Source organism: Pseudomonas sp. GW456-L12 (assembly GCF_059424045.1).
The window spans coordinates 1-56320 of record NZ_JBWKZA010000016.1; the positions used below are offsets into that span (position 1 = coordinate 1).

Consider the following 56320-nt stretch of genomic DNA (forward strand, 5'->3'; position numbering starts at 1 on the left):
CAAGAACCCTGACAGCGGCCCACCCCCGCCCAGGCGCGCCACAGACGTGCTGGGCGACAAGGCACAGGCCATCAGGCCGATGACAATCAAGACCAGCAGAATGCCTTTGACGACAGCAGACAAGTTCATGGTGGCGCTCTCTTGGTGTAAAAGCCGCCACCCTAGAGCCCGGCGGGTTAACGCCAGGTAAACATCGGTAAAAAACGCGCCGGCTCCGTTATCCTCTGGGCCACTGAGCGACACAGGTCCAAGGGGACGTTCCCGTGCATATCCACCTGCTGCTGGTCGAGGACAACCTCGACCTGGCCAACACCGTCATCGAATACCTGGAGATCAGCGGGATCGTCTGCGATCACGCCAGTAATGGCCAGACCGGCCTGAACCTGGCGCTGAGCCAACACTATGATGTGATCCTGCTGGACATCATGCTGCCGCGCCTGGACGGCCAACAGCTGTGCAAACAGCTGCGCGAACAGGGCAAACAGACACCGATCCTGATGCTTACCTCGCTGGATGCCCTGCCGGACAAGCTCGCCAGCTTTGCCATGGGCGCCGACGATTACCTGGTCAAGCCCTTCGAACTGGCCGAACTGGTGGCCAGGATCCGCGCCCTGAGCCTGCGGCGCAGCGGCCAGGCCAGCCGCCTGCAGGTGGCCGACCTGACCATGGATCTGTCCACCCGCAAGGTCAGCCGCGCCGGACAGGAACTGCACCTGTCGCCCACCTGCTGGACCCTGCTGGAATGCCTGATGCGTGCCAGTCCCGAGCCGGTGGGGCGCGAACGTCTCGAGGCGACGGTCTGGGGCGACGAACCGCCGGACAGCAACACCCTCAAGGTGCACATGCACCGCTTGCGCAAGGCGGTGGACAAGGATTTCAGCCAAACGCTGATCCACACTATTTCTGGCGTTGGTGTGCAGTTGAGGACCCCATGCGTAAAGGCCTGAGTCTGAAATGGGTGATCAGCGGCAGTTTCCTGCTGTTGATCGCCGTGGTGCTGCTGATCTACAGCCAGCTGCTATCGAGCTATAGCATCCGAGGCCTGCTCTATACCGCCAGCGCCATGATGGAAGAAGAAGCCCTGTATTTCGTCAGGCACTACAAGAAAGACCCAAGCCTTGCCCCGCCGCAGAACTATTTCTTCAGCAGCGTTATCGGCAAGGAAGCGCTGCCGCCGAAAATTCGCCAGTTACTGGATACGCCGCCAACCCTGTCCTTCGGCGCCGTGCAGGTGTTCGGTGAACTGGACGCCGATGGACAGGATGAAGTCAAAGCGATCCTGGCCCAGCCCCTGGGTGACGGCAAAATCCTCTACATGTTCGATGTCGACCACGACCATGAAGAAGGTGGCGAGGTCGAGACCCCGTTGTCGGATGCCTATCTCGATCACGAACTGAACAGCATTAATGTCATCAGTCTGGCGGTATTCATCCCGGCACTGATCATCATCGCCCTGCTGGTCTGGTGGCTGGTACGCCCTCTCGGCCGGCTGGCCCAGTGGTCCACCACCCTGAAAGATCCAGAGGAGGTGTCCAGCCAACGCCCGAATTTCCGTTTCAAGGAGTTCAATGTCCTGGCCGACTCCCTGGCCCAGAGCGTGCAGCAGGTGCAGGCCGCCAGCCAGCGCGAAGGGCGCCTGCTGCGCTACACCAGCCATGAGTTACGCACGCCGCTGGCGGTGCTCAAGGCCAACCTGGAACTGCTGACCCTGCAGGCCGGGGGCTCCCTGCCCCCGCCTCTGCAACGTATCGAACGCTCGGTGCTGAACATGCAGCGCATTGCCGAGACGCTATTGTGGATGAGCCGCGAGCGCGTTGAACCCTTGCCGGAAGAAGCCATCGACATGGCCGAGTTGTTCAACGAATTGATCCAGGAGCATCGCTACCTGATCGGCAAGCGGGATATCGAACTGATCCTCGACATCAGCAACGAGCCTTGTCGCCTGCCCCTGACCGCCTGCCGAATCGTGGTTGGTAACTTTCTGCGCAATGCCCTGCAATATGCTGAAGAAGGCAGCATCGAAATCACCTTCGAACAGCTGCAACTGCGCATCGTCAACCGTATCCGTGATACCAGCCAGTCAGAAGAATCCAGCGACTTCGGCTACGGCCTGGGCCTGGAGCTGATGCGCCAGTTGTGCGCCAGGCTGGGCTGGCACATCCAGGTCCTCACCGAACAACAGCGCTTCACCGTGACCCTCGACTTCAACACCGCAGAGCCCCCTGCTTCGCCCCAGGAGCGAGCCGAGGACGATACCCGCAAGATCAGCTGAGCGCTCAATCAGCCCAGTAATCCCAACTCCTGGGCCCGGGCCACGGCCTGGGTGCGACGCTCCACCCCCAGCTTGCTGTTGATATGGCTGGCATGGGTCTTCACCGTGTGCAGCGAGATAAACAACTGATCGCTGATTTCCTGGTTGGAACAGCCCTGGGCGATCAGTTGCAGCACCGCCAGCTCGCGGGAGCTGAGGGCTTCGCCGTGATGCTGCTCCAGGGAATCACGTGCCACGGCGGCCGGCAGGCGTTCGAGCAAGGTCTGGCGCAATGGCGTCGCCGCCCCCTGCTGAAGTTGCTCGCGAACCCAGGCCGGATGTGCCCGCACCGCCCATTCGAAGGGTTGCAATGCCCCGCCCACGGCAGCCTCCAGCGCCTGGGCAAAGGCCTGTCGGGCCTCGGGGTCGCGCCCCTGGGCCAGCAACAGCGCGACCTTCTGATTCAGCGCCATCACATTGAGCATCTGCCGCCCGGTCTGCCGGCCATGCTCCAGCAGTTTGTCCAGGCGCTGCTCGGCCAGGGCCGGCTCGCCCTGGATGCTGTCGAGCAAGGCTTGCTGCAACTCGATATGCAGCGGCAGCTGTGGATGAAATTCCGGCGCGGCGGCGGCCTGGTCGCCGGTGTAGGTCTGCCCCAGGCGAGCCAGCCAGGCCTGCGCCAGGTCGGTGCGGCCCTGGGCCAGCCAGAGTTCGCATTTGACCAGGGTGATCATCGCCAGGTAGTAGATCGGCGGTACGTCCCAGATGTGCATCAGGCGTTCGGCCTCGGCCAGTTCGGCAAAGGCCTTGGCAAATTCACCGTTGTGACCTTCCAGGTTGGCGATCACGCAATGGCCGATCAGCACGCTGATATCGCGACAGGCCCGCGCCTCGACCAGCCCCGCCCGCAGGCGCGCCAGTCCGGTCTCGGGCTGGCAGCGCAACGCCATCAGGTAACCTTCGTACAGCGTCAGCCGCGCCCGTATCGCGTACAGGCGTTGCGCCGACAGGCCATACAAGCGCTGCAAGCCCTGGCGGACCTCATCCAGCGCCCGCAGGATCTCGCCGCGGGCTTGCAGCACCCGGGCCCGGTCGTAATGGGCCAGGGCCTCGAACAAGGGGTTGCCGACCCGCTGCGCCAGTTCCAGGGACTCGCGGTTGAGCCCCCGGGCACGCCACAGGTCGCCATCGGCGATCGCCAGGTTGGACAGGGTCGACAGGCACACCAGCCGCTGCCCGTAACGTTTCTGCGGCAAGGTTTCCAGGGCTTCGGTGCAATACAGCAGGGTCAGCTCGCGATTTCCACGCCCCCGGGCGACGATCCCGCTCAAGGCCAGCCATTGCGCCAGCATGGATTTCTGCGCGGTGGCCGAGGGGGCCGGCAGGAAGCGGCTCAAATGACTGGCCAGTTCCTCGGCGGCATCCAACTGGCACGCCAGCCCCAGCGCCCAGCTGTACAGCACGATCAGCCGCGGGGTGCTGATCAGCAGGCTGTCGGGCAAGTCCATTTTCCAGCGCAGCAGCATGCCAACGTTCTGCTCGGCCAGCAGTTGTTCCTCGGACAGGTTCTGTACCAGGTTCGCCGCCACGTCCAGATGCCCGGCGCGCAACGCCTGCTCCACCGCTTCATCCAGCAGCCCCTGGGCGTTGAACCAGCGACAGGCCCGCAGGTGCAGGCTGGCCGGCGGCAATATCGCGTTGGCGGTGGGCCGGGTGCGCAGCAGGTCGGAGAACAGGTGGTGATAACGGTACCAGTGCCCCTGCTCGTCCAGCGGCACCAGGAATACCTGGTGGGCCAACAGGTAACGCAGGATCTCGGCACTGTCGTGGGACTCGCGCAATGCATCGCACAGGTCGCTGCAGAAACGTTCCTGGGGCGCCGTGTCGTAGAGGAACGACTGCACTTCGGCAGGCAGGCAATCGATGACTTCTTCCAGCAGATAATCGCGAATCAGGCCTTCGCCGCCATTCAGCGACTGCGGCAAGGTTGCGCCACTGCCCGCCTCCGAGGCCGCCAACAGCCAGAAGCGCAGCCCCGCCACCCAGCCTTCGCTGCGCAGGATCAAGTTTTCCAGCGCCTCGCCGCGCAGCGAACTGCTGTGCCGGTCGAGCAGGGTCAGGGATTCGTCGTAGGTCAGGCGCAGGTCCTGTTCGTGCAGCTCCAGCAACTGCCGCGACAGGCGCAGACGCGCCAGGTGCCAGTCCGGGCGCTGGCGGCTGGTTACCAGCACCAGCAAGCCGTCGGGCAAATGATTGAGGAAGAACTGCAGGCAGCGATCGAGCACCGGCCCTTGGGCCAGGTGGTAATCGTCCAGTACCAGCAACAAGGGAGAAGCACTGGAAAGATGGGCCGCCAACTCATCGAGCAGCCCGTCCAGCCACTCTTCGAAGGCGAAGGGCTGGTGGCGCTGGCGCATCTTCAGCAGCCCGAGGGATTGGTTGCCCAGTTGGGCGAAATATTGTTGCAACCCCTCAAGCAGGCGTTCGAGAAAACGTCCCGGATCGCTGTCCCGGCGACTGAGCCCCAGCCACAGGCTGCGCCAGTGCGGCGGCAGGCTTTGGCAGAACTCCACCGCCAGCGAACTCTTGCCAAAACCGGCCGGTGCGCTGACCAACAGCAGCCGGCCATTGAGGCCCGCGCTCAAGCGCTCGCACAGACGCGGCCGCAGTACGTAGCCGTCGGGCAAGGGAGGTCGGTAGAAGCGCCCTTCCGGCGCGGGAATGGCCGCACCGGCAGGCCCCTGGATACGGGACAGATCAGTCATGGCCAACTCTTATTGAAGTGCTGTTGTCGGCAATACAGATGTCGGCAGACTAGCGGTAAAAAGCCCCCTGTTGAAGATTTTTGCTACAGATGGATAGAAAAAGAATACAACCGGGTTTTTCAGCGCTTCCCGCGTACCTGTAGGAGCGAGCTTGCTCGCGATAAGGGCAGCGCGGTTTTACCGGGAGGTGGCATTGTCTGGAGTTTTTTTCGCGAGCAAGCTCGCTCCAGAGGCCACCCCGGGTCTTGTAGAAAAACGCAGACAATAAAAAACGCCCCGAACCAGTCGGGGCGTCGATCGAGGATGCGCCTCGATTTACCGCGGGTTAACGAACGCCATCCTGGCGCAGGGCCGCCGGAGTGAAGTCGCTGGTGGTGGCAGTGAAGCCGAAGTCGTAGGCCGATTTCTCTTCGTTCTTCATGCCCAGTGCCAGGTAACGACCGGACTGCAGGTCGTAGAGGGTTTCCAGGGCGTACCACGGCACTTGCTTGTCGTAATAGTTCTCGGCATGCGCCTCGGCCACGCGCCACAGCTGGCCACGACCGTCGTAGTGGTCGATCACTGCGGCCTGCCAGGTGTCTTCATCGATGTAGAAGTCACGCTTGGCGTAGATATGGCGCTGACCTTCCTTCAGGGTCGCGACCACGTGCCAGACACGGCGCAGCTCGTAGCGAGCCAAGTCCTGGTTGATGTGGCCGGCCTTGATGATCTCGGCGTACTTCAGCTGCGGCGAGTCGAGCTTGTAGCTGTTGGAGGCGATGTACATCTCCTTCTTGCCTTCCAGCTTCCAGTCGTAGCGGTCCGGCGCACCGTTGTACATGTCGAGGTTGTCGGAGGTACGCAGGCCGTCGGCGGCGGTACCCGGACCGTCATACGACACTTGCGGGGCGCGACGCACACGACGCTGGCCAGCGTTGTAGACCCACGCCGAACGCGGCTCCTTCACCTGGTCGAGGGTTTCGTGCACCAGCAGCACACCACCGGCCAGACGCGCCGGCGCGGTCACTTTCTGCTTGAAGTAGAACAGGATGTTGCCCGGGTTGGCCGGATCGTAGTCCTTCATCTTGTCGCGGAACACGAACTGGTCCTGGAAGTACACCAGGCTGAAGGAGCCGTTGGCCTGTGGCGTCGCCTGGGTCACCAGGCGGGTCACGCTGCCGCCGCGATAGCGGGTGATGTGGTTCCAGATGACTTCCACGCCGCTTTTCGGAATCGGGAAAGGAATGGCGGTCTTGAAGTTTTCCAGGCCGTTGCCGCCGCTGACCAGGTTGGTCTTGGTGGCGTTTTCCTTGATCGCGGCGAACACATCGGCTGGCACCGTGGCGCCGCGATGGGAAGGATAGACCGGCATCTTGTAGGTTTCCGGGTAGCGCTTGAACATCGCGTACTGCCCTGGCGCCAGCTTGTCCTTGTACTGCTCGACGTTCTGCGCGGTGATGGTGAACTGCGGCTGCTCGCTGGCGTACGGGTTGGACAGGAAACCCTTGCCATCCACACTGCCGGCGTTGGTCGGCAAGGCTTTCCAGGCCGGAATGGTGCCGGCTGAGTTACCGGCCATTTCCGCGCCCATCGGCGTCAGGGAGGTACCCAGCTTGGCCGCTTCATCGGCCGAGACCGCGGCCATGACCCCGGTCGCCAGCAGCGACAGCCCGAGGACACCGACCTGCAACAGACTCTTGGTTACTTTCATATTCTTGTTCTTCCTGAAAATGCAGTGCTTAGAAGTTCACGCCGAAACTGAGGGCCACGAAGTCACGGTCATCCACGGTGGTGTACTTGCCGTCGAAGAAATTGGTGTACGCCAGGCTCGCGGTGTAGGTGTTCTGGTACTCGGCATCCACGCCCAGGCTGATGGCCTTGCGACCTTCCTCGAAGTTGCCGCCAGGGCCAGGCGAGTAACCGCTGACGTCATGGGACCAGGCCACGTTCGGCTTGAGGTTCACACCGGCGAACACGTCGTTGTATTCCCAGATTGCACGACCGCGATAACCCCAGGAAGTCGAGGTGGTGAAGCCGTCGTCGTTACAGTTGCGGCTGCGATTGTTGGTCGCCGCGCCTGGGCCCGCGCCGTTGATGGTGCTGGTATTGAGGATCTGCGAGCAGGTGTCCAGGCTGCCGGTGGCAGGCAGTTCGCCCGGGCCATAGACCGGATCGCGGCCGTAACGAACCTTGGAGGTGCTTTCCAGGCCGCCCACGTAGGTCAGGCCGACTTCACCAACCAGGGTCAGGCGGCTCGCGCCCATGACCTGATCGAAGAAGTGGGTGAAGGTGGTCTGCAGCTGGGTGATCTCTTTACGACGATAGCCGTGCAAGTCCTGACCCGGGGAGCCGTCGAGCAACGAGGCATTGGCCAGGGTGCCGCCCAGGGGGCGAACACCGGCGAACAGGATATCGGTGGAGTTCAGCTGCACCGGAGCGTTCGGGCGATAGCTGATCTCACCGCTCCATGCGGTACCGGTAGGCAAGGTGGTGGAGAAGCTCAGGCCGTAGAGGCGGATGTCCTCAGGGTACTCGACGAAGTACTCGGAGCTGCCCGCCACCACCAGTGGGCCCAGGGCGCGGAACGCTGGAGGCAAGGCCGCGACACGGTCGAAGACCGACTGCGGAGCACCGGTAGCGCTGAAGATTGGCGCACGACTGTGGTAGTTCATGAAGTACGCGCCGAACTCGGTGTCGAGCGGCTCGTACATGTACTTGAAGGACACGCCCCACTGCCCGCTGTCCCGTGCATCGCGGTCCGGTCCACGACGCACCAGCACGCCTTCCTGATTGACGTCGACGCCCGCGGCGGCCAGTGGCCCCAGGGCAATCGACGGAATGGTCGAGCGCTTGTTCAGCACCCGCAGATTGTCGGTGCAACCGTCGGCGATGATGTCCGGCTGGGAGAAGAAGGTGCCGCAGTTGTCGACGACGGTCTGGTCCCATTCCAGCTGATAGAAGGCTTCGGCCGAGAGGTTGTCGGTCAGGCTCTGGGAGACATAGAACATGTTGACCGGGATCAGGCCTTCCTTGATCTCCGCGCCAGGACGGCGGAAAGCCGATACGTCGATCGGGTTGATCGAGTTGATGCCGCCGCCGATGAAGGTACTTTCACCCCAGCTCACCACTTGCTTGCCCAGGCGCACGGAACCCGGCTGCTCGGCGATCGAGTAGTTGTGGTAGATGAAGGCGTCGAGGATCTGCCCGCCAGAGGACTTGGCGCCTTCCTTGCGGTTGCTGTCGCTGATGTCCTTGAACTCGCGGCTTTCGTCCTTGAGCTCGAAGTCATACCAGTATTTGCCACGGACGAAGACGCCGGTGTCGCCGTATTTCAGTTCAAGGTCGTGGATGCCCTTGAAGATCTTGGAAAAGGTTTCGCCGCTTTTGAAGTTAGCGTGGCCATCGTCAGAGGTCTGGGACAGGCCATGACCGCCGTTGTTGACACCAATCAGATTCTTGTTGGGGCTCTGGGTAGACCAGCTCGCACCCAGCGATAGAGAAGAGTCGAACTGACCTTCGATTTCACCGATGTTGAAACTGACGCCGAAGGCAGGTCCGGCGAGCGTAGAGGCGAGACTGACGGCCAGAGGCAGTTTCGCCCGGCGCCAGAACTGGTTTACTGATGTCATCGACGCTACTCCATGTGCTTTATTGTTATGGCAGTGAGCACTTTTAAAAACGCTCTGAACGGGCGGAACCCAGTCAGCCCCGAAGTCGTTCAAAGTTGCATCGCCCCATGTTGTGCGGTTGCCCCGTTCTTAAAAATCCTTGGGCGGACTATAGCCAGCAGGTGGTACGGCTTGATCCCTCTAAAGTGTGATTTGCAGCCTCCAACCACTCTGGAACGGTCCTTTCGCCAGTCCGGCAAATGCCGGCACGGCAAGGATGGCTGAAAATTCGGATTTGACAAGGCAAGCGCTTGCTTGGTGGGCTCTACCGTGCCCTTTCGGGCACGGTAGGAGGTGTTTACAGCGTCGAAAGAAAGGTGCTGTTGTTGGCCTGCCATTCGGTGATGTCGAGGCGGATGCGCTTCTTGTCGAGCTTGCCGACACTGGTCTTGGGAATTTCAGTAACAAGGGCGATCTGGCTGGGAATCGCCCACTTGCTCAAGTGCCCCTGTTCGACAAACGGCTTGAGATGCTCCTTGAGCTCCTTGGCCTCGATCGCATGCCCTTCACGGACCACCAGCAAGGCAAACGGGCGCTCGCCCCATTGCGGATCGGGGATCCCCACCACTGCTACTTCGCGTACCGCCGGGTGGCGGCTGATCAGGTCTTCCAGGGCCAGGGACGATACCCACTCGCCTCCGGTCTTGATCACATCCTTGATCCGGTCGCGAATATCGATCACGCCCATGCCGTCGAGAGTCGCCACGTCGCCGGTGTGCAGCCAGCCGCCTTCCCACAGCTCTGCGCCCTTCTGCGGCTCGTTGAAATAGCCTTCGGTCAACCAGGGTGCACGCAGCACCAACTCACCCTGGGTCTCGCCATCGGCCGGCAGGAAGTTGCCGTCGCCATCGACAATCGCCGCCTCCACCAGAGGTCCGGGCACGCCGGCCTTGATCCGGTAGGTAGTGCGCTCATCCTCGGTGCCCACCAGCAGTTCTTCGTTAAGGTGGGCGCAGGACACCAGCGGCCCGGTTTCCGACATGCCATAGGCCGCCGTCAGCTGAATGCCCTTGGCCTTGGAGGCCTCGTACAGCGCACGGTTGAGCGCGCTGCCGCCAATGACGATCTTCCAGCCGCCGAAATCCGTGCCCTGGGCCGCCTTGGCATTGAGCAGCATCTGCAAGATAGTCGGCACGCAATGGGAGAAGGTGACCTTCTCCTTGCGCCACAGCTCCACCAGCAGTTCCGGGTCGTAACGGCCGGGGTAGACCTGCTTGAGGCCGAGCATGGTCGCCACATAAGGCAGGCCCCAGGCATGCACGTGGAACATCGGGGTAATGGGCATGTACACATCGCTGGTGCCCAGCAGGCGCACGCTGTCGATGCTACCCATGATCACCGCTACGCCCATGGTGTGCAGCACCAGCTGGCGGTGGGTGAAGTACACGCCCTTCGGATTGCCGGTGGTGCCTGTGGTGTAGAAGGTGGTGGCCACCGAGTTTTCGTCGAAATCCTCGAAGGTGTACTGGGTGCTGGCAGCCGCCAGAAGCTGCTCGTATTCGCCCACCAGGTTGGGCAGGTCGGCGCTCTTGTCCGGGCCGTCGGTCAGTAGCAGGGTTTTCTCCACCGTGCTCAGTTGCCCGGCGATCGCCTGGTAGAGCCCGACAAACTCGCTGTTGACCAGCACGAAGCGGTCCTCGGCGTGATTCATGGTGTACAGGATCTGTTCCGGCGACAGACGCACGTTGATGGTATGGATCACCGCGCCGATCATCGGGATGGCGAACATGCACTCCAGATAGCGATGGCTGTCCCAGTCCATCACCGCCACGGTATCCCCGGCCTTGACCCCGGCAGCCGTCAACACGTTCGCCAGCCTGGCCACGCGCTCGATCAGGGTTGGGTAGCTGTAACGCAGCTTGTCCCGGTAGACGATTTCACGGGTTTTCTCGTAACGGGTGCCGGATATCAGCAGCCGCTTGATCAATAGCGGGTATTGGTAGGCGCCTTCGGCTGGCGGAATAACGCGAGTCTGCAACATAAGCATCCCTTTTCGTGACTGCACGGTCGTGGCTGAAGAACGCTCACTCTAGAGCGCCGCTGGCTCTGCCAAATCAGCCAAAGGAATGATTTGCAGAGCCGTACGAATGCTAGCTCCAAGCCAGCATTCGCGCGACCAGACATTCGCCATCGGAAGGCACATGCGTGAGCGTCAAGCCGTTTGCTCGACCACCCTGCGCGGGAATAGCTCGGCGCCCCGAATCAGCTCAAGGCGCCAGGACCCATTACAGCCCCATCAGTTAGCCCCGGGTGTAGCCCCGTGCGGTTGCAAATGCTGTTGCAGGTAGCTGCGCAGACGCTTTTCCACATCACGGTTACGCGGCCTGGGCAACCCGGCCGGCCATTCGCCACGCGCCAGCGCGCGAATCGGCGCCTGCTGGCTCATGCCCCGGCGCTGGATCTGACGCAGCCCCTGATCCCACCAGACATGGCGGCAAGCCTCGACATAGGGCGAGATCGGGCCGCAGCTGCCATACAGCAAGTCGCGTCCGACTTTTTGCATGTCCTTGTTCTGCCGCCTCAAGTAGAACTTGATCCGCGAGCGCTGAAACAACGACGGCAAGGGTTTACGCCGTGGGACCTCGCGCTGCAGGCGCAGCAACTCCGGCCGGAAGGCTTCGCCATGGCGCTGGAAGAACAGCGCTTGCATGGCGTGGAAGAAGTCCTTGTCGGAGAAGTAGTGATAGATGCAACTCTTGCTCTCGCCCACGGATTGACCGCGCAAGGCAAATGACAAAGCGATCTGTTCCAGGGTGTGCAGGTCCTTGATGTGGGCGCTCCACTCGTCAATCAAGGCAATCGAGGCTTGCATCAGCGGACCATCGCCGGCCGTCAGGCCACAAACCCCGCTGTTGAACAGGCGCTGGTCGTCGGCTACCGACTGACCGCTGGCCTGCAGGTAGCGGTCGAGTTTGACGAACTCGGGGCGGGTACGGACCTCGGACCAGAGAAACTCGTCTTCATCGATCAGGTATTGGCCGGGTGCGATGCGATCGAACAGCCGCTGCGGGTCGGCCTCGAACAAGGTATCGGTATCGACAAACAGGGTCTTGTCCGCCAGCAGGAGGCCTGCGGCAAAGGCACAGGCCTTGCGTCGGTGGTAGTAGCCCTGGTCACCCTGCCACTCGACCAGCGTTTGTTCACTCAACGGCACCACTTGCACCGGCCAGCCGTGGTAATCCTCGGGACGGTCGGTCATGACCCGAATCACCAGCGGCTCGGCATTCTTGCTCTGGTCGAGGGCCGTCAGAATGCTGAACTTCGCTTCATGGCGATAAACCTCTTTGCCGCCATAAACCAGATAGAGCAACTGCTGCGGTACTTTTTGTATCGTCATCAAGCGTCCGGTCTCGCGCTCTCCGGACGGTCAAGGGGCTCGACCTGCCGGAGTGGCCATAAAAGCGGACGATTGTACGATTAATCCCAATTAATGATCAGAAATATCCGATAAACATGGACGAGAAAGACCGCCTCAATGCATCTCGGTAAAGGCCAGTTTCACCCCGATGGCGATCAGCACCGCGCCCATGGTGCGGTCGAACCAGTGGCCCATGCGGGCAAAACCGGCGCGGACTTTCTGCTGGCTGAACAGCAGCGCCACCAGGCAGAACCAGGTAGCCGTCGCCACCGCCAGGTACACGCCATAACCGGCCTGGATGGCCAGGGGCGTGTGCGGATTGATGACCACGGTGAACAGCGACAGGAAAAACAGCGTCGCTTTCGGGTTCAGGCCGTTGGTCACGAAGCCGGAAGTGAAGGCGCCGCGCGCGGTGCGCTCGCCAGCTTCCAGGTGCAGATTCTCGGTAGCGGGCTTGGCCGGCTGCGCCCGCAGGGCCTTGTAGCCGATGTACAGCAGGTAAGCGGCGGCGGCCCATTTCAGCGCGTTGAACAGCACGATCGACTGCGACACGATCAGGCCGATACCCAGCAGCGAATACCCCACGTGCAGGAAGATCGCGGTGCCGACGCCCAAGGCGGTCCAGGTGCCGGCGCGGCGACCGTGGGTCACGCTTTCGCGCACCACGACGGCGAAATCCGGGCCCGGGCTGGCCACTGCAAGCAGGTGAATAAGGGCGACGGTCAAGAACTCGGCGAGGTACATGGACACTCCTGTGTATCTAATTATTTCATCTGTTAGGCTCGGCAGATTACGCCTTCAGACCCTCGTGCAAAAGGTACAGTTGATGACTAACAATCGCCGCGCCGTCTTCCTCGACCACAGCTCCCTGGACCTCGGCGACCTCGACCTCAGCGCACTGCGCCACAGCTTCGACGAACTGCAACTGCATGGCCGGACCAGCCCCGAACAGGTGGTCGAGCGCCTGCAGGGAGCCCAGGTGGCGATCAGCAACAAAGTACCGCTCAATGCCGAAACCCTGGCCGCCAGCCCCGCGCTGAAACTGATCCTGGTGGCGGCCACTGGTACCAACAATGTTGATTTGGCCGCCGCTCGCGCCCAGGGCATCACCGTCGCCAACTGCCAGGGCTACGGCACGCCATCGGTGGCCCAGCACACCCTCATGCTGCTGCTTAACCTCGCCACCCGCCTTGGCGATTACCGCCAGGCGGTCAGCGACGGTCGCTGGCAGCAGGCCCGGCAGTTCTGCCTGCTGGACTTCCCGATCGTCGAACTGCAAGGCAAGACCCTGGGCCTGCTGGGCCATGGCGAACTGGGTGGCGCCGTCGCCCGCCTGGCCGAAGCCTTTGGCATGCGCGTGCTGCTGGGGCAGATTCCCGGCCGCCCGGCCCGCGCCGACCGCCTGCCGCTGGACGAATTGCTGCCACAAGTCGATGCACTGACCTTGCACTGCCCGCTCAACGAACATACCCGGCACTTTATCGGCGCCCGGGAGCTGGCCCTGCTCAAGCCCCAGGCCTTTGTGGTCAACACCGCCCGTGGCGGCCTGATCGACGAGCAAGCCCTGGCCGATGCCCTGCGCAGCGGTCACCTGGGCGGCGCGGCCACCGACGTGTTGAGCGTCGAGCCACCGACCGCTGGCAACCCGCTGCTGGCCCATGACATCCCGCGGCTGATCGTGACCCCACACAACGCCTGGGGCAGCCGCGAAGCCCGGCAGCGCATCGTCGGCCAGCTGGCGGAAAACGCCCAGGCGTTTTTCAGCGGTACAGCGCTGCGGGTCGTCAGTTGATAAACTGCGCCACTTTTTTCCCAGGAGCAGATTATGGATCCGCGCAGTGAAGTACTGCTTCGTCAGGCTGACTTGTTTCAAGGCTCGCTGCTGCTGGCCGGCCTGCCCGCCGATGACCTGCTCGGCCGCCTGCCGGGCGCCCATGGCTGGTGCTGGCACGCTGGCGATCAGGCCGCCCTGGATGCGCGTTTCGCCGGGCGCAGCCACTTCGGCGTGACGGCCCCCGAGCAAGCCTTTGCCAACGCCGTGCTGTTCCTGCCCAAGTCCAAGGAATTGACCGACTACCTGCTCAACGCCCTCGCCTCGCGCCTGGCCGGGCGCGAGCTGTATCTGGTCGGGGAAAAACGCAGCGGCATCGAACGCGCGGCCAAGCAGCTCAACCCCTTCGGCAAACCGCGCAAGCTCGACAGCGCGCGGCACTGCCAGCTGTGGCAAGTGACGGTAGATAACGCGCCACAAGCCGTCAGCCTGGAAAGCCTGGCCCAGGAATATGAACTGCCGTTGGCCGAAGGGCCGCTGAAAGTGGTCAGCCTGCCGGGGGTGTTCAGCCATGGTCGCCTGGATCGCGGCAGCGCCCTGTTGCTGGAACACCTGGACAAACTGCCCAGCGGCCACCTGCTGGATTTCGGTTGCGGCGCCGGGGTTCTGGGCGCGGCGATCAAACGTCGCTACCCCCATAACAATGTGACCCTGCTCGACGTCGACGCCTTCGCCGCTGCCAGCAGTCGCCTGACCCTGGCCGCCAATGGCCTGGAAGCCGAGGTCCTGACCGGTGACGGCATCGATGCCGCGCCCATGGGCTTGAACACCATCCTGACCAATCCACCGTTCCATGTCGGGGTCCACACGGACTACCAGGCAACGGAGAACCTGCTGCGAAAAGCAGCCAAACATCTGAAAACCGGTGGCGAACTTCGGCTGGTGGCCAACAGCTTCCTGCGTTATCAACCGCTGATCGAAGAGCATCTCGGCCCTTGTTCGATCAAGGCCGAAGGCCAGGGCTTTCGCATCTACAGCGCCAAGCGCGGCTGAAAACCTTTTTGCAAAAGAACGCTTGCCGAATGGATTTTGCCTAGGCAGAATCCGCTCCGTCCTAGGGGAGTAGTCTCCCGCGAGCGCCACGCTCGCCCGGCATGCGTCAACATACTTGATCCTCAGATCATGGCGCATGCGACCCAAGAGTCCGCACAGACGGACCGCAGGGTTTGACAAGACCTATGACACGCACACCTTACCCGGGGCGGGAAGGCTGTACGTGTCATAGCCGTGTCGACCCGCCCCTTAGGAATGCCCTGATGCTGGATTCTCTACTGGTTCCCACCGCGATCGTTGCCTTGGCCGAAATCGGCGACAAGACGCAACTGCTTGCCCTCATTCTCGCCGCGCGCTTTCGCAAACCCTGGCCGATCATCGCCGGCATCGTCGCCGCGACCCTGGCCAACCATGCGGCAGCCGGTGCGGTAGGCGCCTGGTTCGGCAGCTTCTTCTCGGACGCGACCTTGCACTGGATCCTCGCCGCGAGCTTTACCGCGACCGCACTCTGGACCCTGGTGCCGGACAAGATGGACGACGACGAAGCCAGCACCGCCCGCAAGTTCGGCCCCTTCCTGACCACGCTGATCGCGTTTTTCCTCGCTGAAATCGGCGACAAGACCCAGATCGCCACCGTCATGCTCGCGGCGCAATACCCGGAACTGTGGCTGGTCATCATCGGCACCACCGCCGGCATGCTGATCGCCAACGTCCCGGTGGTACTGGCCGGCAACTTCGCGGCGGAGAAACTGCCCCTGACCCTGATCCGTCGCCTCGCGGCCTCGGCGTTCTTCATCCTGGCCATTGTCGCGGTGTACAAGGCCATGCAAAGCAGCGGCTGGTTGTAAGAGCACCATCAGCAGGCACGCCTCCAGGCAAACCTGCGAGCACAAAAAAGCCCCGAACCAGTCGGGGCTTTCTTTTGCAGGGGGCCGGCTTGTTCACGACCCTGTCGTCAACAACGACGCCTGACGATCAGGGCCTCTTGGCCTGCTGGTACAACGGCATCACCTTCGGAATCGCCGCTTCCAATGAGGAAATACGACTGCCGGACGCCGGGTGAGTACTGAGGAACTCAGGTGGCGCGCCTTCCGAAGCCTTGCTCATCTTGTTCCACAGGGTGATGGCCGCGTTCGGGTTGTAGCCGGCGCGGGCCGCAAGTTCCAGGCCGATCAGGTCGGCTTCGTTTTCATTGCCGCGACTGTTGGGCAGGGTCATCAACAGGTTGACCCCGTTGTCGCCCACGGCGACCGCTTCCTGCGGCGCGCCGGCGATTAGCGCAATCTGCTTCAGCGCGCTGACACCGTAGGCCTTGGACATCGCTTCACGACCGTGCTCGCGCAAGGCGTGGGCGATTTCATGGCCCATGACCGCGGCGATTTCATCGTCGGTCAGTTGCAACTTGTCGATGATCCCAGTGTAGAAAATGATCTTGCCGCCAGGACCGCAGTTGGCGTTGAGCTCATCGTTCTTGATCAGGTTGACTTCCCAATTCCACTGCGCGGAATCCGGGCGGAACACCGGGGCCTGGGCAATCAGCCGGTTAGCGATCGCCTGGAGGCGCTTGGCATTGGCACTGGACTTGTCCAGCACGTTCTTGCTGCTCGCCTCGCCGATCGTCTGTTGATAGGACTGCGCGTAGGACTGGTTGACCTCATCGGTCGACAGCATGCTGAACATGTACTGCTTGCGATCGACCCCAACAGCGCCACCGCTGGTGGTGTTGACCGACTGGCAACTCGACAGCAGCAACGCAGCGGTGAGTGCACCCAAAACCTGCTTCTTACTCATGAAAACGCTCCCTGAAAACATGGCGCGTATCCTAGGCCCAGTTGTGTATCGACGCCAGATACAACGGACGTGTAACACGCTGTTTTCAGATACGGAGCAGCGTAGGAAAAAATTCACAGAGCCTTCCCCGCCGCGCCCGACAACGGCCGGCAGCTGTCCATTTGCGACATGCCAGCCTACAAAACGGTCATTTTTCCGATCCTCGCTCATGGTCGGCGAGGGCCTTGCCGATACAACGGGGCAGACGTCATTCCTGCGTCCGGAGCCCTTATGAAATTCAAGTCGATCCAGTTTTCCGTGGCCGCCCTGGCCGGTGCCATCGTCCTCAGCGTGGTCGTTGCCCTGGTGCTGTACGCCCTGTTCGCCGGCGCCCGGACCCAGGAGATGGTCCAGCAGCAAACCCAGGCCCAATTCGAGCAAGTCATCGAGCAGCGACTGGTCGGCCTGGCGCAGACCCAGGTCAGCCAGATCCAGCGCGAACTCGAGGCGCCCCTGCTGATCGCCGGCGGGCTGGTGCGGATCAACGCGCTGATCGGCAGCAAGGGCGCGGACGGCAATCCACAGCTCAATCTCAGCCGCGAGCAGCTGATCAACCTGATCAAGGAAAACGTCGCGCAGAACCCGAAGATTCTCGGTGCCTATATAGGCTGGGAAAAGAACGCCATCGACCATAACGACAGCGCCTATGTCGACACCAAGGTGGTGGGTATAGATGCCAGCAACGGACGCTTCCTGCCGTGGTGGTTCCGCAACGAAGACGGCAGCCTGGGCCTGGACAAACTGGTGGATGTGGACGACCAGAAAGTCCTGTCCACTGGCGTGCGTGCCAGCGAGTACTACCTGTGCTCCAAGGAAAGCAAGAAATCCTGCGTGATCGATCCGGCGCCGTACAAGGTTGGCGACAAGATCGTCATGCTCGCCTCCTTTATTGAGCCCATCCTGCTCGACGGGGCCTTCCAGGGCATCGTCGGCGCCGACCTGTCGGTGAACTTCATCCAGGACATGCTCCTGGGTGCCAACCGGAAACTCTATAACGGCGTCGGTGAAATGGCCCTGATCGGTGGCAATGGCCGGCTGGTGGCCTACACCAAGGACCCGAGCAAGTTCGGCGAAAAGGTCAGCGACATTCTCGACAGCGAGGAAGTCGCCAAGCTGGGCAACCTCAAGCGCGGCGAAGTGAACTACAACGTCGATCAGGCCAACGGACGGATCGAGTTGTACCTGCCGTTCGGCATTGGCCAGGCCGACGCCCGCTGGACCCTGATGCTGCAACTGCCGCTGGACGCTGTCATGGCCGACCTGCAGAAACTGCAGAGCGACCTGGCCGAACAACGCAAGGCCGACACCTTCGGCATGGCCATGGTCGGCCTGATCATCGCCGGCCTCGGCCTGCTGGTGATCTGGCTGGTGGGCCACGGCATCGCCCGTCCGCTCAAGCAGATGGTGGCCATGCTCGACGACATCGCCCAGGGCGAAGGCGACCTGACCCGCCGCCTGAGCAGCGACCGCGCCGACGAACTGGGCTCGATCGCCAAGGGCTTCAACACCTTCCTGGCCAAGCTGCAAGCGATGATCAGCCAGGTGGTGACCTCGGTGCAGAGCGTCAGCGACTCCTCCGAACACACCGCCGATATCGCCATTCGCACCAACCAGGGCGTGCACAAGCAGATGGCCGAGATCGACCAGGTGGCCACCGCCGTGCATGAAATGACCGCCACCGCCCAAGACGTGGCCCGCAACGCGACCCAGGCCGCGCAAGCCGCCAACCATGCCGACCAGGCCGCCAGCCAGGGCATGCGGATCGTGCGCGACACCTCGACCGCCATCGGCGCCCTGGCCGTGGAAATCGGTCGGGCGGTGGGCGTCGTGCAGACCCTGGCCAAGGACAGCGAGAACATCAACGCAATCCTGATCGCCATTCGCGGCATCGCCGAACAGACCAACCTGCTGGCCCTCAACGCCGCCATCGAAGCCGCCCGTGCCGGCGAACAGGGCCGCGGCTTTGCCGTGGTGGCCGATGAAGTGCGCAATCTGGCGCAGAAAACCCAGCAGGCAACCGAAGAAATCCAGTCGATGATCCAGCAACTGCAGCAAGGCACCCGCGATGTGGTACGGGTCATGGAAGACAGCCAGAACCGCACCGACGAAAGCGTGCAGCACGCGGCAAAAGCAGCCGAGGCCCTGGAAACCATCACTCAGGCGGTGTCGGTGATCAATGACATGAACACCCAGATCGCCAGCGCCGCCGAAGAGCAAAGCGCCGTCGCCGAGGACATCAACCGCAACGTGATCAATATCGGCCAGGTGGCCAACGAAGTGGCGGGCGGCGCCGACGAATCCAGCGCAGCCAGCGCCGGCCTGACCAAGCTGGCCGAGCAGCAGCGGCGCCTGATCAATCAGTTCAAGGTGTAAAAAAGGCCCTGCGGACCTTGCGCAACCTTCGGCAGCGGCTACAGGAATTGCGGCGCGATTCAAGAGCCCGACACGGGCTCTGTAGCCGCTGCCGCAGGCTGCGATCGAGTTGGGCGGCGCTCCGTGCGAAGTGCTTGCCGAATCAGGCCACGCGATTCAGGGACGGCGTCAACCCGGGGTCAGGCATTCCGGGGCGTTGAGCTTCGGATCGTTCACCAGGTTGGCCAGCACCCGCTCGCGCAAGGCGGCCGGTGGGCTGGCCAGCAAGGCTTGCAGCACCGGCAACGGTGTATCGGGGTCGAGCCAGGCTTCCTGGCCCTGGGCATCGAGGATCAATGGCCGACGCTGGCTGGCCGCCGGCTGGGTGACCACCGCGGTGCTCAGCCAGACCTGTTCCTGCACCGGATAGGCTTCCCAGATCGCCGCGAAGAACAGCGACGAACCCTCCCCCGGCGTCAGCCAGTACGGGCGTTTGCGGGTGCCGCCGCGCCATTCGTAAAAACCGTTGGCCGGCAGCAGGCAGCGGCGCTGGCGAAAGGCTTCGCGGAACATCGGCTGTTCGGCCAGGGTTTCGGCGCGGGCATGGGCCGGGGTCCGTGACAGATCGGTCAGCCAGGGCGGCGTCAGGCCCCAGCGGGCGCGGGCAAGGTTGCGCTGGCCGTCGCTGCTGCGCAGGATCAGCACCGAATCGTTGGGTGAAATGTTCCACTGCGCCTGCTGGTCCGCCGGAAATCCGGGCAAGGCGGCAAACGCTTGGTTCCAGCGAAACAGGGCATAACGTCCACACATGGGGCAAACAACTCTCGGAAAATCGGCGGCCAGCCTAACAGATCAGCACACCGGCATGATTGGCCGGCTCGTCGCCGGGCATCGGCAGCGCGGCATTGTACGCGGCGATCAGCTCCCGAGCGTATTGCGCCTGGTCGTTATCCACCGCCAGCCCAAGGAGGCCGAACATGGGCAACTCACCGGTACCGCCAAGCAAATCCCGCCCCACCAGATGCGCCTCGACCCCCTCGCTGGCCAGCATGCCCTGGAGCAATTCCGCCTCCAGCAGGTTTTCCGGTTCGTAGATTCGCTGCATAAAGCCCCCCCGTCACTCGTTTTCGCTGCGCACGTCGAGCATCCATTCCTGCCCGTCGGTCTGCAGGGTGAACACAATGGGCCGACAACAGACCGGACAATCCTCGATGTACTGCTGATCGCCCCCGGACAGGTCCAGTACAGCCTCGGCCTCTTCACCACAGTAGGGACATTGATAGCGCTCGGTTTCCAGCATCGCGGCCTCCGGAGTGACTTGTGCGTATAATCGCCGGTCTATTTGCAGGGCTATTGAGATCTGAGCTTACTTTTCAGACCGCGCCCGGCTATTTTTCGATCCAAACCTTTTCTTACCTAGCCGTTTCCAACAAGAGAGCATGATGGGCGAATTCGATGCCATCCGACCTTACGACGACACTGAAGTACCAGCGGTGCTGGCTCGACTGCTCGGCGACAAGGCGTTTCTAGATATCCTCACCCACTTCAGCTTCCCGCGCTTTGCCGGTGCTTTCGGCTGGCTGCTCAAACCCCTTATAGCTCATCGGCTGCGCCGTGAGTTCGCCGCGGTCACTTCGGTGGCGACCCTGCAGGACAAGGTCGAGTTCTACGTCGACCGCACCATCGAGCGGGCCACCGACGGCGTGACCTACACCGGGGTCGAGCAATTCAAGTCCGGCAGCGCCTACCTGTTTATCGCCAACCACCGCGACATCGTGATGGACCCGGCCTTCGTCAATTACGCGGTGTACCACGCCGGGCTGCCGACCCCGCGCATCGCCATCGGCGACAACCTGCTGCAAAAGCCCTTCGTCAGCGACCTGATGCGCCTGAACAAGAGCTTCATCGTGCACCGTTCTATCACCGGACGCCGGGAAAAGATGGCCGCCTACCAGCTGCTGTCGGCCTATATCAACCACTCGATCCGCAACGATTGCGCGTCGATCTGGATCGCCCAGGCCGAAGGCCGGGCCAAGGACGGCGACGACCGTACCGAGTCGGCGATCCTCAAGATGTTCCACATGAGCCGCAAGGACGAGCCGTTCGGCGAGGTCATCCAGTCGCTGAACCTGACCCCGGTGTCGATCAGCTACGAATACGACCCTTGCGATCAGGCCAAGGCCCGCGAGCTGTATATCCGCGCCACCACCGGCAGCTACACCAAGGCCCCGGGCGAGGACGACATCAGCATCGCCAAGGGCATCACCGGCTATAAGGGCCGGGTCCACGTGAACTTCGCCGCGCCGATCAGCGAGCTGTTCGAGGACACCAAGCAATTGGCGGTGGAGATGGACCGGCAGATTCTCGGCGGTTATCGCCTGTTCCCGGTGCATTACCTGGCCTACGCCCAGTGGAGCGATGCCGACCCGGCGCTGCAGGTACCGAGCGCGGCCCAGGTGTTCCCGGCGGACGAACTGGCCAAGGCCCAGGAAGAGTGGCAACGGCGCCTGGACGCCTGCCCGGAGGAACATCGCCCGTACCTGGTGCTGCAATATGCGACACCGGTGCGCAATCAGTATCGGGTCAAGGCGGGACTGGCATTGCCATAACGCTCACCGCACACGACAACGGCGCCAGAAGGCGCCGTTGTCGTTTGTGCAATGTGTGCCGGGAAACGCTGCCGCTCGCGCGAGCGGCCTCGGCTTTCAGAACCGGGTGCTGATCCAGGACACCAGCAACGCCAGCCCCAGGCAGGCAAAACCGAAGCGGTAGAAGAACCGGTTCATGCGCAAGGTCGCGTCGTCCAACGCCTGCGCCGGCAGATCCTGGGAGCGGGATTGGCCCTGGGCGGCCAGATTGGCCAGCGCACGCTGCTCACGACGTCGTGTGGCGTGCAACAACCAGCTACCGGGAAAGGCGAACAGCAAGGCAAGAATATTGATCAGCTTGGCGGGGTGGGCGCTGAACAGCGACCAGATCAGTTGCAGCGACATCACGAACCTCGAATGAAACCGGATAACGAGCCCTGGCGACTCGCGGCGCGGATTTTACCCAAAGGCCCACTTTCTGCCTGGGCTTTCCGACAGATAACAAACCGCCTGCCGGTTAATTCGCCCTGTCATACGTTCGTCATCTAAACAGGCCAGTCTGGCGCCCCTCGAAACCGACACGGAGCTTGTCATGCTGCACGCAGAAAACCAGGACCGCCTCTACCTGATCGCCCCCAGCGACGAACAGGAAGCCTTGGTCGGCGCCCTGGCCTTCAACGTCCAGGACCGCCACTGGCTGGTGTATTGCGCCCTCGGCGGGCACCAGCATGCCGACCTGCCGGAAACCGACCTGCTGACAGGCGTCAGCGTGCTGGATTTTTACGTCGAGGCGGCGTGAGCCCGGACTCGAAACAAATCGACAGCCAATAAAAAGCCCGGCTTCTGTGGAAGCCGGGCTTTTTTATGTACAGCGCCGAAGCCGTCAAGCAAGGCCCTTCGGGCCTTATCGTCCGAACGCGGCCCGAGCCTGCGGCAGCGGCTACCATCATTCGCCGAGAATCTGGCCGATGCTCGGATCCTTGAACAGACGGGTCAAGGCGTCGCTGAGTACGTCGCTGACCAGCTTGGTATTGGTTTCCTGGTTCGGCGCCATGCCGAAACGCTGGTCCAGGGACGCACCGTAGCGACCGCTGTAGCGGCGGTTGGCGTTCTGCACATCGGAACGGAAGGTCGCGCCGATGGTGGCCTCGGTCACGTACAGGCCTTCCTTGGGCGACTGATACTTCAGCTCGGCCAGGGTCACGGTCAGTTGCGGAGCGTTCAGCGCGTTGGCAGTCGGGGTAAAGCCCAGCAGGCGTACCGCGGCTTCGGCCTGGGCCTGCAGCTTCGGCAGGATCTGCGCGCCCTGGACGGTAATCGCGCTGGTTTCAGGGTACAGCCCGCCGCGGGTACCCAGGGTTGGCGACGGACGGCCATCGACCACTTTCACGACCACCGGCTGGCCATGGCCGACCGGCGCGAGCTGAGTGGTGAGCTTCGGTTCCGGGCTGAGTTGTTGCGGGCTATGGGCGCAACCAGCCAGCGTCAAACTGGTCACAGTGATCAAACCGAACAACAGGCGTTGCAACATGCTCATTTCTCCAGGAATCAGGCACAGACAGACGCGCAGTATAGCGGGGGTCAGCGGCCGCTAACCAGCGGCCCGGCGCGAGTCAGTCAGCTCTCATACAGGTTCGGTACAAGGCGCTTGCTGTAACCTCCCCGTCATGGACGTTACATGGCCATGTAACGCCCAGGCGGCATTCTTCATCGCAACGGCCCAACAGGTACATCGCCATGCATTTCCTCTGGTCCTTGTTCGCTCCGCGCCAGAAATACCGCAGCTTCGCCAAGCTCGACCCGCATGGCCGCTGCCAGGCTTTCAAGCACTGCAAAGTGCCGCCAATGGGCGACGGCTGGGTGGAAATCGAGGAAATCCGTCTCAACTGGTTGCACCAGCCGCTACCCGCCAGCGCCCGCGTCAGCCCACGCATTGCCCGCGCCCGGGTACAACCGATGATGGCTACCTGACCAAAAGACTAATAAAAGTCATTAAACAGGATCATTTCCGCGCGTTTCTTCGTTACAATCTCCCCCCGATTATAAGGACGTCTCCTGATCGGGCCTCGCAGCATCGCTGATGCATCAGCTTCAGCTCCCCCGCATTGCCCACAGAGAGCCGCCCACACAGATCGAGTGAAGCCGGCGTGCTTGCTGTTCATCTTGCAAACCACCGCTTTTCGCGCATCTGCAGAGCTGCCATTGCTCGGCCACTAAGCTGTTCGCCCGTTAATGCCACGTGCTCCATGTCGGCATTCACCCCTCGGGCCGGTGCCAGGCTTGGACAGCCCTTTTTTGAGGTTCACGTCTTCAAAAGAGCGTGAAAAAACGGGTTTTCACAACTTCACAAGAGTGTGGCGAGCAAATGAATAGTTTTGCGTCTGTACTGGCACCATTAGCGTCTACAACAGCCCGATTACACAGGACCGAGCACGCCTCAGATACTTGCGCTTGAAGCCTGTCCGCTACGGATTTGGTTGCACAAACGGACTCTTGACCATAAGTCGAATTGCCCGCCCTGCCCTGAAATGCGTTCATACGCGGATCAGGCCCGGTTGGTAGCGTCCGTCGAAGTTGCGAAAAATTGCGAAGATTCGGACATGGCGATCCTGGCCATGAGTGACCCGGGGGCATAACGTGAACCGCCCCTTACTCCTGGCAGCTATGCCGTCAATTTGGTGCTGCAGATTTTGGAGACGCGTTAATGGCGCATAACGAAGCAGTAGACGTCGTATTGGTTGGGGCCGGCATCATGAGTGCCACCCTTGCTGTACTGCTCAAGGAGCTCGACCCCGCGATCAAGCTGGAAGTCGTCGAGCTGATGGATTCGGGGGCCGCGGAAAGCTCCAACCCGTGGAACAACGCCGGTACCGGCCACGCCGGCCTCTGTGAGCTGAACTACACGCCACAGGCCGCCGACGGTTCCGTCGATATCAAGAAAGCCGTGCACATCAATACCCAGTTCGAGGTGTCGAAGCAGTTCTGGTCCTACCTGACCAAGAAAGGCACCTTCGGCTCGTCCAAGTCCTTCATCAGCCCGGTGCCGCACCTGAGCTTCGTTCAGGGCGACAGCGGTGTGTCCTTCCTGAAGAAGCGCTTTGAAGTGCTGAGCAAGCACCACGCTTTCGCGGACATGGAATACACCGAAGACAAGACCAAGATGGCCGAGTGGATGCCGCTGATGATGCCGGGCCGCGCGGCTGACGAAGTCCTCGCCGCCACCCGCGTGATCAACGGCACCGACGTCAACTTCGGCGCCCTGACCAACCAGTTGCTCAAGCACCTGACCAGCGCACCCGATGCCCAGGTCAAGTACTGCAAGCGCGTGACCGGCCTGAAACGCAACAAGGACAACGGCTGGACCGTCAGCATCAAGGACGTCAACAGCGGCAACACTCGTGAAGTCGACGCCAAGTTCGTGTTCCTCGGCGCTGGTGGCGCGGCACTGCCGCTGCTGCAGGCTTCGGGCATCGAGGAAAGCAAAGGCTTCGGCGGCTTCCCGATCAGCGGCCAGTGGCTACGTTGCGACAACCCGGAAGTGGTCAAGCATCACCAGGCCAAGGTCTACAGCCAGGCCGCGGTCGGTTCGCCACCGATGTCCGTGCCGCATCTGGACACCCGCGTGGTCGATGGCAAGAAGTCCCTGCTGTTCGGGCCGTACGCCGGCTTCACCACCAAGTTCCTCAAGCACGGTTCGTTCATGGACCTGCCGATGTCGGTTCGCGCCGGCAACATCGGCCCGATGCTGGCCGTGGCCAAGAACAACATGGACCTGACCAAGTACCTGGTCAGCGAAGTGATGCAGTCCATGGAGCAGCGCCTGGAATCCCTGCGCCGCTTCTACCCGGAAGCCAAGGCCGAAGACTGGCGCCTGGAAGTGGCCGGCCAGCGGGTGCAGATCATCAAGAAGGATCCGAAGAAAGGCGGCGTGCTGCAGTTTGGTACCGAGCTGGTCGCGGCCAAGGACGGCTCCCTCGCCGCCCTGCTCGGCGCTTCGCCAGGCGCTTCGGTGACCGTCTCGATCATGCTGGAACTGATCGAGCGCTGCTTCCCGGCCAAGGCCAGCGGCGAGTGGGCCATTAAGCTCAAGGAAATCTTCCCGGCCCGTGAAAAGGCCCTGGAAACCGACGCCGCGCTGTACCGCAAGATCAACAGCGAGAACAACGTCAGCCTGGAGCTGGTCGAGCAGAGCAGCGAAGCCGAAAGCTACGCTTAAGCCGCGCTCATGAAAAACGCCCCGCTCTCTTGGAGAACGGGGCGTTTTTTTATCGCCGCTTAAACACAACCACAGCCGGGGCGGTGAGTTTTCAGCCGCGGGCTTTTTCGATCAGTTCGATGTAGCCGGCGGCATTGCGCTGGTCCTGGATCAGGGCCACGAAGTCCTTGCCGTGTTCGTCCTTGCCGTCCAGGTCGTAGCCAGCCTCGACGAAGAACACCAGGAAACGCTCGAAATCGTCGATACGCAGGCCACGATAGGCCTTGATCAGCTTGTGCAGGGACGGCGAAGTGGCATCGGCCGGCTCGAAATCGAGGAACAGTTTGATCTGCGCATCGCCGATCTCGTCACCAATCACTTGTTTCTTATCTTTACGCATTGCCGACTCCAGCTCGCAGACATTTCACGGGGCAGGCAGTTTACCCCCAGGCCGCATCGGGCCTCAACGCGAGCGTACGGCGCCGGTGTGCAGATCGGCCCAGATGTGGCCGTTGGCGTAGCTGAGGAACTGGCAATACACCGTGTCGTTGCGCAACAGGTCCATCACTACCCGATACTGGGCCAATGGATAGAACAAGGTGAGGGTCTTGCTCTTGGCGTCGAACTGGGGTTTTTTCAGGCTTTTGCTCTCGCCGTCGAAATTCACCAGCACCTGGCTGATGGTCGCGCCCTTGTTCAGCGGCTTACCCTTGAGCCGGACCAGCAGCGGCGAAGTGACCGGGATCGGTTGCTGGTTGGATTGGCGCTGGCTGCCGATGACCACCGAGTATTCGGTGACCTGCAACAACTGTTGCTGCTCGGGGGCGGCGTCACGCAGGGTCAGGTCATCAGGAGGCAGGAACTGCCCGTGCATGGGCGCCGGGGCGGCGGCCAGGGGCAGGCTCAGGATCAGAACAAAGGCCGCGCAACTGCGAATCAAAAGGCTCATGACAGGCTCCGGACACAAGGCCTGGCACTCTAGCATGGGTCAGCGCAGATTTTTTGCAGCGGCTACAGCTCAAGCGCGAGGATGGCGCTCAGTCGAACTGGGCGCGCATCCAGGCCTGGTATTCAGCCACACCCGGCTCGCCTTCGCGGGGCGCCCAAGCGGCCAGTTCGCCTTCGCCGACCGGACGATAAGGCCCGGCCTTACATTCGAACATCAGGCTATCGGGCTCAAGCACCACCAGGCCGTGGTAGACGCCGACCGGCAGGTCGACGCCCATGCAATCACCACCCGCCTGCAGCACACGCTTGCCCAGCACCTGACCGGCATCGTCGAAAATCAGCAGGCCCAGGCGCCCCTTGAGCACCAGCAGGGTCTCGGCCTTGTCGTCACTCAGGTGGCGATGGGGCGGGATGTAGGTGGATGGCTGCAGCCCCACCGCCATGCGGTGACAAGGCTCTTGCATCTGATGGAAATTGTGGTGATGGCGACCACGGGGGCTGGCCGAGGCTTTTTCGGCCAGTTCGGCAAACAGCGACTGATCCAGATAGCTCGGCTCGCTCATGGCTTACATGCCCTTGACGGCAAAGATGCCGGCAGCGTTACGCCAGTAACCCTTGTAGTCCATGCCGTAACCGAAGATGTAGCGGTCCACGCAGGGCAGGCCGACGTAGTCGGCTTTCAGGTCGGGACGAGCCTTGCGGTCGTGGTCCTTGTCGATCAGCACGGCGGTGTGCACCGCGCGGGCACCGGCGTGTTTGCAGAAGTCGATGATCGCGCCCAGGGTATGCCCCTCGTCGAGGATGTCGTCGATGATCAGCACGTCACGGTCGATGAAGGACACTTCCGGCTTGGACTTCCAGAACAGCTCGCCGCCGCTGGTTTCGTTGCGATAGCGGGTGGCGTGCAGATAGGAAGCTTCCAGCGGGAACTTCAGGTGGGTCAGCAGCTTGCCGGAGAAGATCAGGCCACCGTTCATCACGCAGAAAACCACCGGATTGCGCTCCGCCAGTTGTTCATTGATTTGTGCACCGACTCGGGCGATGGCCGCCTCGACCTCAGCTTCGGTGTACAGGCAGTCAGCCTCGCGCATGATTTGACGGATATGCTCGAGATCAGCGGACATGGCGCTCTCCAGGGGGGTGGCAGTTTCGGAAAAGCGAGCAAAGGTACGCATCCGGCCCGGTCAGATCAAGCGTTTCTGGACTAACGTACTTAGATGTCTATAGGACAACACCCTCGGATAGATTAATCTAGGCCGGTTTTTTTGCCCGCCGCCGGAGCCTTTCCCTATGCCCATCCGTGAGATCCGCCATCCGCTGATCCGACACAAACTTGGCCTTATGCGCCGCGCCGACATTAGCACGAAGAACTTCCGCGAGCTCGCTCAGGAAGTCGGTGCCCTGCTGACGTACGAAGCCACCAAAGACTTGCCGCTCGAATCCTATGAGATTCCGGGCTGGTGCGGCCCCGTCCAGGTCGAGAAGATCGCCGGCAAGAAGATTACCGTGGTGCCGATCCTGCGTGCCGGTATCGGCATGCTCGAAGGCGTGCTCAGCCTGATCCCGGGCGCCAAGGTCAGCGCCGTGGGCGTGGCCCGCAACGAGGAAACCCTGCAGGCGCACACCTACCTGGAAAAACTGGTTCCGGAAATCGACGAACGCCTGGCCATGATCATCGACCCGATGCTCGCCACCGGCAGCTCCATGGTCGCGACCATCGACCTGCTGAAAAAGGCTGGCTGCAAGGACATCCGCGCCATGGTGCTGGTCGCCGCTCCCGAGGGCATCGAAGCCGTCGAGAAAGCGCACCCGGACGTGACCATCTACACCGCATCCATCGATCAGAAACTCAACGAGCACGGCTACATCATTCCGGGCCTGGGCGATGCCGGCGACAAGATCTTCGGCACCAAGCAGAAGGACGCCTGAGCATGCGAGATGAGTTCAACGATCCGCTCTGGCGCCAGGTGCTGTCTGGCGCGCAGATGCTCTTCGTGGCCTTTGGCGCGTTGGTGTTGATGCCGCTGATTACCGGTCTCGACCCCAACGTGGCGCTGTTCACGGCGGGTCTCGGGACTCTGTTGTTCCAGCTCGTGACCGGGCGCCAGGTACCGGTATTCCTGGCCTCCAGCTTTGCCTTCATCACCCCGATCATTCTCGCCAAGGGCCAGTTCGGCCTGGCCGCGACCATGGGCGGGGTGATGGCGGCCGGTTTCGTTTATACCTTCCTGGGCCTGGCGGTGAAGATCAAGGGCACCGGTTTCATCGACCGGCTGCTGCCGCCGGTGGTGATCGGCCCGGTGATCATTTCCATCGGCCTGGCCATGGCGCCGATCGCCGCCAACATGGCGATGGGCAAGGCCGGCGACGGCAGCGAGCTGATTCATTACCAGACGGCGATGATGATCTCGATGCCGGCGCTGCTGACCACCCTGATCGTCGCGGTGTTCGGCAAAGGCATCTTCCGCCTGGTGCCGATTATCTCCGGGGTACTGGTGGGCTTTGCCCTGTCGTTCTACTTCGGTGTGGTCGATACCGCGAAGATCGCCGCGGCGCCCTGGCTGGCCCTGCCGCACTTCACCGCGCCGGAGTTCAACTGGCAGGCGATCCTGTTCATCGTACCTGTGGCCCTGGCACCCGCCATCGAGCACATCGGTGGGGTGATCGCGGTCGGCAGCGTGACCGGTCGCGATTACCTGAAGAAGCCCGGCCTGCATCGCACCCTGTTCGGTGACGGCATCGCCACCACCGCCGCCGGCCTGTTCGGAGGTCCGCCCAATACCACCTACGCCGAAGTGACTGGCGCGGTCATGCTGACCAAGAACTACAACCCGAAAATCATGACCTGGGCGGCGGTCTTCGCCATCAGCCTGGCGTTTATCGGCAAGTTCGGCGCACTGCTGCAAAGCATTCCGGTACCGGTGATGGGCGGGATTCTCTGCCTGTTGTTCGGCTCGATCGCGGCGGTGGGCATGAACACCCTGATCCGTCACAAGATCGACCTGGGCGAAGCCCGCAATCTGGTGATCGTTTCGGTGACCCTGGTGTTCGGGATTGGCGGGGTGTTGATCGGTACCGGTACCGGTCCGGACGACTTCGGCCTGAAAGGGATCGCCCTGTGCGCCGTCGTCGCGATTGCGCTGAACCTGATCCTGCCGGGCAACGATGGCTGGAAGAACAAGAAGGCTGAGGAACCGCTGATCTGAGGATCCGCGTCAGCCGGAAATCCATCGCGGGCAAGCCTCGCTCCTACAGACGGTATTGCCGTAGGAGCAAGACTTGCCCGCGATGCGTTTACAACGCCAAAGGCGCGCGCTCGCACAAGGTGTTCAATGCCTTGGCCCATTGCGGGTCGTCGTTCAGGCACGGCACCAGTACCAACTCCTCCCCTCCCGCTTCGCGGAACTGTTCGCGACCGCGATCACCGATCTCTTCCAGGGTCTCGATGCAGTCGGCGACAAACGCCGGGCACATCACCAGAATCTTCTTCACCCCCTGTCGGGCCAATTCATCCAGGCGTGCCTCGGTGTAGGGTTCGATCCACTTGGCACGCCCCAGACGGGACTGGAACGACACCGACCACTTGCCGTCCGCCAGCCCCATGCGTTCGGCGAATACCCGGGCCGTGCTCAGGCACTGGCCGCGGTAACAGGTCGCGGCCACCTCGGGTGTCGCGTCGCGGCAGCAATCGCCTTCCAGGCTGTGGCCGGGATTGAGCTTTTTCAGGTGCCGCTCGGGCAAGCCATGGAAGCTCAGCAGCAGATGATCGAAGTCCTGCTGCAGGTGCGGCCTGGCACTGGCCACCAGCGCGTCGAGGTACTCCGGCTGATCGTAAAACGGCTGCAGCACCGAAAGCTGCACATCCAGCTTCTTGTCCCGAATCACCCGCCGGGCTTCCTCCACCACCGTGGTCACGGTGCTGTCGGCGAATTGTGGATAGAGCGGCGCCAGGGTGATCTTCTTCTGCCCCTGGGCCACCAGGCGCACTAATGCCGACTCGATGGACGGCTCGCTATAACGCATCGCCAGTTCCACCGGGCCGTGCTTCCACTCCCGCGTCATGGCTTCCTGCAAGCGGCGGCTGAGCACCACCAGCGGCGAACCCTGCTCCCACCAGATCGACGCGTAGGCATGGGCCGATTGCTCCGGACGCTTGATCAGGATCAGCGACACCAGCAGCCGCCGAACCAGCCACGGCAGATCGATCACGTAAGGGTCCATCAGGAATTGATTGAGGTAGCTGCGCACATCCGCCACCGAGGTGGAGGCCGGCGAACCCAGGTTGACCAGGAGCAACGCGTGATCGGTCATGCAACGTCCTATTTCAGAGGCGGCTGGACAGGTCGTCCAGGGCCGCACGCAAATCAGTGAACTGGAAAGTGAATCCGGCGGCCTGCAACCGCGCGGGAACCGCGCGCTGACCACCCAGCAGCAGCAACGACAATTCCCCCAGGCCGACACGCAAGACAAAGGCCGGCACCGGCACTACCGCCGGCCGGTGCAAGACGCTGCCCAGGGTCTTGGCGAACTCGCGATTGCGCACCGGCTTGGGCGCGCAGGCATTATAAGGACCGCTGGCATCACTGCGGTGCAGAAGAAAATCAATCAGGGCGATTTGATCCTTGATATGAATCCACGGCATCCACTGCCGACCGTTGCCGATCGGCCCGCCCAGCGCCAGTTTGAAGGGCAGCAGCAGGCGCGACAAAAAGCCGCCCTCGGCCGCCAGCACCAGGCCCGTGCGAATCAGCACCACACGCAGGCCCATGGCCTCGGCACGCTGCGCGGTCTCCTCCCAGGCGATACACAACTGGCTGGCGAAATCCTCACTGACCGGGGGCGAATCCTCGTTCAGCTCGCGCTCCCCGCCATCGCCATACCAGCCCACGGCCGACCCGGAGATCAGCAACCCGGGCTTCTGCCCCCGGCTTTCCAGCCAGGCCAGCAGCTTTTCCGTCAGGGTAATGCGGCTGCTCCAGAGCAACGCCTTGCGCTTGTGAGTCCAGGGTCGATCGGCGATCGGTGCTCCCGCCAGGTTGATGATGGCGTCGACCGGTTCCTCTGCGAGTTCGTCCAGGCGGGCGATGCCGCGAACCTGAGCGCCGCAGAGTTTGGGCACCTCGGTGGGCCGACGACTCCATACGGTCAACTGATGGCCCTGGGTCAACCAGTGACGGCAGAGCTGACGTCCTATCAAACCAGTACCGCCGGTCAGCAATATGTGCATGACATCTTCCTCGCGTGGCGTTTTACCCGCATCCCTAGTCTATTTTTATAAGCAGGGATCTTTTCAATCGGGCAGGCTCTGTGTTTAACAATAGGACACCCTGTAAAACCGATAACGCCGAAAGTTATACCAAAAAACAAAATTGTACAGATTTTAACGACGGCGTAGTCTGCACAGAAAGGTAAACGAGGCCCCTATGACCGTACCCATCGCAATCATTGGTACCGGCATCGCCGGACTCTCCGCCACCCAGGCGCTGAGAGACGCCGGGCATGTCGTGCAACTCTTCGACAAGAGCCGCGGCAGCGGCGGGCGTATGTCCAGCAAACGCAGCGACGCCGGCGCGCTGGACATGGGCGCGCAATATTTCACCGCCCGCGACCGGCGCTTCGTCACCGAAGTCCAGCGCTGGCAAACCAATGGCTGGGCCGCCGAATGGGCGCCGCAGCTGTACAACTTCCATGGCGGCCAGCTCACCCCGTCGCCGGACGAACAGACCCGCTGGGTCGGCACCCCACGCATGAGTGCCATTACCCGTGGCCTGCTGGGCGAAACGGAGGTGCATTTCGCCTGCCGCATCACCGAGGTCTACCGCGGCGAACAGCATTGGCACCTGCAGGATGCCGAAGGTTTCACCCATGGTCCGTTCAGCCACGTGATCATCGCCACGCCGGCCCCCCAGGCCACCGCCCTGCTGGCCGCCGCACCGAAACTGGCGAGTGCCGCCGCCGGGGTGAAAATGGACCCGACCTGGGCTGTCGCCCTGGCATTCGAGACCGCGCTGGAAACCCCGGTGGAAGGCTGCTTCGTACAGGACAGCCCGCTGGACTGGCTGGCCCGCAACCGCAGCAAGCCAGGGCGCGACAACAGCCTCGACACCTGGGTCCTGCATGCCAGCAGCACCTGGAGCCGCCAGCACATCGATCTGCCGAAAGAAGCAGTGATCGAACAGCTGCACGGCGCATTTGCCGAACTGCTGCACAGCGCCATGCCCGCCCCGACCTTCAGCCTCGCCCACCGCTGGCTCTACGCTCGCCCGGCCAGCAGCCATGAGTGGGGAGCCCTGGCGGATGTCGACCTGGGGCTCTATGTGTGCGGCGACTGGTGCCTGTCCGGTCGCGTCGAAGGAGCCTGGCTCAGCGGGCAGGAGGCCGCCCGCCGGTTGCACGAAAACCTGTAAGCGCATCACCCCGCGTAACCTTGCTGCTGTCGCCATGGACAGCAGCCTGTCTCCTCCGCTCCAAAACCCGAAACACCCTTCTGCTGATCGGATTGTTCCGAGACGAAGAAAAACGCGCGCCACAATCTCATGCGTTAGCCAGCCGGCAATCGCACGACAGATGATCAGGAAATGACCCGAAAGGCTCCGCGGCGCAAACCTGTACAAAATATTTGACTTGCACACCTTTGATCCTATGATGAGGCAAAGTTGTACAAGGTCTTATTTTTGTACATGAAACCCGGAGCCTCTCACATGCCCGACAATCCAACCCAGGCCGACAAGCCGAGAATCGCCATCAGCGCCTGCCTGCTGGGGGCGCCTGTGCGCTACAACGGCGGGCACAAGGAATCGCGCCTGTGCAGCCAGGCCCTCGCTGAGTTTTTCGAGTTTGTCCCGCTGTGCCCGGAAGTCGCCATTGGCCTGGGTACACCCCGCGAACCGATCCGCCTGATGGGCGATCCGCGGCAACCGCGGGCCGTTGGCAGCGTCGACCAAACCATGGATGTCACCCGGGCACTCACGGATTACGGCCAGCGCATGGCCGCTGAACTGGACAACCTCTGCGGCTACATCTTCATGCAAAAATCTCCGTCCTGCGGCCTGGAGCGGGTCAAGGTCTACCAGGACCAAGGCCGCCCCGCCGAGCTCAGCGGACGCGGCATCCATGCCCAGGCTTTCTGCAGCCGCCATCCGGACCTGCCGGTGGAGGAAGACGGCCGGCTCAAGGATCCGGTGCTGCGGGAAAACTTCCTGACCCGGGTATTCGCCTACAGCGCCTGGCAGGACGTGCTCAGGCAGGGCCTGAGCCGTCGCCGCCTGACCGACTTTCACGCGCGCTACAAATACCTGCTGATGGCCCACAACCCGGAGCAATACAAGGCCCTCGGCAATCTGCTGGGCAGCATGGGCCAAAGCGACCCGGCGCACATCGGCCCACGTTATTTCAGCCAGTTGATGGCGGCCCTGAAAAAGTGCGCCACTCGCCGTACCCACAGCAACGTGCTGCAACACATCAGCGGCTATCTCAAGCAAGCCATCAGCCGCGACGACAAACAGGAAATACAGCACCTCATCACCCAGTACCGCCATGGCATCGTGCCGCTGGTGGTGCCGCTGACCCTGCTCAAGCATCACCTGCGCCGGCACCCCGATCCCTACATCGCGCAACAGGCGTACCTGCAGCCCCACCCGGAAAGCCTCAGCCTGCGCAACGCGCTCTGAACCATGAACGACTCGAGGCTCGACCCGGATGCATCCGCCAGCGAATCCGATGGCGCCCATGAGCAAGGCTGGTTGCCGATTCGCGAGGTGACCCGCCAGACCGGGGTCAACGCCGTCACCCTGCGCGCCTGGGAACGTCGTTACGGGCTGATCGTGCCGCAACGCACCGCCAAGGGTCACCGGCTGTTTTCCAACGAACACGTGCAGCGCATCCTGAAGATCCTGACCTGGCTCGATCGCGGGGTGGCGGTCAGCCAGGTCAAGCACCTGCTGGACGCCGAGCCGGCGCCCAGCGAACCGGCCCATAACGACTGGCACCTGCAACGCCAGCACCTGGTCCAGGCCATCAGCCAACTGGCCGAGCGCCAGGTCGACGAAAGCTTCAACCAGGCCATGGCGCTCTATCCGCCACGAACCTTGTGCGAGCACCTGCTGCTACCGCTGCTGGGCGAACTCGAACAGCGCTGGCAGGGCCGCTTCGGCATGCGGATGGAGCGGGTGTTTTTCCATTCCTGGCTGCGCAGCAAATTCGCGGTGCGGGTCTATCACAACAATCGCCAGTTGCAAGGCGCCCCGCTGCTGCTGATCAATCACTCGGACCTGCCGCTGGAGCCGCACCTGTGGCTCTGTGCCTGGCTGATCAGCAATGCCGACTGCCCGGTGGAAGTCTTCGACTGGCCGCTGCCCCCCGGTGAACTGGCCCTGGCCGCCGAACACCTGAAAGCGCGGGGCGTGCTGCTGTACTCGAGCCAGTCGATCAACCTGCGGCAACTGCCACGCCTGCTCGGCGGCCTCGACCGCCCGGTACTCATCGTCGGCCCAGCAGTGAGCATCCACCACGCCGAACTGGCCATCTGCACTACCGAGATCGCCAATCTGCACCTCGCCGCAGACCCGCTCTCGGCGCACCAGGCCCTGACCGGGTTAGGGCTTCTCTAATGCAGGAATTCCCATGCAACTGATCTGGCTACGCAGCGACCTGCGCCTGCATGACAACACCGCGCTGAGCGCCGCGACCCAGCGCGGGCCGACCGTGGCCCTGTACCTGCTGAGTCCGCGGCAATGGCAGGCGCATGACAATGCGCCGTGCAAGGTCGACTTCTGGCTGCGTAACCTTGAGCAGTTGAGCGGCGACCTGGCGCGGCTGAATATCCCGCTGCTGATCCGCCAAGCGCCGAGCTGGGAGCAGGCCCCCCAGGTGCTGTTGCAGCTGTGTCGGGAACTGGCCATCGAGGCTCTGCACGTCAATGAGGAATACGGCATTCACGAGAGTCGCCGCGATACGGCAGTGGCCAGCCTGCTGAAGAGCCAGGGCGTGGGCTTCCACAGTTACCTCGACCAACTGCTGTTCCGGCCCGGCAGTGTGCTGACCAGGAGCGGCGGCTACTTCCAGGTCTTCAGCCAGTTTCGCAAGGTCTGCTACAACCGGCTGCACAGCGCCTTGCCGCCACAGCTGGCGGCTCCCAGGGCGCAAGCCGCGCTGAGGATAAAGGCCGATGCGCTGCCCCGGCAGATCGAGGGCTTCCCCACACCCGGCCCGCACCTGCAAGCACTCTGGCCGGCCGGTGAAACCGCGGCGCAACAACGCCTGGCGCGCTTTGCCGAGACGCAGCTCGACCACTACCAGGCCGAGCGCGACTTCCCGGCCAGGCCCGGCACCAGCCAGCTTTCGCCCTACCTCGCCGCCGGCGTGCTGTCGCCGCGCCAATGCCTGCACGCGGCGCTGCAAAACAACCGGGGCGAGTTCGCCAGCGGTAGCCCCGGCGCCGTCACCTGGATCAACGAACTGCTCTGGCGCGAGTTCTACAAACACATCCTGGTGGGTTATCCGCGGGTGTCCCGGCACCGAGCCTTCCGCCCGGAAACCGAAGCCGTGGCCTGGCGCGATGCCCCCGAGGAGCTGGCGGCCTGGCAGCAGGCCCGCACCGGCCTGCCGATCATCGATGCAGCCATGCGCCAGTTGCTGGAAACCGGCTGGATGCACAACCGTTTGCGGATGATCGTGGCGATGTTCCTGACCAAGAACCTGCTGATCGACTGGCGCCAGGGCGAGCGCTTTTTCATGCGCCACCTGATCGACGGCGACCTCGCGGCGAATAACGGTGGCTGGCAATGGAGTTCATCCACCGGCACCGATTCGGCGCCCTACTTCCGCATCTTCAACCCCTTGAGCCAGTCGCAGAGGTTCGACAGCCAAGGGGCTTTCATCAAGCACTGGCTGCCAGAGCTGGCGGGGTTGAATGCAAAAGATATCCACAACCCGGCCGCCATGGGCGGCCTGTTCGGCGTGGCCGATTACCCGCCGCCGATGGTCGATCTGTCGATGTCCCGCGAGCGCGCCCTGGCGGCCTTCAAGAACCTGCCGTCACGGGTGGCGGCCGAGGAGTATCGGGAGTAAGGGGCGGCAAGCGTCCGTCAGTGGTTTCACACAGCCTGCGGCCACTGCCTTACACTGCGCGCCTATGACCACTATTCCTGTCACCCAGATCGCCGAAACGGCGGTCACCTGCTCGAGCTGCGCGGCCTGCTGCTGCCAACTGGAAGTGATGCTGATCACCGAAACCGGGGTGCCCGAACGTTTTATCGACACCGACGACTGGGGCGGCGAAGTCATGTTGCGACTGGATGATGGTTGGTGTGCCGCGCTGGATCGCAACAGCATGCTGTGCAGCATCTACGAACAACGGCCACTGATCTGCCGGGAGTTCGAAATGGGGGAAGTGGACTGCCTCAACGAACGCCGCGGCATCGCCACGGCGTATCGCTGAAAGGGTCTTACAACGGCATGGTGTAATGCAGCGAGTAGCTCTCTACACCGTCGTTGGGCGTCGCGATGCCGGCGTTGGAATAGTGCGTGGCACGGAGACCGACTTCATGCCCGCCGTTGAAACGCAGGCCGAAACCGAAGCGGTCCTCGAACTGGAACGCCGAACCGAGCTTGTTATCCTCCACCTCGGTGTTGGCGAACACCGCCACGCCGATCCCCGCCTCGATGTAAGGCTTGATGTTCTGCCCGGCAAATTCGTACACCAGCACCGGCGAGAACGACAGGCTGTGGTTGCTGGACTTCTCGTCGCCATCCCAGAAGGTATAGGCGCCGCTCCAGTAGCCGGTCAGGCGACCGACATCGCTTTGCAGCCAGCTTTTGTCCCAATCGAATTGCATGCCCAGGCGATAGGTCTGGGTCGAATCGCCGGTCTGCCCCACCGAAAACTCGACGCCGGCCGCCTGTGCCGAAAAACTTTGCCCCAACAGCGCGGCCGCAAGCGCGGCCAAACAAAACATTCGTCTCATCAGGAACATCCTTTTCAAACGATTTGTATGGTGTTGTACAGATTCCGCAGACACGTTAATAGAAATCTGCGCTTGAACAGAAGTTCAGCGCAAATCAGCGCTTCTGCAGGATTTTTTTATAAAGCGAAGCTTTGCACCGCTCCCGCCTCTTTCCAGAGCAACGGCAGAATATGTCTGAAGTGACACGGATCGCCACTGGTCCAGAACCGGGCCTGGCGTGCAGGCCCCGCAGCCAACAGCTCGCGCTCGCCAAGCAGGCGCTCCAACTGGCGGGCAACCGCGGCCCCGGTATCGATCAGGCTGATGTCCTCGGGAATCATCGACTTGAGCAACGGCTTGAGAAACGGATAGTGGGTGCAGCCGAGGATGAGGGTGTCGCAGCCGGCCGCCAGCAACGGTTCGACATAACCCTGCAGCAGTTGGCGCAACGCGGGGCTGTGCAGGTCCCCGGCTTCGATCCGTTCCACCAGGCCCGGACATGGCCGGGTAATGACCTTGATATCGGTGGCGAAACGATCGAGCAAGGCGGCGAACTTGGCACTCTGCAAGGTACCGGTGGTGGCCAGCACGCCGACCACGCCGCTGCGGGTGGCGGCGGCAGCCGGCTTGACCGCGGGCTCCATGCCGATGATAGGCCAGTCCGGGTAGTCCCGACGCAGGTCGGCGACAGCGGCCACAGTCGCGGTGTTGCAGGCCAGCACCAGCGCCTTCGCGCCCTGCTCGCGGAAAAATCCGGCGACCAGGCTGCAACGCTGACGGATGAATTCGGGGGTTTTCTCGCCGTAGGGAATGTTGCCGCAATCGGCTACATATAGCAGCGATTCATGGGGCAGGCGCTGCTGGATCTCCGCCAGCACCGACAGGCCGCCGACGCCGGAGTCGAAGACACCGATCGGCGCCTCACGCATGTGGGCCCCCACAGACGCTGCAGCCCGGGTCGCGCTTGACCCGCAGTTCGCGAAAGCGCGTGCCCAGAGCATCGATCAACAACAGGCGACCCACCAGCGGCTCGCCGAACCCCACCAGCAACTTCAAGGCCTCGAGGGCCTGCAGGCTGCCCACCAGCCCCACCAGCGGCCCGAGCACACCGGCCTCGCTGCAGGTCAGTTCGGCTTCGCTGCCGTGCCCATATAAGCAGTGGTAGCACGGGCTCTCGGGACGCCGTGGGTCGAACACCGACAGTTGCCCTTCCAGGCGAATCGCCGCGCCGCTGACCAGCGGCTTGCCGGCGGCGACACAGGCGGCATTCACTGCCTCGCGGGTCGAGAAGTTGTCGGTGCAATCGAGTACCAGATCCACCGCCGTGACCGCGGCCGCCAGGGAGTCGGCATCCAGCGCGGCACGATGGGGCACCAGCTGGATCTCGGGATTGATCGCGGACAAGCGCCCCATCGCCGAATCGACCTTGCTCAGGCCGACGCTGTCGGTGTCGTGAATGATCTGGCGTTGCAGGTTGGTCAGGTCGACCGTATCGAAGTCGGCCAGGTGCAGCTCGCCGACGCCCGCGGCGGCCAGGTACAAGGCCACCGGAGCGCCCAGGCCACCCAGGCCGACGATCAATACGCGGCTGGCCTTGAGTCGCAACTGGCCGTCGATGTCGACGTGCTGCAACAGAATCTGCCGGCTGTAGCGCAACAATTCCTGATCGTTCAGCACGGCAGGCTTCCTAAGCTGATGCGTTCATGACCGCCCAGGTCGACACGGCTGTGCACCTCGGCAAACCCTTGGCTGAGTAACAGGTCGCGTACGGCCGGCGCCTGGTCGTAGCCATGCTCGAGCATCAACCAGCCGCCAGCCTCGAGATGCTCTGGCGCCTGGGCGATGATCAGGCGCAGGTCGTCCAGCCCGTCCTTGCCCGCGACCAGGGCGCTCTCCGGCTCGAAACGTACATCGCCGGCCGCCAGGTGCGGGTCGGCGTCGGCGATATAGGGCGGGTTGCTGATGATCAGCTGATAATGCTCGCCTGGGAGGGCGCTGAACCAATGGCTACTCAGCACCGTGACATTGTCCAGTTGCAGGCGCTGGCGGTTGCGCTCCGCCAGGGCCACGGCTTCCAGCACCCGGTCGACCGCGGTGACCCGCCACGCCGGGCGCTCGCTGGCCAGGGCCAGGGCGATGGCGCCGCTGCCGGTGCCCAGGTCGAGCACTCTGGCCGGGGTGGCGGGCAACAGTTCCAGCGCCGCCTCCACCAGCAATTCGGTGTCGGGGCGCGGAATCAGGGTGTGTGGCGCCACTTCCAGGTCGAGCTTCCAGAAGCCCTGCTGGCCAAGGATATAAGCCACCGGTTCGCCGGAACGGCGCCGCTGCAGGTAACTGGAGAAGGTCAACGCCGCTTCGCTGGGCACGATCCGCTCGGGCCAGGTGTGCAGGAAGCTCCGCGGCTTGCCCAGGGCAGCGGCCAGCAGTAACTCGGCATCCAGGCGGGCCGTGGGCGAATCGGGCAATTGGGCGGCGCGCAACAGGCTGGCGATGATGGTCATTTATGTTTACTCGCCCAGTGCCGCAAGTTGATCGGCCTGGTATTCGGCCAGAAGCGGCTCGATCACGGCCTCGACGCCACCGGCGAGGATTTCATCGAGGGAATAGAGTGTCAGGTTGACACGGTGATCGGTCACCCGGCCCTGGGGAAAGTTGTAGGTGCGAATGCGCTCGGAACGGTCGCCCGACCCCACCAGCAGCTTGCGTTCGCTGGCAATCGCATTGGCCGCGGCGCTGGTCTGCTGGTCGTTGAGCTTGGCCGACAGCCAGGACATGGCCCGCGCCCGGTTCTTGTGCTGGGAACGTTCTTCCTGGCACTCGACCACGATTCCCGACGGGATGTGGGTGATGCGGATCGCCGAGTCGGTCTTGTTGACGTGCTGGCCACCGGCACCGGAGGAGCGGTAGGTATCGATCCGCAGGTCCGCGGGGTTGATCTCGATGGCTTCCTGTTCGTCCGGCTCGGGCAGCACCGCCACGGTGCAGGCCGAAGTATGGATGCGGCCCTGGGACTCGGTGGCCGGCACCCGCTGCACGCGGTGGGCGCCGGATTCGAATTTCAGCTTGCCGTAGACGTTCTCGCCTTCGACCCGGGCGATGACTTCTTTATAGCCGCCGTGCTCGCCCTCGTTTTCCGAGAGGATCTCCAGCCGCCAGCCACGCCGCTCGGCATAACGCGAATACATGCGGAACAGGTCGCCGGAGAAGATCGCCGCCTCGTCGCCACCGGTGCCGGCGCGGATTTCCAGGAACACGTTGCGCCCGTCGTTGGGGTCCTTGGGCAGCAGCATGCGTTGCAGGGTGCTTTCCAGCTCGACCAGTTGTTCCTTGGCCTCGCGGACTTCTTCCACCGCCATTTCGCGCATGTCCGGATCGCTGTCCTTGAGCAGCGCCTGGGCGCCCTCGAGGTCGGCCTGGACCTTGAGCACCTGTTTATAGGTCTCGACGATCGGCTCGACTTCCGCGTACTCCTTGGAATAGGCGCGGAACTTGGCCTGATCGGAAATGACTTCGCCGTCGCCAAGCAACGCGGTCAGTTCTTCGAAACGGTCCTGGAGGACATCCAGCTTATTGAGCAGTGACGCTTTCATTGCGGTTTTTTATCCGAAGAGTCCGAAGCGCCCTCACCGAGGGCAAAGAGTTCCTGGGCCATGGCCAGCGCATCCAGGCGGCCTTCAGCGGTCAGTTTTTTCAACTGGACGCTGGGCGCATGCAGCAGTTTGTTGGTCAGGCCGCGAGCCAGTTGCATCAGGACGTCTTCGGCGCTGCTGCCGTTGGCCAGCATGCGCTGGGCCTTTTGCAGTTCCTCGTCGCGCAGGCGCTCGCTCTGCTGACGATACGCCTTGAGCACGTCCACCGCAGCCAACTCGCGCAGGCGCACCATGAAGTCCTCGGCGCCGATGTTCACCAGCTCTTCCGCCGCCTGCGCCGCGCCTTGGCGGCTCTTGAGGTTTTCGGCGACCACTTCGTGGAGATCGTCGACGGTATAGAGGTAAACGTCGTCCAACTCGCCGACTTCCGGTTCAATATCCCGCGGAACGGCAATATCCACCATGAAGATCGGCTTGTGCTTGCGCAGCTTCAGCGCGCTTTCCACCGCGCCCTTGCCAAGGATCGGCAGCTGGCTGGCGGTGGAACTGATGACGATATCGCTGTGCACCAGTTCCTGAGGAATATCCGACAGCAGCACGGCATGGGCTCCAAACTGTTCGGCCAGGGTGCTGGCGCGCTCCAGCGTGCGGTTGGCGACCACGATGCGCTTGACCCCCAGGTCATGCAGGTGGCGGGCGACCAGGGTAATGGTCTCGCCGGCGCCGATCAGCAGCGCCTGGCTGCGCTGCAGATCGCTGAAAATCTGTTTCGCCAGGCTCACCGCGGCAAAGGCCACGGAAACCGGGTTTTCGCCGATGGCAGTGTCGGTGCGTACCTGCTTGGCGGCGCTGAAGGTGGCCTGGAACAGCCGCCCCAGCAGCGGGCCTATGGTTCCGGCCTCACGCGCCACGGCATAGGCGGATTTCATCTGCCCGAGGATCTGCGGTTCGCCCAGCACCAGCGAATCCAGTCCCGAGGCGACACGCATCATGTGACGAACGGCCGCATCGTCTTCGTGCACATAGGCACTGGCGCGCAGGTCTTCGAGGCTCAGATGGTGATACTCGGCCAGCCAGCGCAGCACGATATCCGCCGAAAGGTGATCCTGTTCTATATAGAGTTCACTGCGATTGCAGGTGGAGAGGATCGCAGCTTCGCGGCTGTCGGTGAGGCGGCAGAGCTGCTGCAAGGCCTCAACCAACTGCTCAGGGGTAAAGGCCACGCGCTCGCGGACGTCTACTGAAGCAGTCTTGTGGTTAATACCGAGTGCGAGGAAGGCCATTCAAGGTCGCTGATGATGTCGAGAAGCCGACAATTGTCCTACTTCGAAAGATTCAGAACAACCACTGCCGACTATTGTCCCAATAGACTGCCTCTGTAAGGCATCCGCTGAGTCTCGGTTATGTTTGGCCGAAGGCTTGTGTCATGATGATCCGACCGCAGGTTAGTCGTCCTCTTCCTATATGAATAGATCTTCCGCGTTGCTCCTCGCTTTTGTCTTCCTCAGCGGCTGCCAGGCCTTGGCACCCGTTTCACCGGACGGTACGCCGCCGGTCGAAGACACTACCCCGGCTCCTGAAAAGCCCAAGGTTTACTCCTCGTTCAGCGAAGACACGGTCTTCAGCCTGCTGAGCGCGGAGCTGGCTGGCCAACGCAATCGTTTCGACATTGCCCTGGACAACTATGTCACCCAGGCCATCAATACCCAGGACCCGGGCATCTCCGAGCGGGCGTTTCGCATCGCCGAATACCTGGGCGCCGACCAGGCCGCGCTGGACACTGCGCTGATCTGGGCGAAAAACGCCCCGGACGACCTGGAAGCCCAGCGTGCCGCCGCCATCCAGCTGGCCCGCAGCGGGCGTTACGACGAATCCATGGTCTATATGGAGAAAGTCCTGCAGGGCAAGGGCGATACCCATTTCGATTTCCTCGCGCTGTCGGCCGCCGACACCGACCAGGACACCCGCAACGGCCTGATGAAGAGTTTCGACCGCTTGCTGCAAAAACACCCGAACAACGGCCAACTGGTGTTCGGCAAGGCGCTGCTGCTGCAACAGGACGGCGATACCCGCGAAGCCCTGAAGCTGCTGGAGCAGAACCCGCCGGAAGAAGGCGAGATCGCGCCGATCCTCCTGCGCGCCCGCCTGCTGCAGAGCCTCAGCCGCGCCGACGAAGCCCTGCCGCTGCTGGAAAAAAGCATTCGCAAGTACCCGGACGACAAGCGCCTGCGCCTGACTTACGCGCGCATGCTGGTCGAGCAGGATCGCATGGACGACGCCAAGGCCCAGTTCTCCAGCCTGGTCCAGCAGTATCCGGAAGACGACGAGCTGCGTTACTCCCTGGCGCTGGTCTGCCTGGAAGCCAAAGACTGGGAAGAAGCCAAGGGTTACCTGGAGGACCTGATCGCCCGGGAAAGCCACGTCGATTCGGCGCACCTGAACCTGGGCCGCATCGCCGAAGAGCTCAACGACCCGCAAGGCGCGCTGGCGGAATACGGCCAGGTCGGCCCAGGCACCGACTACCTGCCGGCACAATTGCGCCAGGCCGACATCCTGATGAACAACGGCCGTACCGCCGAAGCCGAAAAACGCTTGGCCGCCGCCCGCGACACCCAACCGGACTACGCCATCCAGCTGTACCTGATCGAAGCCGAAACCCTGTCCGCCAACAAACAGGGCGACAAAGCCTGGAAGATTCTCCAGCAAGCCCTGCAGCAATACCCGGACGATGTGAACCTGCTCTACACCCGTGCGATGCAGGCCGAGAAGCGCAACGACCTGGCCCAGATGGAAAAGGACCTGCGCCTGATCATCAAGCGCGAGCCGGACAACGCCATGGCATTGAACGCCCTCGGCTACACCCTGTCGGATCGCACGACCCGCTACGCCGAAGCCAAGGCCCTGATCGAACAGGCCCACCAGTTGACCCCGGACGATCCGGCGGTGCTCGACAGCCTGGGCTGGGTGAACTATCGCCTGGGCAACCTCGCGGAGGCCGAACGCCTGCTGCGCCAGGCGCTGGAACGCTTTCCCGACCAGGAAGTCGCCGCGCACCTGGGCGAAGTGCTCTGGGCCAATGGCAAGCAACGCGAAGCCAAGCAGATCTGGAGCAAGTTCCTCAAGGACCAGCCCGACAGCCCTATCCTGCGCAGCACCATCAAGCGCCTGACCGGATCAGAGACCCTTTAAGACTATGTTTTTGCGCCACCTTATCGTTTTCAGCTTTATCGCTCTGCTCGCCGGTTGCTCGGGTTTCGGCACCCGCGAATCCGTCGAGGGTCACGGCAGCCCTGCGCTATGGCGCGAGCACAAACAGCAACTGAGCGGCCTCGACGGCTGGCAGATCAACGGCAAGATCGGCATTCGCGCCCCCAAGGATTCGGGCAGCGGCACGCTGTTCTGGCTGCAGCGCCAGGATTACTACGATATCCGCCTGTCCGGCCCGCTGGGTCGCGGCGCCGCCCGCCTGACCGGACGTCCCGGCAAGGTCGCACTGGAAGTCGCCAACCAGGGACGTTACGAAGCCCCGACCCCGGAAGCCCTGCTCGAAGAACAGCTGGGCTGGAACCTGCCGGTCTCGCATCTGGCCTGGTGGGTTCGCGGGCTGCCCGCCCCCGACAGCAAGAGTCGCCTGACCCTGGATGGCGACAGCCGCCTGTCCAATCTCGAACAGGACAACTGGCAGGTCGAATACCTGAGTTATGCACAACAGAGCGGTTACTGGCTGCCCGAGCGGATCAAACTGCATGGCCGCGACCTTGACGTCACGCTGGTGATCAAGGAATGGCAACCACGCAAGCTGGGGCAGTAAGCATGAGCGCGCCACGACTGACCCTGCCCTCCCCGGCAAAACTCAATCTGATGCTGCATATCCTCGGTCGCCGTGAAGACGGCTATCACGAACTGCAGACGATTTTTCAGTTTCTCGATTACGGCGACGAAATCACCTTTGCCGTGCGCGATGACGGCGTCATTCGCCTGCATACGGAGTTCGCCGGTGTCCCCAACGACAGCAACCTGATCGTGCGCGCGGCCAAACAGCTTCAGGAGCAGTCCGCATGCCCGTTGGGCATCGATATCTGGATCGAGAAAGTCCTGCCCATGGGCGGCGGCATCGGTGGCGGCAGTTCCAATGCAGCAACCACTTTGCTGGGCCTGAATCACCTCTGGCAACTGGGCTGGAACGAAGATCGCCTGGCCGCGCTGGGCCTTTCCCTGGGCGCCGACGTGCCGGTTTTCGTGCGAGGGCATGCGGCTTTCGCCGAGGGCGTGGGAGAAAAACTCACCCCGGTAGACCCCGAGGAACCTTGGTATCTCGTGCTGGTGCCGCAAGTCTCTGTAAGTACAGCAGAAATTTTTTCAGATCCGCTGTTGACACGTGACACTCCGCCCATTAAAGTGCGCCCCGTTCCCAAGGGAAACGGCAGAAATGACTGTTTGCCGGTGGTTGCAAGGCGTTATCCAGATGTACGTAACGCATTGAATTTGCTAGGTAAATTTACCGAGGCAAAACTGACCGGAACTGGAAGTTGTGTGTTTGGGGGCTTCCCAAGCAAAGCTGAAGCTGATAAAGTCTCGGCCCTTCTTACAGAGACCCTTACAGGGTTTGTAGCAAAAGGAAGCAACGTTTCGATGTTGCATCGCAAGCTGCAAAGTCTGCTCTAAAAGGAACCAAGTGCCAGGCACTTGATGCAACAGATACAGGGGCGTCGCCAAGCGGTAAGGCAGCAGGTTTTGATCCTGCCATGCGTTGGTTCGAATCCAGCCGCCCCTGCCATTTTCCTTATACTCATCCAGGTATACCCTCAGCCTTCAGGTACTGCGCGTGTCCAAGATGATGGTCTTTACGGGGAACGCTAACCCCGATCTGGCTCGGCGTGTCGTACGTCAGCTGCATATCCCTCTCGGTGACATCTCTGTCGGTAAGTTTTCCGACGGCGAAATTACCGCTGAGATCAATGAAAATGTCCGCGGTAAAGACGTCTTCATTATTCAGCCGACTTGCGCTCCGACCAACGATAACCTGATGGAACTCGTCGTGATGGCTGATGCCTTCCGCCGCTCCTCAGCGACTCGAATCACTGCTGTAATTCCTTACTTTGGTTATGCCCGTCAGGATCGCCGTCCGCGTTCCGCACGTGTGGCTATCAGCGCGAAAGTCGTGGCTGACATGCTTACCGTAGTCGGCATCGACCGTGTTCTCACGGTTGATCTGCATGCTGACCAGATTCAGGGCTTCTTCGATATTCCGGTAGATAACATCTACGGCTCCCCGGTTCTGGTGGATGACATCGAAGACCAACGTTTCGAAAACCTGATGATCGTCTCCCCGGACATTGGCGGCGTCGTGCGTGCACGTGCCGTTGCCAAATCCCTGGGCGTGGATCTCGGGATCATCGACAAGCGCCGCGAGAAAGCCAATCACTCTGAAGTGATGCATATCATCGGTGACGTTGAAGGCCGTACCTGCATCCTGGTTGACGACATGGTCGATACCGCCGGCACCCTGTGCCACGCGGCCAAGGCCCTGAAAGAGCATGGCGCTGCCAAGGTCTTTGCCTACTGCACACACCCTGTGCTGTCGGGTCGAGCAATCGAGAACATTGAAAGTTCCGTGCTGGACGAGCTGGTGGTGACCAACACCATCCCGCTGTCCGCTGCAGCACAAGCCTGTGCGCGTATCCGTCAACTGGATATCGCACCGGTTGTTGCCGAAGCGGTTCGCCGTATCAGCAACGAAGAATCGATCAGCGCGATGTTCCGCTAGGGCCCTGCCCTAGCCTTACATCTCGATGACGAAAAGCGCCCCGCCCCAGCATTCCTGTTGGGGCGGGGCTTTTTTGCCCATATCGCCTTTAGCGCTGGTCGCAAACGCTGGGGCGAGTGTGGTTATTTTGGAGATACAACATGAACGATTTTACTCTGAATGCTGAACTGCGTTCCGACCTGGGGAAAGGTGCGAGCCGCCGCCTGCGTCGTCTCGCAAGCCTGGTTCCAGCTGTAGTTTACGGTGGCGACAAAGCCCCTGAATCCATCAGCATGCTGGCCAAAGAAGTTGCCAAACTGCTCGAAAACGAAGCGGCTTTCAGCCACGTTATCGAACTGAACGTTGGCGGCACCAAGCAAAACGTCGTGATCAAGGCGCTGCAACGTCACCCGGCCAAAGGCCACGTGATGCACGCTGACTTCGTACGCGTGGTTGCTGGTCAGAAACTGACCGCTATCGTTCCAGTGCACTTCATCAACGAAGCTGCTCCGGTCAAGAAAGGCGGCGAGATTTCGCACGTTATCGCTGAAATCGAAGTGTCCTGCCTGCCGAAAGACCTGCCTGAGTTCATCGAAGTCGATCTGGGCGACGCTGAAATCGGCACCATCGTTCACCTGTCGAACATCAAGGCCCCTAAAGGCGTTGAGTTCGTTGCTCTGGCTCACGGTAACGACCTGGCTGTTGCCAACGTTCACGCTCCACGTGTTGCTCCAGAAGCTGCAGAAGGCGCTGCAGAGTAATTCACTCTGCTTGCCGGAGTTACCGAAAACATCGCGGACTGGAACGTAGCGAGAAAGCGGGCGGGAACGCGGAGTTTACATAATGGTAAATGAGCACTTGTCGTCCACTTTCGCCGCACACTCCAGTCGCGGCGATGTTATCCACAACTCCAAGGAAGGGCCCCTATCGTGACTGCCATCAAACTGATCGTTGGCCTGGGTAATCCAGGCGCCGAATACGAACAGACCCGGCATAACGCAGGGGCCCTTTTTGTTGAGCGCATCGCCGAGAAACAAGGCGTCAGCCTTGTGGCCGATCGCAAATATTTCGGCCTGACCGGGCGCTTTTCGCACCAGGGTCAGGACATTCGCCTGCTGATACCCACCACCTACATGAACCGCAGCGGCCAGGCCGTGGCGGCATTGGCCGGTTTCTTCCGTATCAAGCCCGAAGAAATCCTGGTGGCGCATGACGAACTCGACCTGCCACCCGGCGTCGCCAAGCTCAAACAGGGCGGCGGGCATGGCGGGCACAACGGGTTGCGCGACATCATCGCGCAACTGGGCAACCAGAATACCTTTCACCGCTTGCGGCTTGGCATCGGCCACCCAGGCGTCGCCAGCATGGTCTCGAACTTTGTCCTGGGTCGTGCGCCGCGCGCCGAACAGGAAAAGCTCGATGCCAGCATCGATTTTGCCCTCGGCGTGCTGCCGGATATCTTCGCCGGTGAATGGAACCGTGCGATGAAAAACCTGCACAGCCAGAAGGCCTGACTCTTATCCGAGGGGAAACACCATGGGATTCAACTGCGGCATCGTCGGCCTGCCTAACGTCGGCAAGTCCACCCTGTTCAACGCCCTGACCAAATCCGGTATCGCGGCCGAGAACTTCCCCTTCTGCACCATCGAGCCGAACAGCGGCATCGTGCCGATGCCGGATCCGCGTCTGGACGCCCTGGCCGCCATCGTGGTGCCCGAGCGCGTGCTGCCGACCACCATGGAGTTCGTCGACATCGCCGGCCTGGTGGCGGGCGCCTCGAAAGGTGAAGGCCTGGGTAACAAGTTCCTGGCCAACATCCGCGAAACCGATGCCATCGCCCACGTGGTCCGCTGCTTCGAAGACGACAACGTGATCCACGTGTCCAACAGCGTCGACCCGAAACGCGACATCGAGATCATCGACCTGGAACTGATCTTCGCCGACCTCGACAGCTGCGAAAAGCAACTGCAGAAAGTCGCGCGCAACGCCAAGGGCGGTGACAAGGACGCCGTGGCGCAGAAAGCCCTGCTCGAGCAACTGATCGCGCACTTCACCGAAGGCAAGCCAGCGCGCAGCCTGATGAAGAACATGAGCGCCGACGAAAAAGCAGTGATCAAAGGCTTCCACCTGCTGACCACCAAGCCGGTCATGTACATCGCCAACGTTGCTGAAGACGGTTTCGAAAACAACCCGCACCTTGACGTGGTCAAGGCCATCGCCGAAGAAGAAGGCGCCGTGGTTGTGCCGGTCTGCAACAAGATCGAAGCGGAAATCGCCGAACTTGAAGACGGCGAAGAGAAAGACATGTTCCTCGAAGCCCTGGGCCTCGAAGAGCCTGGCCTGAACCGCGTGATCCGCGCCGGCTACGAAATGCTGCACCTGCAGACCTATTTCACCGCGGGTGTAAAGGAAGTGCGCGCCTGGACCGTCCGCGTCGGCGCTACCGCTCCGCAGGCCGCCGCAGTGATCCACACCGACTTCGAGAAAGGCTTCATCCGCGCCGAAGTGATCGCCTACAACGACTTCATCCAGTTCAAGGGTGAAGCCGGTGCCAAGGAAGCCGGCAAATGGCGCCTGGAAGGCAAGGACTACATCGTCAAGGACGGCGACGTGATGCACTTCCGCTTCAACGTATAGTGAGCGCTCATTAGAACGCCACTGACAATAGATCTCTTTAAATAAACAATAGGGCCCCATATGGGGCCCTATTTGTTTTCAGCCACAGAAAACTGGGGGATCCGAGTTCAAGATCAAGTCAGGCCTCACCACCGATCCCTCTTCCAAGCTCTTGCAGATGTGATTGTTCCTTCTGGCTCAGTCTTCTGGAAATTATCTACACGCCTTTAGCTCACTGATAACTCATCGTAAAAGTCGCCAATCCGTTTGCACTACCAGGCGATACATTTGGCGCAATCTGCACATAACGCGCACTGAGTGGAATCTGAAATACCGACACGCCCTGCGCGATTGTGCCCGCCTTCCATTGATTAGTATTCCCAGCAGAACTGGAGTCAGGCCCATAACCGAGCACGACATCCTCTTTGAGGATATGAATGCCCAGCCCGGATGCGGTCGATGCAGAAGTGAGCGACAACGTGGTGGAGGTATTGTCTGGACGGGACACGTCCGTCAGCGTGACATAGGAGCCGATCACAGTACCCACCTCTCCCCCGGAACAAGCCAAGGTAATGGTAAAAGGGCGAAGAGGAGATGTAGCGCCCATGCCGGTAAAAGTCGTAGTCGCGATGTTGCCCATCGTTACCGGAATGGCCGGTGTGGAAACGGTACAAGTGGGTCCGGACGAGATACTGCTTTGACCCGCCACCGTAACCTGCCAGTCCCTGCAGCCGCCCTCCGCACAGTTGAATTTGCTTGTCACCCGGGTTCCAACCGATAACTTCCCACTCTGAACCGGACCTGTCTTTATCAGCTCTATCCAGATGGTTTGCACATGAGAGTCATTAACCTTCCAACCGGTTGCCCCGGGGTTGTGAGTGCCTGGGCTGGTGATCGGGATGGTGACTCCACCGGGAAAATTTCTGGCCCGCCATATAGCCCACCACCTGACGCCCAAGCCAGGAATATTGGTCTCGTAGACATCGGTAAATCCTGGCGCCAGTGCTCCATTACTCACTGAGCCCCAAATGGTGGCGTTTTCGGCGATGGTCCCGTCCACCAGTGTTGACACTTCTCGAGGGGAGGTCCAAAGCACCGCCCCGACTTGGGCGTTTCCTGGAACAACGATATTTGCCGGCAGAGAAATACTGGATGTTCGCGGATTGAACCATCCAGCGGCAAACACCTGGCTCGGCAGAAATGCAGAGCAAATAAAAAACAGAATAAACCCGAAGATAAAAATGCTGCGCTTCATATGAGAATCATCAGTACCGTCAAGAGGGGGGGTATCGATCAACAGGGCAACAATCTTTGCATCGGAGCGGCTTTATCAGAGAGGTTTCGTACCATCCGATGGCAGGCACAATGTGGTCGCTATTTTCCGTAAGAAAGTTCGGCCTTCTCAATGAGACAATTCTTATATTCCTAATTTCAGAGAGGAAAAATCCTAAAGTGACTTCATGCGGCCGAGGACTATCTCTATGTGGATCGGGGTTGGCTGCCGTCATTACACAGCGGCAACTCCGGGTCTCTCTATTCCCCCTTGCAGGCCAAGCCTCTGACGGACATCAAATCGCCAGCCAGCCCCATCCTCTTCTCGATACAAAACCGGAGGTTTGGGTAACTCCAAGTATGAAAGTCACGGACACTTCATCGCGCCACGCGACAGGAGTACCCTGCGCACCACTGACACTGTCAGATACTTGCATGCGTTCTGCTTAACTCTATGCTCTCGCTACGCACGGACAGGAACCCGCCACAGATGCAAAGGAAAGTAATACTCGTCGACGATCATCTGCTGACACTGATCGGCATCCGCGCCTCGCTCAGCGGCGACAGCACGTTGCAGATCGTCGGCGAGGCCCAGAATGTCGAAGGGCTGTTCCAGCTGTTGGCCGAACAGCCCTGCGATCTGGTCGTCACTGATCTGATGATGCCCCACAGCGAACAGGCCGACGGCATCCGTCTGATCGAACAGTTGCGCCGCCGTTACCCCGAGATCGCAGTCATCGTGGTGACCATGCTCAACAACCCGGCGCTGCTGGCCTCGATCCTCAAGCTGGGGGTCCAGGGGTTGATCAGCAAGCGCGGGGTACAAGGCGACCTGCAAAAGGCCATTCGCGCAAGCCAGGCCAAACCCTTCGTCTCCCCGTCCATCCGGCATCTGTTCGACCCCGTGGAGCCTATGGCCGAGGCCGATCAACTGTCCCCTCGCGAAGTCGAGGTGCTACGCCTCTATGGCGCCGGGCTGTCGGTCAATGAAATAGCCACGCACCTCAATCGTTCCAAGCAGACCATCAGCAGCCAGAAGAGCAGCGCCATGCGCAAGCTGGGCCTGGACAGCAACGCCAGCCTCTACCTGTACATCCAGGAAGTCGGGCTGGCCTGAGACTATGCCGAACCCTCCAGCCGGCCTGCCGCGCCTGATCCTCTGGATCACGCTCTTGCTGACCAGTGTCGCGTCCCTGGGCGCCGCCGAGCCTGAGCCTGCGCCGCTGTCCCTGGCCACGCTGATGGCCATGCGTCAGACGCTGCCCCCTCGCCCGCTACGGGTCGCCGAGGTGAGCGCCTCCAACGAGCAACCCGAGCCTCGTGGCAACGATGTGCTCAACCAGATCACCAATGACTACCTGGAACATATCAGCCAGTTTCTCGAACTGCCGATTCAACGGGTGCCCTACCCTTCGGTGGACAGTGCCATCGCCGCCCTGATCGCTGGGGACATCGATCTGATGCCCCGCGCCACCGAGTACGAAAGAAAACAGCCTGGGTTCATCTACAGCAAGCCCTACCTGGACAACGAGCCGATCATCGTCGGGCGCATCGCCGACAAGGACCTGTCCCCTGACCTGGCGGGCAAACGCGTGCTGGTTCCGGCCTACTATGTGCAGGCTGAAACAGTCGGCAAGGCCTATCCCAAGGCTGAACTGATCGTGATCAACAGCATTGTCGAGGGCCTGCAACGCCTGTCCGACGGCGGAGCCGACGCACTGATCGGCGATCAACTGCGCACCAATTTCTATATGCGCAGCCTGGCCAACCTCAAGTTGCAGAACAAGTACGTCGCCAACCTGCCGGCCATGGGTTTCAGCTTCGCCGCCCGCGGGCATGAGGACAATCTGATACCCCTGATCAATGCCGCGCTGAAGACGGTTTCCCGGGAGCGCAAGCAAGAGATACTGCAGCACTGGGAACGCTCGCCCTGGCTGTTCGCGCCGACCGACTCCTTCGCCCTCAACAGCGCGGAAGACAGCTGGCTCAAGCGTCTTCCTTCGCTGAACCTGATCGCCCACGAAATCCCCAATTACCTGTACCGCAAGGACGACGGCCAATGGGCCGGACTGGCGTTCAATGTGCTGCGCAGCCTGGCCGACGACTACCAACTGCAACTGAACATCATCGACAGCCAGTCCCCGGATATCGACCGCCAGCGCCTGGAACGGGATGAGGCGCAAATCGCCCTATCACTGGCACCGACTCCGGTCCGGCAAAAGAGCCTGTTATTCAGCGATGGCTTCGGCACCGAGTACTGGGCCTTCATTACCCGCGAGGGCGCCAGCTCCCCCAGCTCGCTAGCGGCCCTGGAGGGCAGGCGCCTGGCGCTCGCCGCCGGACATCCCCTGCAGCCTCTGCTCCAGAGCCGCTACCCGAGCATCGAACTGGTACTCACCGACCACTATTCCCAGGCCGTGCATCTGGTCGAACAGGGCATGGTCGACGCCACGCTGAACAGCGCCGCCGATGCCCAACTGCTGGACAATCCCCGGCTCCGGGCCGGCAAGCAGTTCCAGGCCCAGGCCGAGCCCCTGGTGTTCGCCGTATCGGCCAAGCACCCCGAACTCCTGAGCATTCTCAACAAGCTCCTGTATTCGTTGAAAACTTCGGACGGCAACCAGGACCGCATCAGCATCCAGGCGCGGCCCGCCACCAAGGGTTCGCTCTGGGCCTACCTGCCGAGCTGGGTCTGGCAAAGCGCCGCGCTGGTCCTGGTGCTGGTGCTGCTGTCGTTTTACTGGAACTGGCGCCTGCGGATTCAGATCCGCCAGCGGCGCGTCGCGCAGAATCAGCTCAAGGACCAACTGGCCTTCCAGTTCGCCTTGCTCAACGGCTTGCCCATCCCGCTTTACGTGCGTGACTTGCAAGGGCGCCTGAGCACCTGCAACCACGCTTATGAACAGTTCTTCGGCCGGTCCCTGGACGAGATGCGCGGCACCACGCCGCAAGAGCAAGGCATCGCCCCACGCGCCCTGGCCCTGGATCTGGAGGAGCAGCACCAACGGCTGCTGGATAACCGCCAGTCGCAATTCCTCGACAGCGTGATCGAGGTCGATGGCCAGGACCATCATATCTACCAATGGCTGGTGCCCTTCTACACCGCACTCGGCAAGCAGCAGGGCCTGCTGGGCGGCTGGATCGACATCAGCGTGCGCAAGCACCTGGAACACAAGCTGCTCGAAGCCCAGCAGCAGGCAGTCGACGCCAGCGCCGCGAAAAGCCAGTTCCTCGCGACCATGAGCCATGAGCTGCGCACCCCGCTGAACGCCATGGTCGGCCTGCTGGAGCTGGAAACCAGCGGCGCGTCCCTCCCTTCGCAAAACCTCAGCATCGCCCAGCAGTCGGCGCAATCGATGATCGACCTGATCGGCAACATTCTCGATCTGGACAAGGTCGAGACTGGCCAGATGAAGCTGGTGCCCGGCCCCACCGACCTCGATCAACTATTGGCCAACTGCCTTGAGCTGTTCGCCGCACAGGCCCGGGAAAAACACCTGGAGCTGAAGCTGCAACACCGCCTGCCCCCCGAGCGGCGCTACCAGGTGGACGCCCTGCGCCTGACGCAGATCCTTCACAACCTGTTGTCCAACGCCTTGAAGTTCACGAACCAGGGCTGGGTCGAACTGTCGGTCCAGGAGCTGGACTCGGGGCCTCGGCAAAGCCGCCTGATGTTCCATGTCAGCGACACCGGCATCGGCATCGCCGAGGATCAGCAGCCGCAGATTTTCGCGCCTTACCAGCAAGCCCATGCCGAGATCGCCCACCTGCACGGCGGCTCCGGCCTGGGCCTGAGCATCTGCAAACAGCTGGTCGAGCTCATGGGCGGCAGCATCCGCCTCGCCAGTGCGCCGGGCCAGGGTTGCCGGGTCAGCTTCGAACTGACCCTGCCCTGGCAACCGGACGAGGACGAGCCGCAGCATGCCCTTCAAGGCGCTACGGCGGTGGCCGGGTTGAATGTACTGATCGTCGACGACGTCTCCACCAACGGCCTGGTGCTCGAACAGCAACTGCTCAGGCTCGGCCATCGCGGGACCTACGTCAGCAATGGCAAGGCGGCCTTGCAAGCCTGGGAGCAGGGCCACTTCGATGTGCTGGTCACCGATTGCAACATGCCGCACATGGACGGTTACGCCCTGGCCCGCAGTGTCCGTGCCGCAGAACAGGCGCGCGGGCTGCCCAGGACCCCGATCATCGGCTACACCGCCCGCGCCCTGGCAGACGAAAAGCAGCGTTGCCAGGCGGCCGGCATGGACGACCTGATGATCAAGCCCATCGTCCTCGAGCGCCTGCGGGAAATACTCGGCAAGCTGAAAGCGCCCGGGCTATCCAGTTCATCCCTCAATGCCCCCCTCACGCCGCCGCCCACCCCAGCGCCTGACGAGGAGGCTGCCGCAACGTTCGACCTGACCTACCTGGAGGGCTTCCAGAGCGATCCGCAGCTCAAGGAGCGCTTGCTCCAGGAGCTGCGCCGGAACCTGGAGCAGGAGCGCGAGCTGCTGAGCGCCCCGCTGCCCGACACGCCGGAGTTCCTCGAGCAGTGGGTCCACCGGGTCAGCGGCCTGGCCTGCACGGTCGATTCGCCGGCGTTGATGCGGGCCTGCCTCGACCTGCAACGTGCGGCTCATGAAAGCGAGCAGGACCTGGAGGCGCAACGCCACGCGGTGCTGTCGGTCATCGAACGCATGCTGCGCGATATCGAACGCCACGCCTGACCCGTCCCGGGCAGCCCTGAGCAACAATCCCGGCCCTGGGCAACCCCAGGCTGCCCTCCTGAAACATTTTGTTCCATTCCCTGGCTCGCCGTTTCGTACTCGTCTCATACAAGGCAAAAGCCCCGCTCGGCATCCTAGGCCCCCTTCGAAACCGGGCGCCGCGGACCAGGAACACTCCAGGTCGACCCATTGGGCGGCCGGCATCGAAGAACTCAAAAAAAGACTCTTTCATATCCCTAATTCAAGGTGATTCGATGCTTCATAACACCCGCGCCAGCGCCATGCGCAAGCTTCCGTTGGCCATCACCCTCGGCCTGGCTTCGCTGGCCAGCCAGCAAGCCTTCGCCCACGGTTATGTCGAAAGTCCGAAGTCCCGTGCCTTCATGTGCTCCGCCACCGGCGGCAACCTCAACCGCGATTGCGGCCCCGTCACTTACGAACCGCAGAGTGTCGAGTACTCGCCATCGGTCCAGCATCACTACCCCAAGGATTACTGCTCGGGCGACTTCACCCAATGCGGTCCGGCGAACGGCACCATCCCGGCGGGCGGCATCACCAGCTTCTCGCAGCTCAACGAGCAGACGGCGACCCGCTGGCAGAAAACCACGATCAAGCCGGGCATGAATGAATTCACCTGGCACTACTCCGCCGGTCACGCCAGCGCCTACTACCAGTTCTAC

The 56320-nt window shown here is 62.0% G+C and carries 52 protein-coding genes, 1 tRNA gene and 1 riboswitch (1 of these 54 cut by a window edge); of the genes, 28 read left to right on the plus strand and 25 right to left on the minus strand.

What is annotated here, in order from left to right; genetic code table 11:
• Positions 1–263 precede the first annotated feature (263 nt).
• Both AC07Y9_RS19595 and AC07Y9_RS19600 read left to right on the plus strand, forming a co-directional pair.
• Positions 264–947, plus strand: coding sequence for a response regulator transcription factor (locus AC07Y9_RS19595; RefSeq protein WP_102679634.1), 684 nt, complete (start codon positions 264–266; stop codon positions 945–947).
• Positions 932–2272, plus strand: coding sequence for a sensor histidine kinase (locus tag AC07Y9_RS19600; RefSeq protein WP_102679635.1), 1341 nt, complete (start codon positions 932–934; stop codon positions 2270–2272). Before AC07Y9_RS19595 ends, AC07Y9_RS19600 begins: the two co-directional genes overlap by 16 nt.
• Positions 2273–2280: 8 nt before the next feature.
• Here the strand turns inward: AC07Y9_RS19600 and AC07Y9_RS19605 are convergent, their stop codons facing one another.
• The 6 genes from AC07Y9_RS19605 to AC07Y9_RS19630 all read right to left on the minus strand — a co-directional run bounded on the left by AC07Y9_RS19605 (position 2281) and on the right by AC07Y9_RS19630 (position 12765).
• Positions 2281–5016, minus strand: a complete 2736-nt coding sequence (locus AC07Y9_RS19605; RefSeq protein WP_102679636.1) for a winged helix-turn-helix domain-containing protein — start codon at positions 5014–5016, stop codon at positions 2281–2283.
• A gap of 325 nt (positions 5017–5341) precedes the next feature.
• Positions 5342–6706 (minus strand): DUF1329 domain-containing protein, encoded by a 1365-nt coding sequence (locus tag AC07Y9_RS19610; protein WP_007928419.1) that lies wholly within the window; start codon positions 6704–6706, stop codon positions 5342–5344.
• A gap of 28 nt (positions 6707–6734) precedes the next feature.
• Positions 6735–8624 (minus strand): DUF1302 domain-containing protein, encoded by a 1890-nt coding sequence (locus AC07Y9_RS19615; protein WP_102679637.1) that lies wholly within the window; start codon positions 8622–8624, stop codon positions 6735–6737.
• A gap of 337 nt (positions 8625–8961) precedes the next feature.
• Positions 8962–10644, minus strand: coding sequence for a fatty acid--CoA ligase (locus AC07Y9_RS19620; protein WP_102679638.1), 1683 nt, complete (start codon positions 10642–10644; stop codon positions 8962–8964).
• A gap of 255 nt (positions 10645–10899) precedes the next feature.
• Entirely contained in the window at positions 10900–12000 is a 1101-nt protein-coding gene (locus AC07Y9_RS19625; protein ID WP_102679639.1) for a hypothetical protein, read from the minus strand.
• Between the two features lie 135 nt (positions 12001–12135).
• A complete protein-coding gene (locus AC07Y9_RS19630) occupies positions 12136–12765 on the minus strand; it encodes a LysE family translocator (RefSeq protein WP_007928409.1) in 630 nt (209 codons plus the stop codon).
• Positions 12766–12847: 82 nt separating this feature from the next.
• Here AC07Y9_RS19630 and AC07Y9_RS19635 point away from each other — a divergent pair, with 82 nt between their 5' ends.
• The 3 genes from AC07Y9_RS19635 (at position 12848) to AC07Y9_RS19645 (ending at position 15693) form a co-directional block, all read left to right on the plus strand.
• Positions 12848–13813: a 2-hydroxyacid dehydrogenase gene (locus AC07Y9_RS19635; protein ID WP_102679640.1), complete on the plus strand. Its 966-nt coding sequence runs from the start codon at positions 12848–12850 to the stop codon at positions 13811–13813.
• 33 nt (positions 13814–13846) lie between these two features.
• The gene (locus AC07Y9_RS19640) at positions 13847–14845 is read left to right on the plus strand and encodes a methyltransferase (protein WP_053262582.1); all 999 of its coding nucleotides are present in this window, start codon (positions 13847–13849) and stop codon (positions 14843–14845) included.
• 51 nt (positions 14846–14896) lie between these two features.
• A riboswitch (yybP-ykoY riboswitch) is annotated at positions 14897–15020 on the plus strand.
• Between the two features lie 88 nt (positions 15021–15108).
• On the plus strand, positions 15109–15693 hold the full coding sequence (locus AC07Y9_RS19645; protein WP_009045541.1) for a TMEM165/GDT1 family protein: 585 nt from the start codon (positions 15109–15111) through the stop codon (positions 15691–15693).
• Between the two features lie 127 nt (positions 15694–15820).
• On the opposite strand, the gene AC07Y9_RS19650 is transcribed toward AC07Y9_RS19645, so the two are convergent.
• Complete coding sequence (locus tag AC07Y9_RS19650; protein ID WP_102679641.1) at positions 15821–16636, minus strand: M48 family metallopeptidase; 816 nt, start codon at positions 16634–16636, stop codon at positions 15821–15823.
• Between the two features lie 270 nt (positions 16637–16906).
• On the opposite strand from AC07Y9_RS19650, the gene AC07Y9_RS19655 reads away from it, so the two are divergent.
• Positions 16907–19048, plus strand: coding sequence for a methyl-accepting chemotaxis protein (locus tag AC07Y9_RS19655; protein ID WP_102679642.1), 2142 nt, complete (start codon positions 16907–16909; stop codon positions 19046–19048).
• Between the two features lie 168 nt (positions 19049–19216).
• Here the strand turns inward: AC07Y9_RS19655 and AC07Y9_RS19660 are convergent, their stop codons facing one another.
• From AC07Y9_RS19660 to AC07Y9_RS19670, 3 genes are read right to left on the minus strand one after another with little or no spacing between them, the layout of a single operon-like run.
• Positions 19217–19837, minus strand: a complete 621-nt coding sequence (locus tag AC07Y9_RS19660) for an SOS response-associated peptidase (RefSeq protein ID WP_009045543.1) — start codon at positions 19835–19837, stop codon at positions 19217–19219.
• 34 nt (positions 19838–19871) lie between these two features.
• Complete coding sequence (locus AC07Y9_RS19665) at positions 19872–20132, minus strand: putative signal transducing protein (protein ID WP_007928396.1); 261 nt, start codon at positions 20130–20132, stop codon at positions 19872–19874.
• Between the two features lie 12 nt (positions 20133–20144).
• The gene (locus AC07Y9_RS19670; protein ID WP_007928395.1) at positions 20145–20327 is read right to left on the minus strand and encodes a CPXCG motif-containing cysteine-rich protein; all 183 of its coding nucleotides are present in this window, start codon (positions 20325–20327) and stop codon (positions 20145–20147) included.
• Positions 20328–20469: 142 nt separating this feature from the next.
• Here AC07Y9_RS19670 and AC07Y9_RS19675 point away from each other — a divergent pair, with 142 nt between their 5' ends.
• Complete coding sequence (locus tag AC07Y9_RS19675) at positions 20470–21636, plus strand: 1-acyl-sn-glycerol-3-phosphate acyltransferase (RefSeq protein ID WP_007928394.1); 1167 nt, start codon at positions 20470–20472, stop codon at positions 21634–21636.
• Positions 21637–21732: 96 nt separating this feature from the next.
• Here AC07Y9_RS19675 and AC07Y9_RS19680 read toward each other — a convergent pair whose 3' ends face one another.
• Positions 21733–22020 (minus strand): hypothetical protein, encoded by a 288-nt coding sequence (locus tag AC07Y9_RS19680; RefSeq protein WP_009045546.1) that lies wholly within the window; start codon positions 22018–22020, stop codon positions 21733–21735.
• A gap of 187 nt (positions 22021–22207) precedes the next feature.
• On the opposite strand from AC07Y9_RS19680, the gene AC07Y9_RS19685 reads away from it, so the two are divergent.
• Positions 22208–22414 carry a hypothetical protein gene (locus AC07Y9_RS19685; protein ID WP_007928392.1) on the plus strand — a complete coding sequence of 69 codons (207 nt, stop codon included), beginning with the start codon at positions 22208–22210 and terminating at the stop codon, positions 22412–22414.
• A gap of 147 nt (positions 22415–22561) precedes the next feature.
• On the opposite strand, the gene AC07Y9_RS19690 is transcribed toward AC07Y9_RS19685, so the two are convergent.
• Entirely contained in the window at positions 22562–23146 is a 585-nt protein-coding gene (locus tag AC07Y9_RS19690) for a YajG family lipoprotein (protein ID WP_009045547.1), read from the minus strand.
• A gap of 206 nt (positions 23147–23352) precedes the next feature.
• Here AC07Y9_RS19690 and AC07Y9_RS19695 point away from each other — a divergent pair, with 206 nt between their 5' ends.
• Positions 23353–23586 carry a hypothetical protein gene (locus AC07Y9_RS19695; RefSeq protein WP_102679643.1) on the plus strand — a complete coding sequence of 78 codons (234 nt, stop codon included), beginning with the start codon at positions 23353–23355 and terminating at the stop codon, positions 23584–23586.
• Positions 23587–24319: 733 nt separating this feature from the next.
• Positions 24320–25831, plus strand: coding sequence for a malate dehydrogenase (quinone) (mqo, locus tag AC07Y9_RS19700; protein WP_087092025.1), 1512 nt, complete (start codon positions 24320–24322; stop codon positions 25829–25831).
• 91 nt (positions 25832–25922) lie between these two features.
• On the opposite strand, the gene AC07Y9_RS19705 is transcribed toward mqo, so the two are convergent.
• From AC07Y9_RS19705 to AC07Y9_RS19720, 4 genes are all read right to left on the minus strand, one after another.
• Entirely contained in the window at positions 25923–26210 is a 288-nt protein-coding gene (locus tag AC07Y9_RS19705) for a PA4642 family protein (RefSeq protein WP_102679644.1), read from the minus strand.
• Between the two features lie 63 nt (positions 26211–26273).
• On the minus strand, positions 26274–26759 hold the full coding sequence (locus AC07Y9_RS19710; protein ID WP_087092026.1) for a hypothetical protein: 486 nt from the start codon (positions 26757–26759) through the stop codon (positions 26274–26276).
• A gap of 88 nt (positions 26760–26847) precedes the next feature.
• The gene (locus AC07Y9_RS19715; RefSeq protein ID WP_102679645.1) at positions 26848–27321 is read right to left on the minus strand and encodes a WbuC family cupin fold metalloprotein; all 474 of its coding nucleotides are present in this window, start codon (positions 27319–27321) and stop codon (positions 26848–26850) included.
• 3 nt (positions 27322–27324) lie between these two features.
• Positions 27325–27882, minus strand: a complete 558-nt coding sequence (locus AC07Y9_RS19720) for a hypoxanthine-guanine phosphoribosyltransferase (RefSeq protein ID WP_007928381.1) — start codon at positions 27880–27882, stop codon at positions 27325–27327.
• A gap of 166 nt (positions 27883–28048) precedes the next feature.
• Here AC07Y9_RS19720 and upp point away from each other — a divergent pair, with 166 nt between their 5' ends.
• Complete coding sequence (gene upp / locus AC07Y9_RS19725; RefSeq protein WP_007928379.1) at positions 28049–28687, plus strand: uracil phosphoribosyltransferase; 639 nt, start codon at positions 28049–28051, stop codon at positions 28685–28687.
• A gap of 2 nt (positions 28688–28689) precedes the next feature.
• Positions 28690–29964, plus strand: a complete 1275-nt coding sequence (locus AC07Y9_RS19730; protein WP_053262590.1) for a uracil-xanthine permease family protein — start codon at positions 28690–28692, stop codon at positions 29962–29964.
• Positions 29965–30052: 88 nt separating this feature from the next.
• On the opposite strand, the gene hemH is transcribed toward AC07Y9_RS19730, so the two are convergent.
• Positions 30053–31069: a ferrochelatase gene (gene hemH, locus AC07Y9_RS19735; RefSeq protein WP_102679646.1), complete on the minus strand. Its 1017-nt coding sequence runs from the start codon at positions 31067–31069 to the stop codon at positions 30053–30055.
• A 13-nt stretch (positions 31070–31082) separates the two neighbouring features.
• Positions 31083–31985, minus strand: coding sequence for a TIGR01777 family oxidoreductase (locus AC07Y9_RS19740; RefSeq protein WP_101339072.1), 903 nt, complete (start codon positions 31983–31985; stop codon positions 31083–31085).
• Between the two features lie 196 nt (positions 31986–32181).
• Here AC07Y9_RS19740 and AC07Y9_RS19745 point away from each other — a divergent pair, with 196 nt between their 5' ends.
• The 5 genes from AC07Y9_RS19745 to AC07Y9_RS19765 all read left to right on the plus strand — a co-directional run bounded on the left by AC07Y9_RS19745 (position 32182) and on the right by AC07Y9_RS19765 (position 37196).
• Complete coding sequence (locus tag AC07Y9_RS19745) at positions 32182–33165, plus strand: NAD(P)/FAD-dependent oxidoreductase (protein ID WP_102679647.1); 984 nt, start codon at positions 32182–32184, stop codon at positions 33163–33165.
• Positions 33166–33459: 294 nt separating this feature from the next.
• On the plus strand, positions 33460–34428 hold the full coding sequence (locus AC07Y9_RS19750) for a YbgA family protein (protein ID WP_102679648.1): 969 nt from the start codon (positions 33460–33462) through the stop codon (positions 34426–34428).
• Positions 34429–34431: 3 nt separating this feature from the next.
• Positions 34432–35367, plus strand: a complete 936-nt coding sequence (locus tag AC07Y9_RS19755) for a MerR family transcriptional regulator (RefSeq protein WP_102679649.1) — start codon at positions 34432–34434, stop codon at positions 35365–35367.
• Between the two features lie 13 nt (positions 35368–35380).
• Positions 35381–36826, plus strand: a complete 1446-nt coding sequence (gene phrB / locus AC07Y9_RS19760) for a deoxyribodipyrimidine photo-lyase (protein WP_102679650.1) — start codon at positions 35381–35383, stop codon at positions 36824–36826.
• A gap of 64 nt (positions 36827–36890) precedes the next feature.
• A complete protein-coding gene (locus AC07Y9_RS19765; RefSeq protein ID WP_023967381.1) occupies positions 36891–37196 on the plus strand; it encodes a YkgJ family cysteine cluster protein in 306 nt (101 codons plus the stop codon).
• Positions 37197–37203: 7 nt separating this feature from the next.
• On the opposite strand, the gene AC07Y9_RS19770 is transcribed toward AC07Y9_RS19765, so the two are convergent.
• The 6 genes from AC07Y9_RS19770 to hemA all read right to left on the minus strand — a co-directional run bounded on the left by AC07Y9_RS19770 (position 37204) and on the right by hemA (position 42574).
• Entirely contained in the window at positions 37204–37722 is a 519-nt protein-coding gene (locus AC07Y9_RS19770) for an acyloxyacyl hydrolase (RefSeq protein WP_007928361.1), read from the minus strand.
• A 116-nt stretch (positions 37723–37838) separates the two neighbouring features.
• Positions 37839–38630 carry a glutamate racemase gene (murI, locus tag AC07Y9_RS19775; protein ID WP_101339076.1) on the minus strand — a complete coding sequence of 264 codons (792 nt, stop codon included), beginning with the start codon at positions 38628–38630 and terminating at the stop codon, positions 37839–37841.
• Positions 38623–39378: a molybdopterin-synthase adenylyltransferase MoeB gene (locus AC07Y9_RS19780; RefSeq protein WP_102679651.1), complete on the minus strand. Its 756-nt coding sequence runs from the start codon at positions 39376–39378 to the stop codon at positions 38623–38625. Before AC07Y9_RS19780 ends, murI begins: the two co-directional genes overlap by 8 nt.
• A complete protein-coding gene (prmC, locus tag AC07Y9_RS19785; protein ID WP_102679652.1) occupies positions 39372–40202 on the minus strand; it encodes a peptide chain release factor N(5)-glutamine methyltransferase in 831 nt (276 codons plus the stop codon). The genes AC07Y9_RS19780 and prmC overlap by 7 nt, the downstream gene beginning before the upstream one ends.
• Before the next feature lie 6 nt (positions 40203–40208).
• Positions 40209–41291: a peptide chain release factor 1 gene (gene prfA / locus AC07Y9_RS19790; protein ID WP_007928353.1), complete on the minus strand. Its 1083-nt coding sequence runs from the start codon at positions 41289–41291 to the stop codon at positions 40209–40211.
• Entirely contained in the window at positions 41288–42574 is a 1287-nt protein-coding gene (gene hemA, locus AC07Y9_RS19795; RefSeq protein WP_053262600.1) for a glutamyl-tRNA reductase, read from the minus strand. The genes prfA and hemA overlap by 4 nt, the downstream gene beginning before the upstream one ends.
• A gap of 181 nt (positions 42575–42755) precedes the next feature.
• On the opposite strand from hemA, the gene AC07Y9_RS19800 reads away from it, so the two are divergent.
• The 8 genes from AC07Y9_RS19800 (at position 42756) to ychF (ending at position 49674) form a co-directional block, all read left to right on the plus strand.
• A complete protein-coding gene (locus AC07Y9_RS19800; RefSeq protein ID WP_007928348.1) occupies positions 42756–44480 on the plus strand; it encodes a tetratricopeptide repeat protein in 1725 nt (574 codons plus the stop codon).
• A gap of 4 nt (positions 44481–44484) precedes the next feature.
• Entirely contained in the window at positions 44485–45102 is a 618-nt protein-coding gene (gene lolB, locus AC07Y9_RS19805; protein WP_007928346.1) for a lipoprotein insertase outer membrane protein LolB, read from the plus strand.
• A gap of 2 nt (positions 45103–45104) precedes the next feature.
• Complete coding sequence (gene ispE / locus AC07Y9_RS19810) at positions 45105–45956, plus strand: 4-(cytidine 5'-diphospho)-2-C-methyl-D-erythritol kinase (protein WP_102679653.1); 852 nt, start codon at positions 45105–45107, stop codon at positions 45954–45956.
• A 37-nt stretch (positions 45957–45993) separates the two neighbouring features.
• Positions 45994–46068: transfer RNA gene (locus AC07Y9_RS19815), tRNA-Gln, on the plus strand.
• Between the two features lie 48 nt (positions 46069–46116).
• Positions 46117–47058, plus strand: coding sequence for a ribose-phosphate pyrophosphokinase (locus AC07Y9_RS19820; protein ID WP_102679654.1), 942 nt, complete (start codon positions 46117–46119; stop codon positions 47056–47058).
• Between the two features lie 140 nt (positions 47059–47198).
• On the plus strand, positions 47199–47798 hold the full coding sequence (locus tag AC07Y9_RS19825) for a 50S ribosomal protein L25/general stress protein Ctc (RefSeq protein ID WP_007928342.1): 600 nt from the start codon (positions 47199–47201) through the stop codon (positions 47796–47798).
• 168 nt (positions 47799–47966) lie between these two features.
• On the plus strand, positions 47967–48551 hold the full coding sequence (gene pth, locus AC07Y9_RS19830; protein WP_007928340.1) for an aminoacyl-tRNA hydrolase: 585 nt from the start codon (positions 47967–47969) through the stop codon (positions 48549–48551).
• A gap of 22 nt (positions 48552–48573) precedes the next feature.
• On the plus strand, positions 48574–49674 hold the full coding sequence (ychF, locus tag AC07Y9_RS19835; RefSeq protein ID WP_007928338.1) for a redox-regulated ATPase YchF: 1101 nt from the start codon (positions 48574–48576) through the stop codon (positions 49672–49674).
• Positions 49675–49885: 211 nt separating this feature from the next.
• On the opposite strand, the gene AC07Y9_RS19840 is transcribed toward ychF, so the two are convergent.
• Complete coding sequence (locus tag AC07Y9_RS19840) at positions 49886–50908, minus strand: fimbrial protein (protein WP_102679655.1); 1023 nt, start codon at positions 50906–50908, stop codon at positions 49886–49888.
• A 507-nt stretch (positions 50909–51415) separates the two neighbouring features.
• Here AC07Y9_RS19840 and AC07Y9_RS19845 point away from each other — a divergent pair.
• The 3 genes from AC07Y9_RS19845 to gbpA form a co-directional block, all read left to right on the plus strand.
• The gene (locus tag AC07Y9_RS19845) at positions 51416–52042 is read left to right on the plus strand and encodes a response regulator (RefSeq protein ID WP_102679656.1); all 627 of its coding nucleotides are present in this window, start codon (positions 51416–51418) and stop codon (positions 52040–52042) included.
• A 4-nt stretch (positions 52043–52046) separates the two neighbouring features.
• Positions 52047–55640 (plus strand): ATP-binding protein, encoded by a 3594-nt coding sequence (locus AC07Y9_RS19850; RefSeq protein ID WP_102679657.1) that lies wholly within the window; start codon positions 52047–52049, stop codon positions 55638–55640.
• A gap of 254 nt (positions 55641–55894) precedes the next feature.
• A protein-coding gene (gene gbpA / locus AC07Y9_RS19855) for an N-acetylglucosamine-binding protein GbpA (RefSeq protein ID WP_102679658.1) crosses the window boundary here: on the plus strand, positions 55895–56320 show its 5' portion. It continues 1068 nt past the right edge of the window; the window shows 426 of its 1494 coding nt (coding positions 1–426); its start codon is at positions 55895–55897; its stop codon lies beyond the right edge, outside the window.

What these genes read in the sequence shown, in the direction of transcription:
- AC07Y9_RS19605 (WP_102679636.1), bottom strand. Translation starts at nt 5,016, where the DNA reads ATGACTGATCTGTCCCGTATCCAGGGGCCTGCCGGTGCGGCCATTCCC.
- lolB (WP_007928346.1), top strand. Translation starts at nt 44,485, where the DNA reads ATGTTTTTGCGCCACCTTATCGTTTTCAGCTTTATCGCTCTGCTCGCC.
- AC07Y9_RS19745 (WP_102679647.1), top strand. Translation starts at nt 32,182, where the DNA reads ATGACCGTACCCATCGCAATCATTGGTACCGGCATCGCCGGACTCTCC.
- AC07Y9_RS19740 (WP_101339072.1), bottom strand. Translation starts at nt 31,985, where the DNA reads ATGCACATATTGCTGACCGGCGGTACTGGTTTGATAGGACGTCAGCTC.
- AC07Y9_RS19840 (WP_102679655.1), bottom strand. Translation starts at nt 50,908, where the DNA reads ATGAAGCGCAGCATTTTTATCTTCGGGTTTATTCTGTTTTTTATTTGC.
- phrB (WP_102679650.1), top strand. Translation starts at nt 35,381, where the DNA reads ATGCAACTGATCTGGCTACGCAGCGACCTGCGCCTGCATGACAACACC.
- AC07Y9_RS19600 (WP_102679635.1), top strand. Translation starts at nt 932, where the DNA reads ATGCGTAAAGGCCTGAGTCTGAAATGGGTGATCAGCGGCAGTTTCCTG.
- AC07Y9_RS19655 (WP_102679642.1), top strand. Translation starts at nt 16,907, where the DNA reads ATGAAATTCAAGTCGATCCAGTTTTCCGTGGCCGCCCTGGCCGGTGCC.
- AC07Y9_RS19625 (WP_102679639.1), bottom strand. Translation starts at nt 12,000, where the DNA reads ATGACGATACAAAAAGTACCGCAGCAGTTGCTCTATCTGGTTTATGGC.
- AC07Y9_RS19645 (WP_009045541.1), top strand. Translation starts at nt 15,109, where the DNA reads ATGCTGGATTCTCTACTGGTTCCCACCGCGATCGTTGCCTTGGCCGAA.
- AC07Y9_RS19685 (WP_007928392.1), top strand. Translation starts at nt 22,208, where the DNA reads ATGCTGCACGCAGAAAACCAGGACCGCCTCTACCTGATCGCCCCCAGC.
- AC07Y9_RS19675 (WP_007928394.1), top strand. Translation starts at nt 20,470, where the DNA reads ATGGGCGAATTCGATGCCATCCGACCTTACGACGACACTGAAGTACCA.
- AC07Y9_RS19615 (WP_102679637.1), bottom strand. Translation starts at nt 8,624, where the DNA reads ATGACATCAGTAAACCAGTTCTGGCGCCGGGCGAAACTGCCTCTGGCC.
- hemH (WP_102679646.1), bottom strand. Translation starts at nt 31,069, where the DNA reads ATGACCGATCACGCGTTGCTCCTGGTCAACCTGGGTTCGCCGGCCTCC.
- AC07Y9_RS19755 (WP_102679649.1), top strand. Translation starts at nt 34,432, where the DNA reads ATGAACGACTCGAGGCTCGACCCGGATGCATCCGCCAGCGAATCCGAT.
- prfA (WP_007928353.1), bottom strand. Translation starts at nt 41,291, where the DNA reads ATGAAAGCGTCACTGCTCAATAAGCTGGATGTCCTCCAGGACCGTTTC.
- AC07Y9_RS19850 (WP_102679657.1), top strand. Translation starts at nt 52,047, where the DNA reads ATGCCGAACCCTCCAGCCGGCCTGCCGCGCCTGATCCTCTGGATCACG.
- AC07Y9_RS19695 (WP_102679643.1), top strand. Translation starts at nt 23,353, where the DNA reads ATGCATTTCCTCTGGTCCTTGTTCGCTCCGCGCCAGAAATACCGCAGC.
- prmC (WP_102679652.1), bottom strand. Translation starts at nt 40,202, where the DNA reads ATGACCATCATCGCCAGCCTGTTGCGCGCCGCCCAATTGCCCGATTCG.
- AC07Y9_RS19750 (WP_102679648.1), top strand. Translation starts at nt 33,460, where the DNA reads ATGCCCGACAATCCAACCCAGGCCGACAAGCCGAGAATCGCCATCAGC.
- AC07Y9_RS19630 (WP_007928409.1), bottom strand. Translation starts at nt 12,765, where the DNA reads ATGTACCTCGCCGAGTTCTTGACCGTCGCCCTTATTCACCTGCTTGCA.
- AC07Y9_RS19705 (WP_102679644.1), bottom strand. Translation starts at nt 26,210, where the DNA reads ATGCGTAAAGATAAGAAACAAGTGATTGGTGACGAGATCGGCGATGCG.
- murI (WP_101339076.1), bottom strand. Translation starts at nt 38,630, where the DNA reads ATGCGTGAGGCGCCGATCGGTGTCTTCGACTCCGGCGTCGGCGGCCTG.
- AC07Y9_RS19690 (WP_009045547.1), bottom strand. Translation starts at nt 23,146, where the DNA reads ATGTTGCAACGCCTGTTGTTCGGTTTGATCACTGTGACCAGTTTGACG.
- AC07Y9_RS19730 (WP_053262590.1), top strand. Translation starts at nt 28,690, where the DNA reads ATGCGAGATGAGTTCAACGATCCGCTCTGGCGCCAGGTGCTGTCTGGC.
- mqo (WP_087092025.1), top strand. Translation starts at nt 24,320, where the DNA reads ATGGCGCATAACGAAGCAGTAGACGTCGTATTGGTTGGGGCCGGCATC.
- AC07Y9_RS19620 (WP_102679638.1), bottom strand. Translation starts at nt 10,644, where the DNA reads ATGTTGCAGACTCGCGTTATTCCGCCAGCCGAAGGCGCCTACCAATAC.
- AC07Y9_RS19715 (WP_102679645.1), bottom strand. Translation starts at nt 27,321, where the DNA reads ATGAGCGAGCCGAGCTATCTGGATCAGTCGCTGTTTGCCGAACTGGCC.
- AC07Y9_RS19710 (WP_087092026.1), bottom strand. Translation starts at nt 26,759, where the DNA reads ATGAGCCTTTTGATTCGCAGTTGCGCGGCCTTTGTTCTGATCCTGAGC.
- hemA (WP_053262600.1), bottom strand. Translation starts at nt 42,574, where the DNA reads ATGGCCTTCCTCGCACTCGGTATTAACCACAAGACTGCTTCAGTAGAC.
- AC07Y9_RS19825 (WP_007928342.1), top strand. Translation starts at nt 47,199, where the DNA reads ATGAACGATTTTACTCTGAATGCTGAACTGCGTTCCGACCTGGGGAAA.
- AC07Y9_RS19765 (WP_023967381.1), top strand. Translation starts at nt 36,891, where the DNA reads ATGACCACTATTCCTGTCACCCAGATCGCCGAAACGGCGGTCACCTGC.
- AC07Y9_RS19660 (WP_009045543.1), bottom strand. Translation starts at nt 19,837, where the DNA reads ATGTGTGGACGTTATGCCCTGTTTCGCTGGAACCAAGCGTTTGCCGCC.
- AC07Y9_RS19770 (WP_007928361.1), bottom strand. Translation starts at nt 37,722, where the DNA reads ATGAGACGAATGTTTTGTTTGGCCGCGCTTGCGGCCGCGCTGTTGGGG.
- AC07Y9_RS19845 (WP_102679656.1), top strand. Translation starts at nt 51,416, where the DNA reads ATGCAAAGGAAAGTAATACTCGTCGACGATCATCTGCTGACACTGATC.
- AC07Y9_RS19640 (WP_053262582.1), top strand. Translation starts at nt 13,847, where the DNA reads ATGGATCCGCGCAGTGAAGTACTGCTTCGTCAGGCTGACTTGTTTCAA.
- AC07Y9_RS19680 (WP_009045546.1), bottom strand. Translation starts at nt 22,020, where the DNA reads ATGTCGCTGCAACTGATCTGGTCGCTGTTCAGCGCCCACCCCGCCAAG.
- AC07Y9_RS19670 (WP_007928395.1), bottom strand. Translation starts at nt 20,327, where the DNA reads ATGCTGGAAACCGAGCGCTATCAATGTCCCTACTGTGGTGAAGAGGCC.
- upp (WP_007928379.1), top strand. Translation starts at nt 28,049, where the DNA reads ATGCCCATCCGTGAGATCCGCCATCCGCTGATCCGACACAAACTTGGC.
- ispE (WP_102679653.1), top strand. Translation starts at nt 45,105, where the DNA reads ATGAGCGCGCCACGACTGACCCTGCCCTCCCCGGCAAAACTCAATCTG.
- AC07Y9_RS19650 (WP_102679641.1), bottom strand. Translation starts at nt 16,636, where the DNA reads ATGAGTAAGAAGCAGGTTTTGGGTGCACTCACCGCTGCGTTGCTGCTG.
- AC07Y9_RS19720 (WP_007928381.1), bottom strand. Translation starts at nt 27,882, where the DNA reads ATGTCCGCTGATCTCGAGCATATCCGTCAAATCATGCGCGAGGCTGAC.
- AC07Y9_RS19635 (WP_102679640.1), top strand. Translation starts at nt 12,848, where the DNA reads ATGACTAACAATCGCCGCGCCGTCTTCCTCGACCACAGCTCCCTGGAC.
- AC07Y9_RS19665 (WP_007928396.1), bottom strand. Translation starts at nt 20,132, where the DNA reads ATGCAGCGAATCTACGAACCGGAAAACCTGCTGGAGGCGGAATTGCTC.
- AC07Y9_RS19610 (WP_007928419.1), bottom strand. Translation starts at nt 6,706, where the DNA reads ATGAAAGTAACCAAGAGTCTGTTGCAGGTCGGTGTCCTCGGGCTGTCG.
- AC07Y9_RS19800 (WP_007928348.1), top strand. Translation starts at nt 42,756, where the DNA reads ATGAATAGATCTTCCGCGTTGCTCCTCGCTTTTGTCTTCCTCAGCGGC.
- ychF (WP_007928338.1), top strand. Translation starts at nt 48,574, where the DNA reads ATGGGATTCAACTGCGGCATCGTCGGCCTGCCTAACGTCGGCAAGTCC.